Source organism: Kitasatospora sp. NPDC001547 (assembly GCF_042894165.1).
Lineage (GTDB): Bacteria > Actinomycetota > Actinomycetes > Streptomycetales > Streptomycetaceae > Kitasatospora.
This window is the reverse complement of sequence record NZ_JBIAVL010000035.1, coordinates 9,918-55,902: the sequence shown is the minus strand read 5'-3', so window position 1 is coordinate 55,902 and position 45,985 is coordinate 9,918. Positions and strand designations below refer to the sequence as shown.

41 protein-coding genes and 2 pseudogenes are annotated in these 45,985 nt (G+C 71.4%); 19 read left to right on the top strand and 24 right to left on the bottom strand.

All coding sequences use genetic code 11. The features are described from left to right. Positions 1 to 89: 89 nt before the first annotated feature. Positions 90 to 950, top strand: a pseudogene (locus ACFY0X_RS35035) (IS256 family transposase); the annotation flags it as partial. Between the two features lie 260 nt (positions 951 to 1,210). Here ACFY0X_RS35035 and ACFY0X_RS35030 read toward each other — a convergent pair. The 3 genes from ACFY0X_RS35030 to ACFY0X_RS35020 all read right to left on the bottom strand — a co-directional run bounded on the left by ACFY0X_RS35030 (position 1,211) and on the right by ACFY0X_RS35020 (position 5,261). After that, positions 1,211 to 3,304, bottom strand: coding sequence for an elongation factor G (locus ACFY0X_RS35030; protein ID WP_387760563.1), 2,094 nt, complete (start codon positions 3,302 to 3,304; stop codon positions 1,211 to 1,213). A gap of 453 nt (positions 3,305 to 3,757) precedes the next feature. Next, positions 3,758 to 4,261: a hemerythrin domain-containing protein gene (locus ACFY0X_RS35025; protein WP_387760562.1), complete on the bottom strand. Its 504-nt coding sequence runs from the start codon at positions 4,259 to 4,261 to the stop codon at positions 3,758 to 3,760. Positions 4,262 to 4,337: 76 nt separating this feature from the next. After that, positions 4,338 to 5,261: a DMT family transporter gene (locus tag ACFY0X_RS35020; protein ID WP_387760561.1), complete on the bottom strand. Its 924-nt coding sequence runs from the start codon at positions 5,259 to 5,261 to the stop codon at positions 4,338 to 4,340. 47 nt (positions 5,262 to 5,308) lie between these two features. Between ACFY0X_RS35020 and ACFY0X_RS35015 the strand changes: the two genes are divergently transcribed. Both ACFY0X_RS35015 and ACFY0X_RS35010 read left to right on the top strand, forming a co-directional pair. Then, a complete protein-coding gene (locus ACFY0X_RS35015) occupies positions 5,309 to 5,908 on the top strand; it encodes a MarR family winged helix-turn-helix transcriptional regulator (protein WP_387760560.1) in 600 nt (199 codons plus the stop codon). A 118-nt stretch (positions 5,909 to 6,026) separates the two neighbouring features. Then, a complete protein-coding gene (locus ACFY0X_RS35010) occupies positions 6,027 to 6,629 on the top strand; it encodes an AAA family ATPase (RefSeq protein ID WP_387760559.1) in 603 nt (200 codons plus the stop codon). Positions 6,630 to 7,311: 682 nt separating this feature from the next. Here ACFY0X_RS35010 and ACFY0X_RS35005 read toward each other — a convergent pair. Next, entirely contained in the window at positions 7,312 to 7,722 is a 411-nt protein-coding gene (locus ACFY0X_RS35005) for a winged helix-turn-helix transcriptional regulator (protein WP_387760558.1), read from the bottom strand. Positions 7,723 to 7,835: 113 nt separating this feature from the next. Between ACFY0X_RS35005 and ACFY0X_RS35000 the strand changes: the two genes are divergently transcribed. After that, positions 7,836 to 8,774: an NADP-dependent oxidoreductase gene (locus ACFY0X_RS35000; protein ID WP_387760557.1), complete on the top strand. Its 939-nt coding sequence runs from the start codon at positions 7,836 to 7,838 to the stop codon at positions 8,772 to 8,774. Between the two features lie 617 nt (positions 8,775 to 9,391). Continuing rightward, a complete protein-coding gene (locus tag ACFY0X_RS34995) occupies positions 9,392 to 9,808 on the top strand; it encodes an ATP-binding protein (RefSeq protein ID WP_387760556.1) in 417 nt (138 codons plus the stop codon). On the opposite strand, the gene ACFY0X_RS34990 is transcribed toward ACFY0X_RS34995, so the two are convergent. The 3 genes from ACFY0X_RS34990 to ACFY0X_RS34980 form a co-directional block, all read right to left on the bottom strand. Beyond that, positions 9,738 to 10,262 (bottom strand): hypothetical protein, encoded by a 525-nt coding sequence (locus ACFY0X_RS34990; protein ID WP_387760555.1) that lies wholly within the window; start codon positions 10,260 to 10,262, stop codon positions 9,738 to 9,740. The genes ACFY0X_RS34995 and ACFY0X_RS34990 overlap by 71 nt on opposite strands. A 682-nt stretch (positions 10,263 to 10,944) precedes the next feature. Further along, the gene (locus ACFY0X_RS34985; RefSeq protein WP_387760554.1) at positions 10,945 to 11,085 is read right to left on the bottom strand and encodes a hypothetical protein; all 141 of its coding nucleotides are present in this window, start codon (positions 11,083 to 11,085) and stop codon (positions 10,945 to 10,947) included. Between the two features lie 614 nt (positions 11,086 to 11,699). Further along, the gene (locus ACFY0X_RS34980) at positions 11,700 to 12,824 is read right to left on the bottom strand and encodes a DUF6183 family protein (RefSeq protein ID WP_387760553.1); all 1,125 of its coding nucleotides are present in this window, start codon (positions 12,822 to 12,824) and stop codon (positions 11,700 to 11,702) included. Between the two features lie 181 nt (positions 12,825 to 13,005). Between ACFY0X_RS34980 and ACFY0X_RS34975 the strand changes: the two genes are divergently transcribed. After that, positions 13,006 to 13,656 carry a GNAT family N-acetyltransferase gene (locus ACFY0X_RS34975; protein WP_387760552.1) on the top strand — a complete coding sequence of 217 codons (651 nt, stop codon included), beginning with the start codon at positions 13,006 to 13,008 and terminating at the stop codon, positions 13,654 to 13,656. Between the two features lie 907 nt (positions 13,657 to 14,563). Here ACFY0X_RS34975 and ACFY0X_RS34970 read toward each other — a convergent pair. Then, positions 14,564 to 14,896, bottom strand: a complete 333-nt coding sequence (locus ACFY0X_RS34970; protein WP_387760551.1) for an ArsR/SmtB family transcription factor — start codon at positions 14,894 to 14,896, stop codon at positions 14,564 to 14,566. A gap of 173 nt (positions 14,897 to 15,069) precedes the next feature. On the opposite strand from ACFY0X_RS34970, the gene ACFY0X_RS34965 reads away from it, so the two are divergent. Further along, positions 15,070 to 16,254, top strand: a complete 1,185-nt coding sequence (locus ACFY0X_RS34965) for an MFS transporter (protein WP_387760550.1) — start codon at positions 15,070 to 15,072, stop codon at positions 16,252 to 16,254. A 110-nt stretch (positions 16,255 to 16,364) separates the two neighbouring features. Here the strand turns inward: ACFY0X_RS34965 and pgm are convergent, their stop codons facing one another. Beyond that, a complete protein-coding gene (gene pgm / locus ACFY0X_RS34960; RefSeq protein ID WP_387760549.1) occupies positions 16,365 to 18,005 on the bottom strand; it encodes a phosphoglucomutase (alpha-D-glucose-1,6-bisphosphate-dependent) in 1,641 nt (546 codons plus the stop codon). 190 nt (positions 18,006 to 18,195) lie between these two features. Next, positions 18,196 to 18,495, bottom strand: a complete 300-nt coding sequence (locus ACFY0X_RS34955) for a YciI family protein (RefSeq protein ID WP_387760548.1) — start codon at positions 18,493 to 18,495, stop codon at positions 18,196 to 18,198. A gap of 245 nt (positions 18,496 to 18,740) precedes the next feature. Here ACFY0X_RS34955 and ACFY0X_RS34950 point away from each other — a divergent pair, with 245 nt between their 5' ends. Continuing rightward, positions 18,741 to 20,237, top strand: coding sequence for an FAD-binding protein (locus ACFY0X_RS34950; protein WP_387760547.1), 1,497 nt, complete (start codon positions 18,741 to 18,743; stop codon positions 20,235 to 20,237). A gap of 800 nt (positions 20,238 to 21,037) precedes the next feature. Next, positions 21,038 to 21,316 carry a hypothetical protein gene (locus ACFY0X_RS34945; RefSeq protein ID WP_387760546.1) on the top strand — a complete coding sequence of 93 codons (279 nt, stop codon included), beginning with the start codon at positions 21,038 to 21,040 and terminating at the stop codon, positions 21,314 to 21,316. Between the two features lie 202 nt (positions 21,317 to 21,518). On the opposite strand, the gene ACFY0X_RS34940 is transcribed toward ACFY0X_RS34945, so the two are convergent. Next, the gene (locus tag ACFY0X_RS34940; RefSeq protein ID WP_387760545.1) at positions 21,519 to 21,965 is read right to left on the bottom strand and encodes an Lrp/AsnC family transcriptional regulator; all 447 of its coding nucleotides are present in this window, start codon (positions 21,963 to 21,965) and stop codon (positions 21,519 to 21,521) included. Between the two features lie 482 nt (positions 21,966 to 22,447). Further along, a complete protein-coding gene (locus ACFY0X_RS34935; protein ID WP_387760544.1) occupies positions 22,448 to 23,431 on the bottom strand; it encodes a transcriptional regulator in 984 nt (327 codons plus the stop codon). A 277-nt stretch (positions 23,432 to 23,708) separates the two neighbouring features. Here ACFY0X_RS34935 and ACFY0X_RS34930 point away from each other — a divergent pair, with 277 nt between their 5' ends. From ACFY0X_RS34930 to ACFY0X_RS34920, 3 genes are all read left to right on the top strand, one after another. After that, positions 23,709 to 26,693 (top strand): S8 family serine peptidase, encoded by a 2,985-nt coding sequence (locus ACFY0X_RS34930; protein WP_387760543.1) that lies wholly within the window; start codon positions 23,709 to 23,711, stop codon positions 26,691 to 26,693. Between the two features lie 732 nt (positions 26,694 to 27,425). Next, positions 27,426 to 27,767, top strand: a complete 342-nt coding sequence (locus ACFY0X_RS34925) for an ArsR/SmtB family transcription factor (RefSeq protein WP_387760542.1) — start codon at positions 27,426 to 27,428, stop codon at positions 27,765 to 27,767. Positions 27,768 to 27,810: 43 nt separating this feature from the next. Next, positions 27,811 to 28,779 carry a phosphotransferase family protein gene (locus ACFY0X_RS34920; protein ID WP_387760564.1) on the top strand — a complete coding sequence of 323 codons (969 nt, stop codon included), beginning with the start codon at positions 27,811 to 27,813 and terminating at the stop codon, positions 28,777 to 28,779. Between the two features lie 144 nt (positions 28,780 to 28,923). On the opposite strand, the gene ACFY0X_RS34915 is transcribed toward ACFY0X_RS34920, so the two are convergent. The 5 genes from ACFY0X_RS34915 to ACFY0X_RS34895 form a co-directional block, all read right to left on the bottom strand. Next, entirely contained in the window at positions 28,924 to 30,210 is a 1,287-nt protein-coding gene (locus ACFY0X_RS34915; RefSeq protein WP_387760541.1) for a phytase, read from the bottom strand. 501 nt (positions 30,211 to 30,711) lie between these two features. Next, a complete protein-coding gene (locus ACFY0X_RS34910; RefSeq protein WP_387760540.1) occupies positions 30,712 to 31,347 on the bottom strand; it encodes a LysE family translocator in 636 nt (211 codons plus the stop codon). Between the two features lie 370 nt (positions 31,348 to 31,717). After that, positions 31,718 to 31,993: a hypothetical protein gene (locus tag ACFY0X_RS34905; RefSeq protein ID WP_387760539.1), complete on the bottom strand. Its 276-nt coding sequence runs from the start codon at positions 31,991 to 31,993 to the stop codon at positions 31,718 to 31,720. Positions 31,994 to 32,087: 94 nt separating this feature from the next. Further along, positions 32,088 to 32,459, bottom strand: coding sequence for a hypothetical protein (locus ACFY0X_RS34900; protein ID WP_387760538.1), 372 nt, complete (start codon positions 32,457 to 32,459; stop codon positions 32,088 to 32,090). 44 nt (positions 32,460 to 32,503) lie between these two features. Then, positions 32,504 to 33,091, bottom strand: a complete 588-nt coding sequence (locus ACFY0X_RS34895; RefSeq protein WP_387760537.1) for a hypothetical protein — start codon at positions 33,089 to 33,091, stop codon at positions 32,504 to 32,506. Between the two features lie 1,076 nt (positions 33,092 to 34,167). Between ACFY0X_RS34895 and ACFY0X_RS34890 the strand changes: the two genes are divergently transcribed. The 3 genes from ACFY0X_RS34890 to ACFY0X_RS34880 are packed head-to-tail and all read left to right on the top strand — an operon-like array spanning position 34,168 to position 36,654. After that, entirely contained in the window at positions 34,168 to 34,392 is a 225-nt protein-coding gene (locus tag ACFY0X_RS34890; RefSeq protein ID WP_387760536.1) for a hypothetical protein, read from the top strand. Positions 34,393 to 34,396: 4 nt separating this feature from the next. After that, on the top strand, positions 34,397 to 34,543 hold the full coding sequence (locus ACFY0X_RS34885; protein ID WP_387760535.1) for a hypothetical protein: 147 nt from the start codon (positions 34,397 to 34,399) through the stop codon (positions 34,541 to 34,543). Next, entirely contained in the window at positions 34,540 to 36,654 is a 2,115-nt protein-coding gene (locus tag ACFY0X_RS34880; protein WP_387760534.1) for an integrase, read from the top strand. The genes ACFY0X_RS34885 and ACFY0X_RS34880 overlap by 4 nt, the downstream gene beginning before the upstream one ends. On the opposite strand, the gene ACFY0X_RS34875 is transcribed toward ACFY0X_RS34880, so the two are convergent. The 3 genes from ACFY0X_RS34875 to ACFY0X_RS34865 are packed head-to-tail and all read right to left on the bottom strand — an operon-like array spanning position 36,629 to position 37,869. Next, a complete protein-coding gene (locus ACFY0X_RS34875) occupies positions 36,629 to 37,039 on the bottom strand; it encodes a hypothetical protein (RefSeq protein WP_387760533.1) in 411 nt (136 codons plus the stop codon). The genes ACFY0X_RS34880 and ACFY0X_RS34875 overlap by 26 nt on opposite strands. 25 nt (positions 37,040 to 37,064) lie before the next feature. Beyond that, on the bottom strand, positions 37,065 to 37,418 hold the full coding sequence (locus ACFY0X_RS34870) for a cupin domain-containing protein (protein ID WP_387760532.1): 354 nt from the start codon (positions 37,416 to 37,418) through the stop codon (positions 37,065 to 37,067). A gap of 1 nt (position 37,419) precedes the next feature. Then, positions 37,420 to 37,869 carry a hypothetical protein gene (locus tag ACFY0X_RS34865; RefSeq protein ID WP_387760531.1) on the bottom strand — a complete coding sequence of 150 codons (450 nt, stop codon included), beginning with the start codon at positions 37,867 to 37,869 and terminating at the stop codon, positions 37,420 to 37,422. 463 nt (positions 37,870 to 38,332) lie between these two features. Between ACFY0X_RS34865 and ACFY0X_RS34860 the strand changes: the two genes are divergently transcribed. From ACFY0X_RS34860 to ACFY0X_RS34845, 4 genes are all read left to right on the top strand, one after another. Next, positions 38,333 to 39,616, top strand: coding sequence for a hypothetical protein (locus ACFY0X_RS34860; RefSeq protein WP_387760530.1), 1,284 nt, complete (start codon positions 38,333 to 38,335; stop codon positions 39,614 to 39,616). Positions 39,617 to 40,355: 739 nt separating this feature from the next. Then, positions 40,356 to 40,490, top strand: coding sequence for a hypothetical protein (locus ACFY0X_RS34855; RefSeq protein WP_387760529.1), 135 nt, complete (start codon positions 40,356 to 40,358; stop codon positions 40,488 to 40,490). 238 nt (positions 40,491 to 40,728) lie between these two features. Continuing rightward, entirely contained in the window at positions 40,729 to 40,947 is a 219-nt protein-coding gene (locus ACFY0X_RS34850; RefSeq protein ID WP_387760528.1) for a hypothetical protein, read from the top strand. Between the two features lie 243 nt (positions 40,948 to 41,190). Further along, positions 41,191 to 41,382 (top strand): hypothetical protein, encoded by a 192-nt coding sequence (locus ACFY0X_RS34845; protein WP_387760527.1) that lies wholly within the window; start codon positions 41,191 to 41,193, stop codon positions 41,380 to 41,382. 812 nt (positions 41,383 to 42,194) lie between these two features. Here ACFY0X_RS34845 and ACFY0X_RS34840 read toward each other — a convergent pair. The 4 genes and pseudogenes from ACFY0X_RS34840 to ACFY0X_RS34825 all read right to left on the bottom strand — a co-directional run. Next, the gene (locus ACFY0X_RS34840; protein ID WP_387760526.1) at positions 42,195 to 43,208 is read right to left on the bottom strand and encodes a hypothetical protein; all 1,014 of its coding nucleotides are present in this window, start codon (positions 43,206 to 43,208) and stop codon (positions 42,195 to 42,197) included. A gap of 53 nt (positions 43,209 to 43,261) precedes the next feature. Next, positions 43,262 to 43,846: pseudogene (locus ACFY0X_RS34835) on the bottom strand (trypsin-like serine protease); the annotation flags it as partial. Between the two features lie 77 nt (positions 43,847 to 43,923). After that, a complete protein-coding gene (locus tag ACFY0X_RS34830; RefSeq protein WP_387760525.1) occupies positions 43,924 to 45,111 on the bottom strand; it encodes an RICIN domain-containing protein in 1,188 nt (395 codons plus the stop codon). Positions 45,112 to 45,210: 99 nt separating this feature from the next. Then, the coding region (locus tag ACFY0X_RS34825; protein ID WP_387760524.1) for a hypothetical protein at positions 45,211 to 45,985 on the bottom strand (775 nt) is incomplete at its 5' end.

Sequence of the window (45,985 nt, the reverse complement as noted above, 5' to 3'; positions counted from 1 at the left end):
GGTGGGTACTTCATCGGTGCGGCCATGGCAGAGGCTCCCTTCTCATGGCCCATCAGGCCATCTCCGGCAACCTTCCGCACGTCGGGGGAACCTCACACCTGGCCGAGGTCTACGGCATGGCCACCAGCAAGGAGACCGTCTCCACGATCACCGACCGGGTGCTGGAGGGCATGGCCGACTGGCGCACGCGTCCTCTCGACGCGGTCTACCCGGTCCTGTTCGTGGACGCGGTGAACGTCAAGGTCCGCGATGGCCAGGTCGCCAACCGGCCCGTCTACGTGGTCCTCGGTGTCACCGCGGACGGCTACCGCGACATCCTGGGCCTGTGGACCTCCAGTGGTGGCGAGGGCGCCAAGTACTGGCAGTCCGTCCTGACCGAGATCAAGAACCGCGGAGTGAAGGACTGCCTGATCCTCATCTGCGACGGCCTGGCCGGCCTGCCCGACGCCGTCGCCCAGGTCTGGCCCCAGACTGTGGTGCAGACGTGCATCGTCCACCTGCTGCGGAACTCCTTCCGCTACACCTCCAAGCGGGACTGGGCAGCCGTGGCCCGCGACCTCAAGCCCGTCTACACCGCGCCGAACGAGGCCGCGGCCCTGGAGCGGTTCGCGGACTTCGCCGCCGCCTGGGAGGCGACCTACCCGGCCGTGGTGAAACTCTGGGAGAAGGCATGGCCCGAGATGGTGCCCTTCCTCGCCTTCGACGCCGAGATCAGGAAGATCATCTGTACCACCAACGCCATCGAGAGTCTCAACTCCCGCTACCGCACGGCCGCCGGTGCGTGCGGTCACTTTCCCAACGAGCAGGCCGCCCTCAAACGGCTCTACCTGGCCACCCTCGCGCTCGACCCCACCGGACGCGGCCGGCAACGCTGGAGCAACCGCTGGATGGCCGCCCTCAACGCCTTCGACATCGCCTTCGACGGGCGCCTGTCAGCCGGACGGGCGTAGGCCACCCGGCCCACACCCACCAGGAACGTCAACACCTAGGCCAACCGGGTGTCGTACACCTAGATCGTGATAGTCCCGCCGCAGCGGGTGGCGCGTGTGCCTCCCGCTCGGCATGGTGGCGTGCCCGCCGTGTCTCCTCCCGGAGCAGTCCGAGCCCGTCACCGCGTGGCGTGGGAGAGTCGGGAGCGCAACGGTGGGGCGTGTAAGGGAGGTTACCGGTGGAGTGGAAGGTGTTCGGGAGCCCTTCAACACGTAGCACGTCACGACCAGTTCGACGCACCCGGGCGCGTCGGGGTGGGGGCGGGGGCGTAGCCGGCGGGGCGGGTGGTGAAGGTGCCGCGGCCCTGGGTGCGGCTGCGCAGGAGGGTGGCGTAGCCGAAGAGTTCAGCGAGGGGCACCAGGGCGGTGGCCTTGGCGGTGGCGCCGGGACCGGTGCCGGGGTCGGTGGAGCGGATGTGGCCGCGGCGGGCGGCGAGGTCGCTCAGGACGGTGCCCAGCGCGTCCTGGGGCACGGTGACGTCGACTTCGGCGAGCGGTTCCAGCAGGTGCGTGCGTGAGGCACGCAGGGCTTCGCGCAGGCCGAGGCGGGCTGCGGTGCGCAGGGCGGGTCCGGAGGAGTCCTGGGGGTGGGTGGCGCCGTCGGTGAGGGTGACGGCGACGCCGGTGACGGGGTGTCCGGCGAGCGGGCCGTGGGTGAGGGCGTCGCGGCAGCCGGCCTCGACGGCCTGGACGTACTCGAGCGGCAGGCGGGGGGCGGTGACGGTGAAGGTGAAGTCCTCCTCGGTGCCGGGCGGCAGGGGGTGGACGTCGAGGACGAGGCGGGTGAACCGGGCGGTGGCGCCGTTTGGTTCGGTGTGGCGGTGGACGAAGCCGGTGACGCCCTCGGTCAGGGCTTCGCGCAGGGCGACGCGCGGGCGGCCGGTCACCGCCTCGACGCCGCTGTCGCGCCGGATCTTGTCCACCGCGGCCTCCAGGTGCAGTTCGCCCAGGCCGGACAGGGTGCGCCGGCCGGTGTCGGGGTCTGTGGCCACGCGCAGCGAGGGGTCCTCCTCGGTGAGGCGGGCGAGGGCGGCGGCGAGCTTGTCGGTGTCGGCGGCGGCGCGGGCCTCGACGGTGACGGTGACGACGGGTTCGGTGTGCGCGGGTGCTTCCAGGGTGATGGGATGCTCGGGGTCGCACAGGGTGGCGCCGACGCGGGTGTGGCGGGGGCCGGCGACGGCGACGATGTCGCCGGGCAGGGCGTGGTCGGTCTCGGCGTGGTGGACGGTGAGGATACGGGCGACGCGTTCGCGGCGGCCGGTGGCGGTGTCGAGCACGGTGTCGCCCGTGCGCAGGGTGCCGGCGTACAGGCGCAGGTGGGTCAGGCGTGCGGTGGGGGCGGCGGTGACCCTGAACGCCAGGGCGGTCAGGGGCTGGCGGGGGTCGGCCCGGCGGTGCTGGGTGCGGTCGGCGCTGTAGGTGGGCGGGATGTCGAGGGGGGAGGGCAGGTAGGCGACGGCGGCGTCCAGGAGCGGTTCGATGCCGCGGTTGCGGTAGGCGGAGCCGCACAGCACCACGACGGCCTCGCCGGTGCGGGTGAGGTCACGCAGAGCGGTGGTGAGGGTGTCGGTGGTGAGGGCGGCGGTGGCGCAGTACTCCTCCAGGGCGCGGGGGTGCAGTTCGGCCACCGCTTCCTCCAGGGCCCGGCGGCGCCGGGCCGTGGCGGTGTGCAGGTGGGCGGGGACCGGGCCCTGGGCCGCAGTGCCGTCGTCGTGCCAGGTGAGGGCGCGCAGGTGGACGAGGTCGACGACGCCGGTGAACGAGTCCTCGGCGCCGATGGGCAGTTGGACGGCGAGCGGGTGCGGGTGCAGGCGCCGGCGGATGTCGGCGACGGCGGTGTCCAGGTCGGCGCCGGCGCGGTCGAGTTTGTTGACGAAGGCGATGCGCGGCACGCCGTGGCGTTCGGCCTGGCGCCACACCGACTCGCTCTGCGGCTCCACGCCGGCGACCGCGTCGAACACCGCGATGGCGCCGTCCAGGACGCGCAGGCAGCGTTCGACCTCACCGGCGAAGTCGACGTGGCCGGGGGTGTCGATGAGGGTGATCCGGTGCCCGGCCCAGTGGCAGCTGACGGCGGCGAAGGCGGTGATGCCGGGTTCGCGTTCCTGGGGGCGGCAGTCGGTGACGGTGATGCCCTCACCGGCCTCGCCGCGTTCACGGGCGAGGCCGAGGCCGGTGAGGTGGAGGATCCGCTCGGTGACGGTGGTCTGGCCGGCGCCGACGTGGGCGAGGATGCCGAGGTTGCGGACGGCGGCTATGCCCGCGGTCACCACGGCGGTGCCGGCGGTGGTGCTGCTGGTGACGGGGGTGCGCATGGCCCGGGTGCCTTTCGGGGCGGTCACGTTCGGGTGGGCGCGCGATCGGGCGGGGCCGGCGGCCGGTTGGACCGGGTTGCGCCGGGGCCCGGTGCAACGGGGTCACCGGGCGGCGGCGCCGCTGCGGTGCCGGCCGCGCAGCGGGCACCGGGAGGGCCGGGACACCAGGATCACGTCGTACCGCGACGCGGGAGAGGAGGCGGCGGCGCTCCGCTTCGCCACGGTCGCCCGCCCCCTTCCCTTATTCGTCCGTCACAGTCGGCGTGTTGGACGCGTTCGTCGCGTCCGTCGCGTTGGATGCGCCCATCGCGTCCGGCGCGTCCGTCGCGGTGGGCCGCGCGTCGGGGCGCGGCCGCGTGGCGAGTGTAGGGAAGCCGGGCCGGGCGGGGCCACGGGTTTACCGGACGGCTTCGACCGGGCCCCCGCGGACGGCTTCGGCAGCTGCGGCGGGTGTTACGGGGCCGCGGTGCCCGGCGCCGTGAAGCGCAGTACGGGTTCGGACCACCCGTCGTCGTCCACCCCGGCGTCCAGGGCAGCGCCGATGGCCCGTTCCTCGTAGCCGAAGTGGGAGTCCATGATGGCGGCGAGGCCGTCGAGTTCGCCGCCGATCGCCTGCAGGTCGGCGCCTGGGGTGGTGGCGGCCTGGTCGGCGAGATGGCGCACCCGGGCGAGGATGTGGGTGATGAGGCCGTGGTCCTCGACGAGTTTGTCGATGGTGGGGGCCAGATCGGGGCGTTCGCGCAGGAGTTGGGCGAACAGTCCGCCGTCCTCGCCCTGGTGGTGGTTGGTCAGGGCGGTGCAGAAGGCCAGGCAGTGGGTGAGGAGGCGGTCGTCGCCGTCCGACTGGGGGCGGCCGAGGCCGGCGCGCAGGTCGGCGAGGCGGCGGCGCAAGTCCTGGTGCGCGTCGGACAGTTGCAGGCTGAGAGCGGCCGTACGGCCGTGGGAGGGGGAGGCCACGAGGGTGGTCCCTTCGGTCGTGCACCTCCATGCCTGACGCAGTCCGTCACCGGCACGCGATGCCGGTGACATTCGATCATGTGCGGCGGCCGGTGGGCAAGGGTGTTTCGGCGCGCGGGGTTTCGGCGCGGGGGTCGTCGGCGGGGCGCCCTGAGCGGGGGCGCGGGCGTGCGAGCAGGATCCCGGCGGCCACCAGGGCCAGGCCGATCGCCTGGCGCGCGCCGAAGGGATCGCCGTCCAGTGCGGTGCCCAGCAGCACGCCGGTGAGCGGGTTGAGCAGTCCCAGCAGGCCGACCGTGCCGGCGGGCAGGTGTCGCAGTCCGGTGAACCAGCAGGTGAAGGCGAGCGCGGTGGCGACCACGGTGGTGTAGCCGAAGGCGAGCAGGGTGGGGGCGTCCATCGGCGGGGGCGCGCCCTCGACGGCGGCGGCCGGTACCAGGAGCAGCAGGGCCCCCGCGGTCAGCTGCCAGGCGGTGGCGGTGAGCGGGTCGGCGCCCTCGCGCCAGCGGGCGGCCAGCACGTAGCCGACGCAGGACACCCCCATTGCCGCCGCCGACGCGGCCAGCCCCGCCCAGCCGATCTGCCGGCCCGGCGCGGCCAGCGCCAGCGCGACCCCGACCAGCCCCACCACCGCGCCCGCCAGGTGGGCGCGGCGCGGGCGCTGGCCGGCCAGCGCCCAGGCGGTGAGCAGCATCGCCAGCGGGGAGGCGGCCATGACGGTGGCGGCGGCGCTGGTGGGCAGCAGTTGGGAGGCGAGGTAGAGCAGGACGAAGAAGGCGGCGGTGTTGAGCAGGCCGAGCAGCGCGCTGCGCCACCACCAGGAGCCGCGCGGGCGACGGCGGGCGAGGGCGAGCAGCAGCAGACCGGCGGGCAGGGCACGCAGGGCGGCGCCCCACAGCGGGCGGTCGGCGGGCAGGTGGGCGTGGGTGACCCAGTAGTTGGCGCCCCAGGCGAGGGGCGCGAGAGCGGTGAGCAGGACCCATCGCATAGTGGCTTCCATGGAAGACAATATAGCTTCCAGGGAAGCTACTGGGGTAGAGTGGGAGCATGCCCAGCCAGCCCGACCAGCCCGACCATTCCAGTCAGCCCAGCCAGCCCGCGGACCGCGTCGCCCGGATCCAGGCCCAGTGGAGGCGCGAACGCCCCGACCTCGACGTCGCCCCGCAGGCCGTCATCGGGCGCCTGCACCGCCTGGCCGCGCGCCTGAGCGCCGAGCTGGCCGTGGTCTACCGGCAATACGGCCTGGGTGAGGGCGAGTTCGACGTACTCGCCGCACTGCGCCGCGCCGGCGCCCCCTACGAGCGGGCCCCCGGCGAGCTCGCCGCGCACACCATGGTCACCACCGGGGCGATGACCAAGCGCATCGACCGCCTGGAACGCGCCGCACTGGTGACCCGCCGCCCGGCCACCGACGACCGGCGCGGGCGCGTGGTCGCCCTCACCGACGCCGGGCTGCGCCTGATCGACGAGGCGTTCACCGCCCACATGCGCAACGAGCACCGCCTGCTGGCCCACTTGAGCACCGAGGAGGCCCGCGCCCTGCAGGACCTCCTCACCGCCTGGCAACACCGCCTCGACGGCGCCGAAGGCGGCGGGGGTGCCACGGGAGGTGCCGCCGGGGGCGCTACGGGGGACGGCGCGGGGTGAGGTTCGAAGGGCTCGCGCGGCGGCCGGACACCCGGCGGCGGGCCGCCGCGAGGGCCCGGCGGGCCGGGTACCCCACCCCGCCGGGCCCGCCCGTACCCGAACGGTCTACCGTGCCGGTATGCACACCGACCAACGCCCGTGGGACGTCCTGCTGATCGGCGGCGCCTCCGGACTCGGCAAGAGCCGCGCCGCCGCCCGCCTGCACGCCGAACACGGCGCGTTCGTGGTCGAGTTCGACGACATCGTGGCCGCCCTGCAGGCCGCTACCACCCCCGCCGGCCACCCCGGCCTGCACCACTTCACCACCCTGCCCGACCCCGACGCACTCGACGCCGACCGCGTCCTGGAACTCCAGATCGCCACCGCCCACGCCCTGGACGACGCACTGCTCGGCGTCGTACGCAACCGCCTCACCGTGGACGTACCCGCCATCGTGGAAGGCGACTACCTCACCCCCACCGCCGCCGCCCGCGCCGCCGCCGAAGCCGCCGCACAGGGCCGGCGCCTGCGCGCGGTCTTCCTCCACGAACACGACCCGCGGCGCATCGGCGCCAACTACGCCGACCGGGAACCGCAGGCCGGCCCGCAGCCCGAACGCGCCGCCGTCAGCGCCCGCTACAGCACCTGGCTCGCCGACCAGGCCCGCGCCCACGCACTGCCCGTGGTCGACTGCCGCCCCTACGCCACCCTGCCCGAACGCCTGGCCGCCGCCCTGACCTAACCCCGAAACAGGCCAGGCGGGTTGGGGCGCGGGCGGGGCAGGGCGCGGGTCCGGCGGTGTCATGCGCCAGTTCGTCCTCGCGGTCCGAGATCAGCCCGGCGCCCAGGACGCTCTGCACCGCCGGCTGGGCGTGCGCGGTGTCGGGGCCGGTGCCCCGTGCCCCAGGTCAGGGCGAGCGCGGTGAACAGGAGCCCGGCGCCGCAGTCTTGGTAGCGCACCTCCCAGCGGGTGGGAACGTCATGGGCGCGCAGCACGCCGTCGGCATGGTCGACCTCCCCCAGTCGGCCGGCCGCCGGCGCAGGTCCTCGGCGAGGTAGCGGGCGCGCAACCGCTCGCCCAGGCCGTCGGTGGCGTCGTCGACGGCGTCGCTGCAAGCGCCGTCGAAGTCAGCCCCCCGGCCCGCTGCGGAGCCGGGGCCGTTGCCGCGTACGGCCTCGCCCGTGCCGTCGGGCGCGGCACCTTCCCCCTGGCCGGGGCCGGGGGCGCGCTCCCGCCCCCGGCCGGTCGGTCGACCTGACCGGCCCAACGAGCCGCCCCGACGAAAGTTGCGGCCCGACCATCCTCCCCCGCCGCCCGGCGCCTGCGCCCAGCGCCTGGCCGTCCGGTGTCACTCCGGTGCCCGCCGTCCGGCAGCCATCCGGCAGCCGTCCGGTGTCTACACCCGGCGCCTGGCCGATTGGCGTCAGTCCGGTGCCTGCCGCCCGTCGTCGTAGGCGGTGCGGGCCGCCAGCACCTGGGGCATGTGGCGCTCGGCCCAGTCCTTGATCTGCCGCATGAGCGGCAGCAGGTCGCGCCCGAGGCCGGTGAGCGCGTAGTCGACGCGGGCCGGCACCCCGGCGGTGACGGTGCGTTCGAGCAGGCCGTCGCGTTCCAGGGCGCGCAGGGTCTGGGTGAGCATCTTCTCGCTGACCCCGGCCAGGCGCCGGCGCAGGTCGCTGTAGCGCAGCGGCCCGTCGGCGAGGGCGTTGACGACCAGGCTGACCCACTTGTCGCCGATCCGGTCCAGGAGCTGGCGGGCGGGGCAGTGGGCGAGGTAGGCGTCGTAGTGGGCCGCCTCGGCGGCGCGGCGCTGGGCGGCGGTGGTGGTGGGCACCGGAGCGCTCTCCTTTCCGTACGGTACGCACCTTCGGGTGCGTCCTTCCCAGAGGAGAGTAACTCTCCTTAGGTTGGGCGCAGTTGCCGGGTGGTGAAAGGGGTGTGGACGGTATGCGTGCCGTGGTGGTGCGGGAGTTCGGCGGTCCCGAGGTACTGGAGCTGGTGGAGGTGGCACTGCCGCAGCCCGGGCACGGGCAGGTACGGGTGCGGGTGGCGGCGGCCGGCGTCAACCCGGTGGACGCGGTCACCCGCTCGGGGGCGCTCGCCCGGGCCGGCCTGATGGCGCCTCGGGCCGTGACCGGCATCGGCTGGGACGTGGCCGGGGTCGTCGACGCCCTCGGCGCCGGCGTGACGCGCTTCACGCCCGGCCAACGGGTGGTGGGCCTGCGCGACCTCCTGGACACCGACCTCGGCACCTACGCCGAGCACGTCGTACTGGACGCCGACGCGATGGCCCCCGCCCCCGCCGGAGCGAGCCTGGAACAGGCCGCGACCCTGCCACTGGGCGGCCTCACCGCACTGCAGGCCCTGGACCTGCTCGACCTGCCGACCGGCGCCACCGTCCTGGTCACCGGCGCGGCCGGCAACGTCGGCGGCTTCGCCGTCGAACTGGCCGCCCTGCGCGGCCTGCGGGTGGTCGCCCTCGCCGGACAAGACGACGAACACCTGATACGGCAACTGGGCGCCGAATGGTTCGTACCGCGCACCCACCCCGACATCGCCCACGCCGTACGGGAATCGGTACCCGGCGGAGTCGACGGCGCGATCGACACCGCCCTGCTCGGCGTCCGCGCCCTGGCCGCGGTACGCCGACGCGGCGCCTTCGTCGCCGTCACGGCCGACGCCACACCCACCCCCCTACGCGGCATCCGGGTCGCCAACGTGTGGATCACCGCCGACGGCGAGGCCCTGGCCCGACTGTCCGCCCTCGCCGCCGACGGCCACCTCACCCTCCGCGTCGCCGACACCCTCCCCCTCCACCACGCCCCCCACGCCCACCACCGCCTCGAAACCAGCCACCTCCGCGGCCGCATCGTTCTCACACCCTGACCGGCCCCCCGGGACCAGGCCTGGCCCCACCCACCCCCGCCGGTGCGTGGCGCACCGTATGCCGCGCACCGCCCGGCCGGCGGCCCCGGACGGCCCGGGCGCGCCAGCGTGCCGGTGTCGGTAGGTTCGGATATTTGAGCGTGCGGAATAGGGCCATGGATCGGTCCTCGCTGCGGTTCACCTCAGTCAGCTGGTCGGCCCACGCCCGAGGGGACCAGGGCGACCTCGGCTGTCGCATCTCGCGGAGCCCTTGGCCATGAACCGTGTGCAGGACGAGGTCGCGCTGGTTCTGGAGGCCCAGGAGATGCCTGCCGCTGGCCAGAGCGAGGAGGCGATCTCGCCGAACGGGCAGCGAGGGCAGGCGAGTCGGGTATCTGCGCGTTGGCAGTGTGCGTGGCTCTGGGCGTGCCCAGGTCCGACGCCCAGGCCACACTCCGCGAGGCCGAACCACTCTTTGCGGAGTTCTCGCTGGGAGAGGAGGAACTTGTCGCCACTCTCCTCGCGACGGGGGACATGATCATCGTGGACCGAGTACTTGACGGGCACGACAAGCGCATTCGCCACCTGTTGGAAACCGCCGCCGGTGCGCGCGGAGGCTATCCCGGCAGCCTGCTCGCGTGGTTTCGTTCCGGCGAGCTCACAAAGATCTCGACGGGCGCAAGGTCGTCGCCCGCCATCCGACCACCGCGGTCGCCACGAACTCATCCTTCACCGAGTGGGACAACACCTTCGGCGACGCCCGCCTCTGTGCGGCCATCGCTGACCGGATCACCTTCCGGTGCGCCCTGATCCCAGACCGGCACCGAGTCCTACCGCTACCACGCCGCCCAGGAATCCTTGTTGGCTACCACGAACTGACGCTACCCCAGTATGGAGGGCCGGACCTTCGGGTACGGCCCTCCGGCGCTGATGAGGATCTGCGAAACGGCTCTGACCGGAGTTCCGCGAACGCCCCGGGACTGGTCAGCAATCAGGACAGTCCGGCACGTCGGGTGGGGTGGGAAACGTGCGTTTCCCCTGCAGCCAGTCGGTGAGCCACTCTGCCAGGGTGAACCTCTGCGGGAACAGACGATGGTGCCTGCAAAGCGCGTTCGGGTCCCAGCCCCACATCTGGCCTTGAGGGCTTCGGAGATCGATGTGCCACCAGATCGCGCAACCCAGGGTCACCAGCGGCACGACGTGGTGCGGGTAGATGTCCCACTCCTCGGGAGGCTGCGACCACCGTCGATAAATGTCGGTGAGGGATTCCTCGTCGCTGTACCACTTGCCGGTGTCGGTGAGCGACACCACGTCCCCGTCGATACCGAATCCGCCATTGGCGACCTCACAGTAGATCCTGCGCAGCAGCGGCGGCATCGGCTGCCCCAGAGCGGCCTCAAGCTCGTCTGCCGCAGCAGCCGGCGCGGGCTGAGGAAGCTCGTTCTTCCCGGCGAACTCGCGAATCTTGGCGACGATCTCCTCGTCGGTCCACGCCACAGGATCGGTCACGGCAGACACCGTACGGGAAGCCAGCGACAACGCCATCGGGCCCGATCCCGGGCGAAACTGTCGTGGTCACGGCCAAGGTAAGGATGCGGAGGCGGAGCGGTCACCCGCCCCCGTTCAACGTAGGCCCCTGGAACAGCACATCTTTGATCCAATGAGCGCCGACAGCACGTCGAGGCGGGCCGTGGCCGCATCTTGTCAGGGAGGCGGCCCGGGCCCGCGACCACAAGCTGAAGAACACCCGCCATGAACGAGTACACCGCCGCCATCCGTCGCTGTCTGTGGTCGGTCCGGGCCGGACGACTGTGCTGGCCGGCTCGCGGTGGTGGAGAATGCTCGGCATGACGACTTGAAGAGCACCGGCCGGGTGGCATCACTGGGTCAAGGTCGCGGCCTGCGAGACGGTTCCCGGCAGCGACGGACGAGTCTGCGCGACCTGCGGAACGCCCGTCCGCTCGTACCAGTACCGCTTCCATCCGCCAGAGTCCTCCATGTTCGAGCGGTGCATCGGACTGGTCTGGTGTTCCGACTGCAGGATCTACTGCAGCAACCTGGTGCACGTCCCACGCCGGCAAGTCCTGGTGGACGCCCTCGCCTCTCTTCCCTTGGAGCTGCGAGAGCGGCTTTTGCGTTCGGAATCGCGGCTGATCAAGTTCCTGGACCGCGACGCCCGCAGGAGCAGAGGTTAGGGGCGGCGGCTGGCCGCGATCAGGAGGAGCCGCTTGCGGCGTAGCGGTGGCTTCGCCCGGCCGAACATGCTGCGCTTGAGCGCCTTCAGGTCGTTGACGCGGCCTTCGACCGGGCCGGACGACCACTCGGTGCTCATGCCGTAGACGACCGCGTCGAGGTCGGGATCAGTCCGGTGGCGAAGCCGGTCAGGCCGGCCGCCTGCCGGTCCGCGCAGACGTCGGCGATCCGATGCCGCAACTCGTCTCCCTGCCGGTGGTCATGATGGCTGCGAAAGTGCGGACGTGGCCTGCAGCGGCCGTGACGTCGGGTGAGCGGGCCAGCAGTGCCTTGAGGCGCTGTTGGTCGTCCTCGCGCAGGTGGTCGGGGTGGCTCATAGTCCAGCGGGTGGCCTCTCGGGGCGAGAGCGGCCGGGCGATCGGCTGTCCCCCGCGGCCCGGTGGTCAGGCCGCAACGGCCGGACGTCGTCGCGCAGCGTGCTGTAACTGCAGAGTGCCCCGCGTTCTCGCAGTTCACGGTGAATCCGGGACAGGTTCGTGCCGCCCTCGGCGATGCGCAGCAGGTCCTGGCCGACCCGAAGTGTGCCAACCAGCTCACCGACGCCGACCGCCGGGCTTGTCGCCGCTGTTCTGGACACACGTGGAACCCGTACGGCCGGTTCGGACTCGACATGAACGGCCGTCTCGATCCCGGTCCCGCCGCGGCCATCCCCTCCCAACGGACGGGTGAACCCCAGCCGGCAGACCACGGAGGTCAGTCGGTGTCCGTCGCGGCCAGTACGGCCAGGTGCCTACGGCCCGGTGCCAGGACAGCCAGACCGATGTCCCAGGCCACTTGTTCGAACCACTTCGTGTCGGTGCCGAAGCCGTGCCAGACGCAGTCCCGCAGATGTGCTTCGACCTCGCCGGCGGTGGCGCCTTCAGGGCTTCCGGCTAGCGCGGCCAGGGACTGCCAGGCCGCCAGCCGGCCGTAGGCGCCATAGGAACCCGAGTTGTACGCCCCTCCCGTCGACGCCGCCGCGAAGAGCACTCGCCATGCCTGGGCCAGCGGGCGGACAGCGACCGACAGAGCCGTCTTCGTCCCCACCCCGCCCAGACACTCCAGGCCCAGTGTCAGCAGCGCGTCCGGGACCAGCCGGGCCTCCAAGGGCTCGGCGAAGTCGAACACCCGTGCCTCGATGCGCCCGTTGGACTCTTCAACCCAGTTCGCCACGGCCTTGGCCATCGCCGTGGCAGAGGCCTGTGTCGTCGTCTCCTCCGCCGACGGCACACGCGCGCTGGTGGTCACCGCCAGGTCGCGGCCCTCTGCCGCTCCGTACGGCATCGAGTGACCGCTGCCCCGGATGCTGTAGCTCGGCAGGTCCGCGGTTCGTTCCATGTCGGACAGCGTCAAGGGAAGCCAGCCCAGCGGGTGATGGCTCCAATGCGGTGATGTCGCCCAACCTGCGATCCCCGACACCTCCTCGACGACCACACCCCTGAGAACCAGCTCGTGGACCAGGCAGGCCCGAAGCTCCTCCGAAGCACGGCCGGTGAACGCCGCGGCCAGGTCCGTCGCCTCGTGGCTGGAGGCCAGCAACGAGGCGGTGTAACGATCCAGTTGCGTGCTGGCGGCCTCAGCCGAGGAGACCAGCCGCAGCGCTTGGGCGACATTCTCGGGACCAGCGGTGGTGGCCAACAGCCGAAGCAGATGGTCGAAGACGCTCCTGTACTGCCACATCTGCCCCCCGGTGCCGTGCGTCCTGGCGAGAGCGATGCCAAGGTCCGCAGCGAAGGCGGCATCCCCCTGCGCGGCCCGGCCCTCGGCCACCGCACACACGTCGGTGACATCCTTCAGGTCCGGCAGCCCCGTCACGATCCTCTGTATCTGATCAGCCACGGCCCTGAGCCTACGCATCCGACGGCCCCAACTCACCTCATGAACGGTCTTCTCCAGGAGGAAGATCGAACGGTCCCACAGAACGTGCCACAGGACCCGCGGAGACCGCCGTACAGGGGACCGCGGTGCGCGGCGGTGAAAACGCGGTGCGCAGTAGGGCCTCGCTGGGCACACTGGTTCGATGATCACCGACCACTGGCCGCTGCGGGGCCTGCGGGTGGCCTCGCCCCGCCTGGAGCTGCGCCTGCCCACCGAGGACGAACTCGCCGAGGTCGCCGACGTCGCCGCGCGCGGCGTCCACCCGCCCGAGGACCGCCCGTTCCTGACGCCGTGGGGCGAGCTGGCGCCGGCCGAACGGGCCCGGCACGTGATGCAGTTGCACTGGCGGCGACTGGGCCGCTGGAGCGAGCAGGACTGGGCGCTGAACCTGGTCGCCTTCCACCAAGGGCGCCCCGTGGGCATCCAGGACATGCGCGCCAAGGAGTTCGGCGTGCGACGCGAGATCGTCTCCGGATCCTGGCTCGGCCTGGAGCACCAGGGCAAGGGCCTGGGCACCGAGATGCGCGCGGCGATGCTCCACCTGGCCTTCGCCGAGCTCGGCGCGCAGTCGGCGACCTCCCTGTCCTTCACCGACAACCACTCCTCACTGGCCGTCTCCCGCCGGCTCGGCTACCACGACGACGGCATCGACCGCGACGTCCTGGACGGACAGGTGGTCGTCTCCCAACGACTGCGCCTGACCCCCGAAGCCTGGGCCGAACACGCCCGCACCCCGGTCACCGTCACCGGCTTGACCACCGCCTGCCGCACCCTCTTCGGCCTCCCCCACTGACCACCACCCACCAACGGCCCGCCCAGCCCGCAGCCGACCACACAACAACACCTCCGCCCGGCGATCGGCCTACGGTCAACGCACCCCGCACAGTGGGAAACCGGACCCGCCGACTTCCCACTCCCCCACAGCGACGCGCGACCACAGCGGACCGTACGCAGCACAGCCCCGGCAGGCAGAAGCCAAGCCGACCCACAGGGCCAGGACACAACGCCAAGCCCTCCACAGACCGAACCCCCGCCCCACAGCCCCGACATCGACGCCCGCCCCCCGCCGCCCCCGCACAGGAAGTCGGACCCGCCGACTTCCTGTGCGGCGGCGCCGTGCGGCCAGGGCAGCGTGCAGCGGCCGACCCACGCCACGCTGGTGCCGCCGACTTCCCTACGGCTCGACGGCAGCTGATCCGGCTAGTACTGCAGCGGGCCTGGTGCGGCGCGGCCCCCAGGGGCGGGAGGCGAGTCAGCCCACAGAGCCAGACACGACGGCAAGTTCCACCGCAGGCCGAAACCCGCCTCAGCGACGAGGACTTGCCCCCTGCTCCCGCGTGGGAAGTCGGCCCGGCCGACTTTCCACGCGCCACCCCAGCACCAGCGCCCCCGCGCAGCCAGGCCGACGAACGGGCCTGCCGCCCGCATGCCCCGGGCCGTAGGGAAGTCACACCTGCCCGACTTCCCACTCCCCTCGGCTCGACAGCGGCCGCGCTCCGGCGAACGCACCAGCAGCGGGCCGGGCGCAGCGCGGCCCCCTGGGGCGGGAGGCGAGTCGGCCCGCAGGGCCGGGCGCGACGACGGATCCGCTGGAGGCCGAAGCGGGCGGTGCGGCAGGCGCGTCGGGCGGCCGCGGCCGTGCCGCCCAGGGCGGGCGCCGCCGACGGTGCGGGGCGGCCCCTCGGGGGCCGGGGCACTGCCTACGGTGCGGGGGTTGCGGCCGCGGTGAGGAGTGCGTCGAGCAGGCCGGGGAAGCGGGTGTCGAGGTCGGTGCGGCGCAGGCTGACGAGGCGGTTGCGGCCGGCGACGCGGGTGGTGGTGACGCCGGCCTCGCGCAGGACCCGCATGTGGTGGGAGACGGTCGACTTGTGGAGGTGTTCCAGGCCGAGGCCGCGTGGGTCGCAGGAGTGTTCGCCGCCGTCGGCGTAGCTGAGCAGCAGGGTCATGCGGACGGGGTCGCCGAGGGCGTGCAGGACGGTGACGAGGTCGATGTCGGCGGTGGCGGGCTGGGGAAGCCGTTCGTCGTCGGGCATGGCGCGCGCTCCTGGGGGCGGGGGCGGGGACAGGGAATGGTTTGACAATCATCCACCCATCCCCGATTGTTTGACGAGTGTCAAACTGTTGGATGGTTCTCCAACAGTCTGTTCGACGACGACACGCCCCGTCCCGTCCCACGATCCGTTCCTGCACCCCGGGGGGTCCCGCCGTGCCCGTACGTCTACTCCTGCTCGCCCTCGGCACCTTCGCCGTCGGCACCGACTCCATGGTCGTCGCCGGCATCCTCGGCCCCGTCTGCGCCGACCTGGGCGTGTCGGTGCCCGCCGCCGGCCAGCTCGTCACCGTCTTCGCCCTCGCCTACGCGCTGCTGGCCCCGGTGCTGGCCACGCTCACCGCCCGCTGGCCGCGCCGGCGCCTGCTGCTGACCGCGCTTGCGCTGTTCAGCGCCGCCAACGCGCTCAGCGCGCTCGCCCCCACCTTCGGACTGCTGCTGGCCACCCGCGTACTGGCCGCCGCCGGCGCCGCCCTCTACACCCCCACCGCCAACGCCGTGGCCACCACCCTGGTCGCCCCCGAACGGCGCGGACGGGCACTGGCCACCGTCCTCGGCGGGATGACGGTGGCCACCGCACTCGGCGTACCGCTGGGCACCTGGGTGGGACGCACCGACTGGCGGCTGACGATGTGGCTGGTCACCGCACTGGGCCTGGCCGCGCTGACCGGCCTGGCCCTCCTGCTGCGCGACCTGCCCGCCCCCACCGCCGCCCCCACCCTGAAAGCCCGCCTGGCCCCACTGCGCCGGCCCCGCGTCCTGGGCGCCGCGGCCACCACCCTGGTGTTCTTCCTCGCCTTCCAGAGCGTCTACATCTACCTGGCCACCGCCGTGAGGAGCGCCACCGGCGGCGACTCCGGCCGGCTCAGCATCATCCTGGCGACCTGCGGCGTGATGTCGGTGGCCGGCAGCTGGCTCGGCGGACGCCTGGTGGACCGGATCGGCGTGCGCCGCGTCCTGCTGACCGGCTCCGCGCTGGCCGCCGGTGCCTTCACCGCACTGCCCTGGCTCGCCCTCAGCATGCCGGGCGCACTGGTCTACGCAACCGTCGTACCCCTGGCAGGCTGGGCCGTGTCAGTCGCGCTGCCGCACAAACTCGCGACCATCGACCCCCACAACGCACCCCTGCTGATCTCCCTCAACAGCAGCGCCCTCTACCTCGGAACCGCGGCCGCAGGCCTGGCCGGATCCACCGCCATCACCGTCCTGGGCGAACGCTGGTTCCCCCTTGCCGCAACCGCCCTCGCCCTGACCGCGTACACCGTCGCAGCCACCACCACCCGCGACGAACGCCCCCGGCGAATCCCGACGCCACGCCCCACGCAACCCACTCACACCTGAACCGCCACCCACACCCGCACCCGCACCGACGCCCACGCCCACACCGACGCCCGGTGCTCCGATCCGGCAGGCTGCCGGACCGGGGCACCGGGCGCCACGAGCAGAAGGGTTCAGCCCCGCAGGACCTCGCCGACCAGCGCGCGGGCCTCCTCCTGCACCCGGGCGAGGTGCTCGTCGCCGAGGAAGGACTCGGCGTAGATCTTGTACACGTCCTCCGTACCCGAGGGCCGGGCGGCGAACCAGGCGTTGGCGGTACAGACCTTGATACCGCCGATCCGGGCACCGTTGCCGGGAGCCTCCGCCAGGACCGCGGTGATCTCCTCCCCCGCGATCTCACCCGCCCCGACCCGCTCCGGCGACAACCGCGCCAGACGGGCCTTCTGCTCACGGTCGGCCGGAGCGTCCACACGGGCGTACGACGGCGCGCCGTGACGCTTCGTCAACTCGCCGTAGTAGGCGCTGGGAGACGCGCCGGTGACCGCGGTGATCTCCGCGGCCAGCAACGCCAGCAGGATGCCGTCCTTGTCCGTCGTCCACACCCCGCCGTCACGGCGCAGGAACGACGCACCCGCGCTCTCCTCGCCACCGAAACCGATCGAACCCTCCAACAGGCCGTCGACGAACCACTTGAAGCCGACCGGCACCTCCACCAGCGCACGGCCCAGGTCCGCGGCCACCCGGTCCAGCATCGAAGAGGACACCAGCGTCTTGCCCACACCCGCGTCCCCGGGCCAGTCGACGCGGTGGCGGTACAGGTAGTCCACCGCCACCGCCAGGTAGTGGTTGGGGTTCATCAGGCCCCCGTCCGGAGTGACGATGCCGTGCCGGTCCGCATCCGCGTCGTTGCCGGTCGCGATCGCGTACTCGTCCTTGCGCCCGATGAGGGACGCCATCGCCGCCGGAGAGGAACAGTCCATCCGGATCTTCCCGTCCCAGTCCAGCGTCATGAACCGCCACGTCGGGTCCGTCACCGGGTTGACGACGGTCAGGTCCAGACGGTGCACCTCCGCGATCCGCGCCCAATAGGCCACCGACGCGCCGCCCAGCGGGTCCGCACCGATCCGCAGACCCGCCGCCCGCACCGCGTCCAGGTCCAGCACCGAGGGCAGATCCTCGACATAGGCACCCAGGAAGTCGTAACGCCCCGTCGTGGCCGCGGCCAGCGCCCGCGCGTACGGAACCCTCCTCACCCCCCGCATGCCCTCACGGATCAACTCGTTCGCCCGGTCCTGGATCCACCCCGTCGCCTGCGAACCCGCCGGCCCGCCACTGGGCGGGTTGTACTTGAAACCGCCGTCCCGCGGCGGATTGTGCGACGGCGTCACCACGATCCCGTCCGCCAACGCACGGGGACTACGCCGGTTGTGCGCCAGGATCGCGTGCGACACCGCCGGCGTCGGCGTGTACCCGTCCTCCGCGTCGACCAACACCTCCACCCCGTTGGCCGCCAACACCTCCAACGCCGTCACCTTCGCCGGCTCCGACAGAGCGTGGGTGTCCGCCCCCAGAAACACCGGACCCGCGACCCCCTGCCCCGCCCGGAACTCACAGATCGCCTGTGTCGTCGCCGCAATATGGTCCTCGTTGAACGCCCCGTCCAACGACGAACCCCGATGCCCCGACGTCCCGAACACCACCCGCTGCCCCGGCTCCTGCGGATCCGGCGCCAACGCGAAGTACGCCGTCACCAACCGCGCCACGTCCACCAGGTCACCGGACTCCGCCAACCGCCCGGCCCGCACATCCACCATCAGCCAACTCCCAACCCAAGATCACAACTCACCACGCACCACCACCCCACACTCACCGATCGTAACCACACACCACCCCACACCGAACCGAACAACACAGACGGCGACCACACCAGACCCCTGCCCGGCACCGAGAGCGACGGATACGAGGCCCCGCACGGACACCGCGGACAACGGTGGGCGCGTGGCCTCAGTCGGGCAGCCGCTGGCGGTGGGCCGCCAGCGCGGGGGCGGTGGTGGTGGCGAGGAACTCCGTCACCCGGTACTCGGTCAACCCGGCCCGCACGAACGGGTCGGTGGCCACCAGCGCCTCCATCGCGGCCCGGTCCCCGCCCACCGCGAGGATCACCCCGCCGTCACGCGGCACCTTGCGCCCCGAGGCCAGGAAGGTACCCGCCGCGTAGTGCCCCTCCAGCCACTCGATGTGCTGCGCCAGCACGGCCTCGACCGACTCCAGGTCGGCGGTGTACGTGAGCTCCAGTACGAACATGCCATCCAGGCTAGACCTCGGCCCCCACCCACCACCGAACACCCCCACCCGCCTCCGAACACCCCCGCCCACCCCGACGGGCCACCAGAGCACCCGGTGGGCCCCGGCAGGCCCCGTAGGCCCCGGCGAACAGCCTCCCGCGAGTCCCGACGGCGGCCCCTGCACGCGGCCCACGGCAGTAGGTGATCACCCGATGGTTGCGGTACAACAATCCCGATGTGACGACCGATCGGAGAGATCCTCATATGAGCAGGCCAGGACTGTCACGCCGCGCCCTCCTCACCGCCGCCGCAGCCGGCACAGCCACCGCCGTCGCCGGCTGGAACACCGCCACCGCCGCCTGGGCCACCGAGACCGGCGCCGACGTCGCCGAACTGCCCGCCCTGGACGGCACGATGACCCTCCAGGGACCGGGCCTGGAACGCTTCGCCGGCGACTTCGGCCGCCTCGTCACCGCCCGCCCGCGCGCCGTACTGCGCCCCGCCTCCGTACGCGACGTGCAGCAACTGCTCGCCTTCGCCCGCCGCCACCGCATCCCGGTGGCCGTCAACGGCCAGAGCGGCGACCTCGCCCAGCACGGCGAGGCCGGCCTCGAATCCCACTCCAGCTACGGCCAGGCCAACCCCCGCGGCGGCATCGCCATCGACGCCCGCGGCCTGTCCCGGATCCTCTCCGTGCAGCCCGGACGCGCCGTCGTCGAAGCCGGCGCCACCTGGGCACAGGTCACGGAAGCGGGCCTGGCCGCGGGCTGGGTCCCACCGGTGCTCACCGACTACCTGCACCTGACGGTCGGCGGCACGCTCAGCGTCGGCGGCATCGGCGGCGCCGTGCAGCGCCACGGCATGCAGGTCGACAACGTCCTCGAACTCGACGTCGTGACCGGCACCGGCGAACTGGTGACGGCCTCCCCCACCCGCAACCGCGACCTCTTCCACGCGGTGCTCGCCGGCGGCGGCCAGGCCGCCGTCATCGTGCGCGCCACCCTCGCCCTGGTCCCCGCGCCCGAACGCGCCCACGTCTTCTCCCTGTACTACGACGACCTCGACACCTACCTCGCCGACCAGCACACCGTCATGGCCCAACGCCGCTTCGACCTCCAGGTCGGCGACGTCGTCCGCACCGAGGACGGCACCCGCTGGCGCTACAAGGCGGAACTGGTCGCGTTCACCGACACCGGGCAGACGGTGGACCAGGCCGCACTGCTGGCCGGACTCCACCCGACACACACGGAAGTGGTGGAGCAGAGCTGGCGCGACCACGCCTTCCGGGTCGACGCCTTCGCCCAGTACCTGCGCGAAGCCGGCCTGTGGTCACAGCCCAAACCCTGGCTGAGCGTCTTCCTGCCCGCCGCCACCGCACGCACGTTCATGGCACGCGCCGCCGACATCCTGACACCCGCGGACCTGGGAGCAGGCCTGCTGCTGTTCTACCCCTACCAGCGCTCGAAGATCACCGCACCCCGGGCAGTCCTGCCCGAACAGGAAGTCGGCTGGCACTTCGACCTGCTGGCCTTTCCGCTACCCGGCTCGGACACCACCGCCATGCTGCGACGCAACCGACAGCTGTACGACCTCGCCGTCGAACTGGGCGGCAAGCGCTACCTGATCGGCGCGATACCCGCCATGACCCACTCCGACTGGCAACACCACTACGGAAACCTGTGGCAGGACGTCACCCACGCCAAACAGCGCTGGGACCCCGCAGGGATCCTGACCCCCGGCCAAGGCATCCACACCCCCTGACCACCACCCCCGGACCACCACCCCCGGACCACCGCCCCTCGCACCGCCCCCTCCCGCACCACCGCACCGCCCGCCCGCCGAACGGAGTCGACCACCGGCCCGGCCGCCCGCGCGACACACCCGCGCGGGCGGCCCCTCGCACCGCCCCCTCACCCTTCCCTTTCGGACTGCCCGCTCGGACATTCCCTCCGACCCCCGCGCCCTCCAACCCCCGCGCCCTCCGAACCTCGTGCCCTCCGAACCCGGGCACGGGTTCGCTACCCTGCCCCGATGGCCTCCTCCCCCCGCTCCACCCGGCTCACCACACGGCTCGTCGACGGACTCGTCTGCGCCTACACCCCCACCGCCGACGCCCTGGGCGTGCTGACGCCCGCCGCGGTCTACCGCCCCGTCCCCGCAGACGAGGCCCTCGCCCACACCGTCGCCCCCGACCTCACCCGCGCCTACTACACACTGCCTGGAATGGAGCGGCGGCTACCTCGACACCGACACCATCCTCGCCACCCTCGCCGGCGAAGACGAGAACGAGGAGGACTGGTTCCGCCACTACCGCGTCCACGCCCGCACCGGCCACATCCACGGCCCCGTCGACACCCACGCCGCCCACCCGGACGACCTCCACCCCCTCGGCGACGGCTCCTGGCTCACCACCGGCCCCACCGGCCACCCCCTGCGCTGGACCCACCCCTGACCCGGACACCGCCACAAGCAACCCCGACGACGGGCCACCGGCGTCCGCACCCACCCGCCTGCGGACGCCCCCGGAAGGCCCACCCCACCCGGCGCGTACAGTGCCTCCCGTGCCCGGACAGAGGAAAGAACCCCGAACCCCCGACAACGCGCAACCCGCGACCTACGAGACCGTACGCGCCGCCATCCTGGTCTCACTCGACTTCACCAACCTCGACATGGACTTCCCCCGCATCGTCCACTGGCTCCGACAACTACCCGCCACCGACCGCGACCGCGTCCTGAACGACCTGGAAACCCTCACCACAACCCCCACGCCCCGCCAGAACGACGCCACCTACCTCCTCAACGACCTCGGACTGCGCCGCATCCATTGGCCACAACCCTGAAAGCCCCCACCCCCTCTCACCGAGGAGCGGTCCGGTCGATCGTCAGGTGCGTACTCCCGGCTCGTGATTGACCACGGCATTGCCCTGCCGTACTACCGCCTCCATGCCGTGCCTGCGGTCGTGGCGCCGGCCGGCCCGATGAACAAGCCTGCCGCCGACAGGCGGACGGCCTCCGAGCCTCGGGCGTGATGCCGTTTCGCGGTTACGGGGTGCCGGCTTGCTCAGTCACCCGCGTCCAGGTGTTCATGATGATGAAGGTCTTGGTGCCCTCCACCTTGCCGGTCCGGCGTACGGCGTTGATCACCTGCTGAAGATGCTTCACGTCCCGGACCCGGAGCCTGAGCAGGGCGTCGGAGGTGCCGGCGATGCTGTGGCTCTCCTCGATCTCCGGGATGCTCTCGGAGATGCCCTCGATCTCGTCGCTGTCGGTCGCGCCGAGCAGACGGATCTCGATGAACGCCTGAAGCATGCCCGCCCGGCTGTCCTCGATGACCGCGGTGTAGCCGCAGATCACACCCGTCCTCTCCATGCGCTCGATGCGGCGAGCGCACGGAGCCGCCGAGAGTCCCACAGCACGCGCGATCTCCGACACGGGCGCTCGCCCGTCCTTGCGGAGGATGGTCAGGATATGACGGTCGATCGCGTCCACGGCCAACTCCCCGAATCATGCGCGCCACGCACAAGTCACGCGCTGAAAGCTCCACTGCCCCTTGCAGATCGAGTGAACCACGCTCGACACATGCGTGATGATGCCCGGCCTATCGCCTGCGGACCGCCCTCCTGTCATCGTCATGGCGTCCGGGTGACCCCCGGCAGGAGGCCCGCACCGGCCAACCCCTACGGCGCGGACTCCGACCAGGTGACAGGTGCGCGGGTATCCCCGGCACCCCGCGGCCGGCCCCACATCCTGGGGCCGGCCGGGTACCGGACCAGGTCCACCAGCAGCGGTCATCGCGCAGGCCGCGCAAGAGCCCGCCGGCACCATCCGCCGGAGCAGTTCCCACGAATCGTCCAGGCGCCGGCCGTTCGACGATCCCGACCATGGCTCGTAGGCCACCGAGCCGGCCGAATGAGAGGGCTGCCAAGGACCGCACGCACGAGGGGGTGAGGGCCGGACAACCCCAGACGGGCTCAGATCCAGCCGCGCTCCCGCGCCCGGACCCCCGCTTGGAACCGCGTACCGGCGTCCAGTGCGACCATCAGAGCCGCCACCCGCCGCGTCGCCGTGCGCACGCTGACCCCCAGCTGCCGGGCGATCGCCTGGTCCTTGAAACCGGCGTGCAGCAGACGTACGAGCACCAGATCCTCCTCGCTGGGCCCCTCCTCCACCTCCTCCACCTGATGGGCGAGCAGGGGTTCGGCGCGTGCCCAGTACGCCTCGAACAGCTCGATCAGCCCGTCCAGCAGGCCCGACGGATGCACGAGCACGATGGATTCCTTGCTGCCACCGGTCAGCGGCACCATCGCCACCCTGCGGTCCACGATCCGCGCCTTGAAAGGCAGATGACGCAGCAGCCGCGACTTCTCGCCGAGGGCGGCGAGCCGCAGAACGGTCTCCATCCGGCCGGGCGGAGCGATCGACTCCAGGCAGTACACGCCCCGGATGTCCACGCCGCGCTCCACCCATTCGCGGGTGGTCGTCTTCTCCTGCTCGTGGAAGTGCGGCTGACCGACCGCATCCAGGTACGGCGGCTTGTCCAGCGTCCACAGATGGGTGGTGACGGACCGGTTCACCTCGTCGATCCGCCGGGCGATCGCCTCCGGGTCCGAGAGCACCTCCACCAGGGCTTCCGGGTCCGACGTCAACTGGTTGGCCCGGTAGAGGCGGTGGAGACCCGACAGTTCCGCCTCCACTTCGCCGTACATCGTCTCCGCCTCGGACCGACGCCGGTGCAGCAGGGCCGAGAGCGCCGACCGGGGGCTTACCGCCTCCCATCGGCCCCGGCCCACCCGCCGTACGAGGCCGAGGTCGGCCAGCCGCTTCAACGCCTGTCCGGTACGCGCCGCTCCGGCGCCGGCGCTCTCCGCGAGATCGGCCACCGTGCAGTGCTGTCCCGACAACACCGCCCGGTACACGCTCTCGTCGAACGGGCCCACACCCACGGCTTCCAGCACGACCAACCCTCCTTGCCACCCGAGAGGACACCGCCAAAGGCCCATGCCCCGTTGCGGGCCGACCGGTCTTCCCCCGCGTGGCGCGTTTGGCCACCACGCCAAAGACGCCATCACATCATCTGGACAGTCGGTATTTGCGCAGCGTTCACTCGTCCCGGACCACCTGCCAGTCACCCCAGGTGCCAGACGGTTCGGAGATTCCCACCCCCAGCGCACGCCTCAGACGAGCATCCACGCTCGTCTCTCCGGCGTGCGTGGAAATCCATGAGGAGAGTCCGTGTCACTCCTACCGCGACGAACGTCGCGCAACCGGCGAGCCGCCCTCGCCGCCTTGCTCACCACCGCCCTTGCCGCGCTCAGCCTCCCCCTCGCCACGACCGCCACCGCCACCCCCGCTCCGATCGCCGAATCCGCGACGGGCACCTACCTGGTCACCCTCGCCGACCAGCCTCTGGTCACCTACGACGGCGGGATCGGCGACCTCTCCGCCACGAAGCCCGCCGAGGGCGGCAAGATCGATGTCGAATCGGCCACCGCCAAGCGGTACCGCACCCACCTGACGGACCAGCAGACCCGCGTCGCCAAGGAGGTCGGTGCCACCGTCCGGCAGCACTTCGCGGTCACCACCAACACCTTCAGCGCCCGGCTCGACGCCCGCCAACTGGTGCGCCTCGCCCGCACCGGGAGCGTCGTGCACATCGCCCCCGACCGGTTCCACAAGGCCGCCGACGACCGGAGCTCCACCGACTTCCTCGGTCTCTCCGGCCGCAACGGGCTGTGGAAGGCCCTCGGCGGGACGGCCGAAGCCGGCAAGGGCATCGTCATCGGGGACATCGACACGGGCATCTGGCCCGAGAACCCCTCCTTCGACGCCCCGGCCCTGAGTTCCCGCAAGCCCGGCAACAAGGACCGCCACCGGCCCTACCGCGTGGGCACGACCACCGTGATGCAGAAGGCGGACGGCGGCACCTTCAAGGGCACCTGCCAGACCGGCGACCGCTTCACCGCCGCGGCCTGCAACGAGAAGGTCATCAGCGCCCGCTACTTCGGCGACGCCTGGTTCGACGCCGTCCCGGAGTCCAACCGGGCCGGATACGTCTCCCCACGCGACAGCCAGGGCCACGGCACCCACACGGCGTCCACCGCGGCCGGCAACGCCGACGTCCGCGCCAAGGTCGACGGTGAGGACCTCGGCACCGTCTCCGGCGTGGCCCCCGCAGCCGCCATCGCCGTCTACAAGGCCCTCTGGCAGAGCAAGGACGGCGCCTCGGACGGCGGTCTGACCAGCGACATCGTCGCCGCCATCGACCAGGCCGTCGCCGACGGCGTGGACGTCATCAACTACTCGATCGGCGGCACGTTCGAGAGCGCGTACGACAGCCCGGTGCAGGTCGCGCTCCGCAACGCCGCCGTGGCCGGAGTCTTCGTCGCCACCGCCGCGGGCAACTCCGGCCCCAAGCCGTCCAGCCTCGACAACATCGCGCCCTGGACCACCACGGTCGCCGCCGGCACCATCGCGTCGCACACCGGCACGGTGACCCTCGGCAACGGCGCGAGCTACACCGGCATCAGCACGACCGTGCACCGGCAGGTCGGCCCCGCCCCGCTCGCCCGGGGCTCCGCGGTCCGGGTCTCCGACACCGTGGACGTCTACGCGGACTACTGCATGCCGAACTCCCTCGACCCGGCCCGCGCGGCCGGGAAGATCGTCGTCTGCGAACGGGGCGTCAACTCCCGCCCCGAAAAATCCGCCGAGGTCCGGCGGGCCGGCGGCATCGGCGTCGTCCTGGTGAACCCCGGCGACGATAGCAGGGACGGCGACCTGCACAGCTTGCCGGTCGTCCACCTCAACACCCCCGACGCGACCACCGTCCGCACCTACGCCGCCACGGACGGAGCCACCGCCACCCTCACCGAGGGAGGCACCTCCGACGTCTACCCGCAGGTGGCCGGCTTCTCTTCGCGCGGCCCCTCGCTCGTCGGCAACGGCGACCTGCTCAAGCCCGACATCACCGCGCCCGGCAGCACGATCCTCGCGGCCGTGTCCCCGGACGGCAACAACGGCCACGACTTCGACTACTACTCCGGCACGTCCATGGCCACCCCGCACATCGCCGGCCTGGCGGCGCTCTACCTCGCGGAGCACCCCACCTGGTCCCCGATGAGCATCAAGTCGGCCATGATGACCACAGCCACACCGACGAAGACCGCGGACGGCAAGAACAGCGACGACGCCTTCGCGCAGGGCGCCGGCGAGGTGGACGCACGGGCCATGCTGCGGCCCGGACTCGTCTACGACTCGGGCGAGCGGGACTGGCTCGCCTACCTCGAAGGCTCCGGCGTGCACACCGGAAGCGGCGTCAAGGCCATCGACCCGAGCGACCTCAACTACCCGTCCATAGCCATCGGCGACCTCTTCGGCAAGCAGACCGTCACCCGCACCGTCACCGCGACCACGCCCGGCACCTACCGTGCCCGCGTGGACCTCCCCGGCGTCAAGACCACCGTGAGCCCGTCCGTACTGCACTTCACCCACCCCGGCCAGAAGCTCACCTTCACCGTCACCCTGGACGTGACCACCGCGCCCGCGGGACGCGTCGACACCGGGTCCCTCACCTGGACCTCCGACCGCATCACCGTCCGCAGCCCGATCGTCGTCACCCCGCAGACCGTCCGCGCCCCCGCCGAGATCAAGGGCTCCGGGTCCAGCGGCTCGACCACGTTCTCGGTCACCCCGGCCACCAGCACCCTGACGGCCACCGCCTACGGACCGGTCTCCTCACCCGCCACCAAGGGCACCCTGACCACGGCGCAGCAGATCTCCTACGACGCCGAGATCCCGTCCGGCGCCAAGGCGTCGCAGATCACGGTCCGCTTCGACGCGGCGGCGGACACCATCACGGGCGTCCTCTGGGGCAGCAAGGCCGGCGGAGTCCTCCAGGACGTCCACGTCGCCGTCCCCGACAGCGACGGAACGGTCACCATCACCGTGCCGCATCCCACGGCCGACGCCATCCTCGTGTCCCTGGTCGCGGTCGGGGCCAACGACGAAACCGTCACTCCGTACACCTACCAGGCGAACCACATCACCGCGGACAGCCCCGTCACCGGCAAGGTCACGGTCACGCCCGACCGGGCCCGCGTCACCCCCGGCGTACCGACCGACCTGACCGCCGCCTGGTCCGGCGTCCCGGCGGACGCCCGGTCCGGCGCCTGGATCGAATACGCCAACGGGGCGGGCTCCTTCCTGTCCCTCAACTGAATCCCGGCGCCCACCGGCGGGGGCGGCACGCACACGCGTGCCGCCCCCGCACGGGTGCTCCGCACGCGCCGGCTGCTCGAACTGATCAGCGGGCCCTCCCGAAAGCCCTGGCCGGGGCCTGACCTTCAGCCAGGCCCCGACCTCCTCCCACACCTCATCGCCGCCTGGACCGGCCACTGCCCCACCTGCCGACAACCCACCCCGTGGCAGACCTGCGACACCCCTGACAAAGCGCTACCAGGGACCGCGTCGAGCCGTTCCGGGAGCCGTTCACCCTGGCGCTCGGCGAGCATGACAGCGAAGGAGCGGACGTGCCGGGTGAGGGCGTCGGTCCTCAACGTCGGCGGCTCTCCGCCCGACAGGCGGACAGCCCTCGTCCAGGGTCCTGCTCAGCCGCCTTCGCCGGTTCCTCCGCCGGTTCCTCGGTCCGCGCCCGGGGTCAAGGCGGTAGGTGCGGCGAGCCGCGGTGCCGTCGGCGGGCCAGGTGCTGACGGGCGTCCTCGCGGCGCCGGCCCGCTCCGCGCGGCCTGGAGCCCGGCCGCCCTGTCCCTTCCCTCCGCCCCGGCGCCGTGTTCCGCCGGGGCGTGTTGTGCGGGTGTCGCGATGAGTGTGTCGCCCGGATGGGGCATAGTAGCGTCGTGCGCGTGAAGTCACGTGCATGGCGCGGACTTTGGCCATCGAACGGACGGGGGCGAGTGTTGGGAAGGGGTGGTGGGTGTGGGACGGGCACGCGTGGCAGCGCGGATGATCGTGCACCCCGGCGTGGAGGACGTCAGCGTCCAGCAGGTGCTGGAGGCGCTCGCTGACCCGGCCCGCAGGACGGTGGTACGCACACTCGCCCACTCGGGAACCGACCTGAGCTGCGGCTCCTTCGACCTGCCCGTCGGGCGCTCGACCTCCAGCCACCACTTCACCGTCCTCCGCCAGGCGGGACTACTACGCCAGTACTACGTGGGCACCACCAAGATGAACGCCCTACGCAGCGAGGAACTGGAACGACGGTTCCCCGGCCTGCTCGCAGCGGTGGTCGCCGCCGCCGACGCAGAAGCCGCACGCACCGCCTCCAAGACCTGACCCGAGGTGCCCTCGGGGCGGGGGCGTAAGCTTGCCGTCCGTGATCAACAGTGGGGGCCAGGACCAGGAGTGGGACACCACGCGCCGGTGGGTCGAGGGACACCTCGCGCCCGGCGAGCGCATCGGCGAGGTCAGCGCGCTCAAGGGCGGGTGGACCTCACGGATGCGCCGCCTGGAGGTGGCCCGCCCCGGCGGCGCGGAGGCCCCCTACACGCTGGTGCTGCGTTCCTTCGTCAAACCCTTCTACCGCCGCCACGCCCCCCAACTGCTGGCCCGCGAGGCCACCGTGCTGCGCCTGCTGGAGGACAGCGCCGTCCCGGCCGCGCGGCTCGTCGCCGTGGACGCCCAAGGATCGGTGTGCGAGCACCCGTCGCTGCTGATGACCCACCTGCCCGGCAGCGTGCGCCTGGACCAGGACGACGACACCGCCGCCCGTGCCGACCTGCTCGCCGCACAACTCGCCGCCGTGCACGCCCTGCAGGTCGACGACAGCCACCGGCCGCGCACCTGGCAGGCGTGGACAGCCCCCGAACGCGTCGCCGTACCCCAGGACACCACCCGCCCCGCGCTGTGGGAACGGGCCGTGAAGGCGATCGACACGCCCCCGCCCGCGTACCGGGGATGCTTCCTGCACCGCGACTTCCACCCCGGCAACGTCCTGTTCACCGGCACCGGCCCCACCCTCGCCCTCACCGGCGTGGTCGACTGGGTGGAGACCTCCTGGGGCCCGGCCGACCTCGACGTCGCCCACTGCGCCACCACCCTCGCCCTGCTCCACGGCCCCCAGTCGGGCCTCGCCTTCACCGACCGCTACACCGCCGCCGGCGGCCGCACCCTCTCCGAGGGCCGCGACCACCTGTACTGGCGACTCCTGGACACCCTCGCCTTCGCCCCCGACGCCGAGAAGGTCGCCGTTCCCTGGCGCGAACTCGGCCGCACCGACCTGACACCTTCCGTCCTGACCCAACGCCTCGAGGACTACCTGCAGGCCCTCTTCGACCGCTACGCCTGACCCGCTTCCCCGGCAGCGGGCGCAGCCGGGCGATGGCCTCCTCGACGCGCTCGTCCCGGGCCGGCAGCCAGGCGATGCGGGCCTGGCCGACAGCGGTACGGCGGACGCGCGGTGTCGCCACCGTGCGTCCGCGGTGTTCCCGGATCAGTCGATGGCGTCGAGGACGTCGCCGAGGTCCACGAACTTGAAGCCGGTGGCCTCGCGGTCGCCGTCGCCGGGGGTCTCCTGGCCGTCCTGGACGACGAGCAGGCCGTGGGGGTAGCGGCTGCCGAGAGGGGCGTTGAGGGCGGCGGCGCCGTCGCAGACCTCGGAACCGTCGAGGGTGGTGGAGGCGGCGGTGATACGGAAGGCGCCCTCGTACTCGTTGTCGTCGTCGCGCTCGCGGTCGTAGGCGACGAAGGTGTTGTCGCCCTGACTGGAGGCCAACAGGTAGCCGTCACCGTCCGCCTCGGTGACCAGGGCCAGGCCCTCGACGTCGGCCGTCAGGCGCCTGCCGCCATAGCCGGGGTCGGCGCCCGGGGTGCACTTCCCGGTCGCCTCGTCGTAGGTGCCGGGCACGCCGTACTCGCGCACCTTGTCGACCAGGACCGGTGTGCCGGTCAGGCCGGCGTCGATGCGCCAGATGCCGACGTCCTCCTGTCCCGCGTACAGGGTGCCGTCGGCCGGGTCGACGACCATGCCCTCGACCTGCGGCAGTTCACCGGGTTCGGCGCACGGCGTCCAGGTCGTGCCGTTGGGCAGCCGGAAGGTGGACGGCAGGTCGAGAGTGCGCACCTGGCGGTAGTCCACCGTGCCGGCCGGGGTGGCGATCAGTTCCAGCATCGCGATCCGGGTGCGGTTGCGCTGACTGACCAGCGCGTAGGAGCGCCCGGTGGAGCGGTCGGTCCAGGTGGCCAGACCGTACGCGGTCTTCTGCTTGTTGATCTCGGCCTGGTCGGCGGAGAAGACCGGACGCACTCCCGGGTCGGTGACGTCGGTGAGCGGACCGCCGGGCTTGTCGCGGTCGATGCGGTAGATCCGCAGCCGGTCGTTGCCGCGGTCGCTGACCACCGCGAGGTCGGCGGGGGCGCCGCCCAGCCCCAGGCCCTGCACCAGGTCGACGTTGTTGAACCGCCCGGGCTTGTCGGCGACGCTCGGCCCGGCCGGGGCGGGGAGCGACTGAACCTGCCGCGCCTCCAGGTCGTAGACCCGCAGGCCGCCCTGCTTGGCAGTGGCGATCACCAGGCTGCGGCCCGGGTCGGCGGCGTTGCGCCAGATCGCCGGGTCGTCCGCGTTCGCGTTGCCGCCGGCCTCGTCGTCGAACAGAGGCGCGGTCTCGGCCTTCGCGTGGACGGCCGGGATCCCGGAGGCCTGCGCCGGGAGGGCGAGCGAGCCGGCCAGTGTGGTGCAGAGGACGAGGGTTGAGACGCGAACGGCCAGACGTATCGTCATGTTTTCTCCCGATATGAGCGTTTTGCCCTGATGGGGAAGAAGCTCGCTGCCGCATCCGTCATGTCCGCGACTGTTCGGTGTCCGGTTGTTGAACACCTCGCGAATCCGGGGAGCGAAGACCGGGCCGCCCCGGTCGGCCCCGGCCCGTGATCACCGGTTCCGAGGCTTGCGGGACATCACCGCCCTCCCGCCGAGCCGGAGTGAAGGGAGGCCGCCGGCCGCCTCCCGCCGCATGAGGGCTGGAGGGAGGGACGGTCCGGCAGCCGGAACCGACTCGACGGACAGGACGCTAGGCCCCGGGCCCGAGGCCGCGCATCAGGGAGATCCCTTGCCTCGGGCGCAGGGTTCCTGGCAGTCCGTCATCGACCACCGCAGAAGGGGTGCGGGAGAAAGGGCGGGCGCCGTCGGCAGAGCCGTACGGGATCCGGCGCCGGCCGTCGCGGACCGGCGTCTGCCCAGCTGCTCTCGACCGCCCCCTTGGCCACCCCGATCGGCAGCCGCCTACTTCGGCGCGGCGACGAGACGCACGGCCAGGCCACCGAAGATCGTTCCACTGAGGACGTTCAACGCCCGAGCGGTGCGGGCGCTGCGGCGCAGCAGCGCGGCAAGTCGTCCGGCCAGCAGCCCGACCGACGTGTCGACGGCCAGGCCGATGAGGACCATCGTCAAGCCCAGGAGGAGGAACTGCACCGGGACATGCCCCATGGCCGGACGGACGAACTGTGGCAGGAATGCGATGTTGAACAAGATCACCTTCGGGTTCAGCAGGTTCGTCAGCATGCCCTGGCCGAAGGCACGCCACCGGCTGGGGCCCGCCGACCCGATGGTGCCTTCGTCCTCGCCGAGCGGGGCGCGGTCCCGGAAGGCCTTGACGGCGAGATACAGCAGATAGGCTGCCCCGACCCAACGCAATACGTGGTACAGCGTGGGGAAGGCCAGGAACAACGCGGAAAGCCCCAGCATCGCGGCGAAGACGTGGACGAGGGCGCCGCATCCGACGCCCAGCGCCGCGAGCACCCCCGCTCTCGGCCCCCCACGGCCGCCCATGGCCACGATGAACATCATGTCCGGCCCAGGTGATACGCACAGCATCAGAGCGGCGAGGAAGAAGGCGGCATACAGACTTGAGTCGATCATGGCCCTGATGTTCACTCACCGACTCAGTCTTTACAACTCTTTTGCCGGCTCGGCCAGTTACCCGAAGACGTCGATCGCCTCACCAGCACAGAGCGCCTCCAGGACAGGGAAACGGGCCCTGTCTGGCGACCTACGGCGTGCATTGCGGCTGGTGTCTGGGCCCGTTCTGCGTCAGGTCGGCGTGCGGAGCACGATGACGTTGTCGGACCCGATTCGAGCCTCGGGTGGCGGGTCACGGTGGTGGGTGGTGAGGACGGCAGCGGCGAGGGTGAGCCAGGTGATCTGCTGGCGGAGCTAACGGATCTCGGCGTTCTGGTCGGCGACGGTCTGCCTGAGCTTGACGACGGCCTCGCGCAGGCGTTTCTCGGTCTCAGGGGTCTGGGGGGGTCTCGTTGGCGAGGGCGACCAGGCCGCCGGGGCGGCGGGCGACGTGCCAGGCCAGGGGGCGGCGGAAGCGGCTGATGGTGATGGAGCCGTGCGGGTCGTCGGGGATGCTCTGCTTGGTCAGGTTCTTGGCGGCGGCCTCCTGGTTGACCCAGGTCGTGAAGTCCTTGATCCGGTGGTTCAGGGTGTCGGCCTTGAGGGCGCCGATGCGCTCCTGGCCGTAGTGGTAGGAGGAGCCGAGGAGGAGTTCGCCTTCGGGCACGATCCTCTCCAGGAGCCGGATGGCGTTGACGACCGGTGTGATCGCGACCCAGGGGACGGTTCGGATCTCGCCTGCGGAGACGTGGTTGCCGTCGCTATCGGTGACGTTCTTGAAGTGGTGGCTGCAAGATCAGGTGGCGCTCGGGTATGCCGTCGGCGGTGGGCTGCGGGTCGGGGCAACAGCCGGAGCGCAGGTTCTGGACCTCCTGGGGCCGCATGCCGGTGAGGTAGAGGCAGATCACCGCGGCGGCGGTACCGAGGTGGCGCATCAGGTGCGGTACCTCGTGGAAGTCGATGTGCTCGCGCCAGGGCCGGCCGTCGAGCGTCGCGCGGGCCGGGGTCGGAAGGGGGCAGGGGCCCGGAGCGCGTTCCACGAGAGGGGCGAGGCGGTGCTGGGCCGCGAACCGTTGGACCTGGCTGGTACTGGCGCCGGTCAGCGCGGCGACGTACTGGTGCGACAGGTACATCTTGTTCGCGCCGGCGCTGGAGGATAGGGCTTGGCCGGCGCGGGTCATCGGCAGCAGGTATCGCTCCAGTGCCGTCCAGGTGTCCGGGGCCGCCCGGTTCGAGGCGGCGCGCTGGGCCGGCGGTCTCGCTCGGCCGAGGCGGCCAGGATGTCGTCGGCGAAGTCGTCGACGAAGCGGATCGACCAGATCAGCAGCGGGCCCAGGACCTGCGGGTCCAGCGGCTCCGTGGCGTTCTCGCCGCTACCCCTGTCGGCGGCGGGGAGGGAGTCGTCCAACCCCTCCGTCTCCCAGGGCGGCTGCACGATGCCGATCGGGGCGACGCTGAGGCCGTCGAAGGCCCACAGGTCGGTGAGCCGGCCGCAGGCCAGCACCGCGCTGTTGCGGGTGATGTCGGCCAGCCGTTCGGCCAGATAGGCCCGCCACAGCTGCGCAGTGCAGGCGCCCAGATCGTCGATGCGGCGCTGGTGCAGCCACCGCGCCAGCCGCATCCACTCGTTGCAGGTGGCGTACGACTCGCTGGCCGAGGTGCGAGCGACCTCCGACGGCAGGTCCTGCAGCCCCAGCACCCCTTCGGAAGGCAGGGCACCCCACCCGTCGACGTCGGTTACCCACACCACTTGCCACTCGGCCAACCGACGCCTCCCTGACGCTTGAACTCACCAAATCATCAGGGAAGTCTCCTCCAGCAGCGCCGCCACCCGGTTCGTAGGGCCCAGGCCGGCTTGGTCGCGGACCGCGCCGTCTGCCGGTTGACCGTGAGCGCCGCACCATCCGCTCGCCGAGGGCGACACGCCGGCTACGCGCCACCCCTGCCCGGTCGTTGGGCTGCCTCGATCGGCAGGCGTCCGCCCCGTGCCCGTTGCCTTGTTCCGATGACGAGCCACGATTACCCACAGAGGATTCCCAGGTGGTCAGGAAGCCCCCCGTTCTGTACGACAGCGGCTTATTACGTGAGTGGGGGCCAAATCGGGACGACGCAGATCTGCTCTCCATGGACGTAGATGCAGACTTTATGGTGCCCGGAAGGCTGAGCCATCGGAGTCTCGTCCAGGCCATCGGAGGACATGTAGATCTTCGCATCGATCTCGAGTCGGCCGCGGTCGCCTGCCGCCCTCTTCTCGGACGCGATCGTGAGGATCCTTTCGATCAAGGTGCGACCGAAGAAGTCCGGAGTCTGGATGCACTCGAGGCTCTCGCGCAGGGCCTGCTCATGAGTCGCTCGGGATTCGGTCACGGTGCAACCTTTCGGGAGTGGCGCCCCTTCGCGGTTCAGAAACCCGGCAGAGCGCAGAGGGGGATGCTGAATGGACATCGCGTGTCCGGACGTAAGGACATCACCAGCGGTGCCCGCGTCACGCCGCCTACTCTTCGGCATCACGGGCCGCTCTGCCTTCCCGAGTGCTCCGTTCGAAGAGCTGGCCGGCGATGTTGTGATGCCAGTCGCAGAGGGTGGGGGATGTGCCGTCACCCGGGCTCCGCTCTACCGCGCGCTCGACTCCGGCGGCCGCAGCGGGAGGAAGGCTGGTGGTGGAGGATCCCATGAAGCCGATCGCGCGCCGGAGCGGCTCGTCGTTCCCGGTCGAGGTAAAGCACCTGACGCCAGCACAGCGACGGCTGTTGCTGGCGAAGGGGCCGGGCGGGCTGGAGTCGGCGGCGCTGTCGCTGGGCGAGCAGAGGCAGCCGCTGACGGGTGTCGGCGTGGAAGGAGATGTTCGCGACAGCGAACCGGCGCTGCCGGGCCGCAGGCGTGGAGCCGGCCTGCCACGCCCGCCTGCTGCGGCACACCTTCGCAGCGGCGACCTCGAAGCAACTGCAGCGCGGATACCTGGCGGTGCCGGCCGAGCAACACCCGCGCCCGTGCGAGCACTACACCCGGGTCTTCTGCGATCCGCTGGACTGGGTGCGCCGCAGCTCGAAGTCGCCACCGCGGTGATCCAGTGCTGGACTGGGCCGACGGCCGCGCCCGGCTCGCCGACCTGCGCACCCGGCTCGGCGAAGCGGTCTGGGCGGCCGCCCTGGCAGCGGTCACCGACGACGACCGCGCCGTGATCGCCCACCTCCTGCAAGGGGACTACGACCTGTGACTGCCCTGCCGGCCGAGCTCCCGCTCCTGCCTACGTGGAAGACCCCCGTCGTAGCGCCGGCGCTGGTCGTCGCGCCGGGCCACCCCTTCCTGTCGATCTACGCCGACGACGACGGGTCCCTCGCCCCGCTGATCGCCAACCCCGGCGCGGCCCGGGTGCGCATCGACTGGTCGCCCGTCCCGGCCGCCCTGCGCGAACAGATGCGGCTGGCCGCCTGGATGATGATCAACACGGAGCTCCCGGCGGGCGTTATGGTCGGCCACCCCGCCTGGCACTCCCGCCTGGGCCCGCACGGCGTCTACGACACCGTCCGCCGGTGGCACCGGTTCGCGCACTGGCTCACCGGCCAGGAGATCACCGACCTCGCCAGGTGCACGGCGGACACCTTCACCGCCTACGCCGCGCACCACGCGCGCCGGCCCGGGGCGACCCGGGGCGACGCCACCAAGGAACTGGTGGCGCTGACCCGGCTGTGGGCGTTCGACGCCGCGAGCGCCGCCCCGGCCGGACCGGCGATGCCGCCCTGGCAGCGGTACGGCGTCGACGACTACCTCCCGGCCGTGCCCGCCGTCGGCCGCGGCGAGAACAGCCGCGAGCCGCTCGCCGAAGACACCATCGGGCCGCTGCTGATCTGGGCCCTGCGCATGGTCGACGACTTCGCCGAGGACATCCTCACCGCCCGTCAGGAAGCCCAGGACCTGACCGAGCGGGCCGAGCGGACGGCAGGAACCCGAGAGTCGATGGCGCGCCTGGCCCGCTACCTGGACCGGCTCATCGAGCGCGGTGAGCCGGTACCCGCCCGGCGGCACAAGGGCGAGCACCAGGTCAGCGTCATCTACATCGCCGCCCAGGCCGGCTGCCCTCCCCGCCAGGTCAACAGCCACCTGGCCACCGACCGCCGCAAGGGCCTGCGCGACGACCTGCGCGCCCGCCCCGGCCGGTGCCCGCCGACCACTCCGGTGACCGGCACGGTCGGCGGCCGCCCCTGGGCCGACGCCCTCGACTTCACCGAGATCCCGCAGCTCATGCGGCACCTGACCATAGCCTGCTTCATCGTCCTGGCCTACCTGACCGGTATGCGGCCTGGGGAGGTGATGGCCCTGGAAAGCGGCTGCTGTCCCGAGCCGGACCCGCCGGGGCGGTACCTGATCCACGGCCGCGTCTTCAAAGGCGTCCTCGACCCGGACGGCAACCACCACTCCCCGGGCCAGGTCCGGGAAGTGCCGTGGGTGGCCATCGCCCCCGTCGTCAGCGCGATCCGCGTCCTCGAACGCATCGCACCCGACGGACTGCTCTTCGACACCGCCGCCCACACCATCCCGCGCGGCCGCGCCGCCACCGGCCGGGCCATCCACTTTCAGGCGATGCGCACCCGTATCGAGGACTTCGCCGTCTTCGCCTCCGACCTCGCCCGGCGCCTGGACCGCCACCATGAAGTGGTCCCCGCCGACCCGCACGGCGCGATCGGCACCGCCCGCTTCCGCCGCTCGCTGGCCTGGCACATCGCCCGCCGCCCCGGCGGCCTGGTCGCCCTGGCCGTCCAGTATGGGCACCTGCGCACCGCGGTCAGCGTCGGCTACGCGGCCCGCGGCCGCGACGGCATCCACGAACTCCTCGACATCGAGACCGCCCGGGCCACCGCCGACGCCCTCACCACCCTCAACGACGACCTCGCCACCGGAGCCGGCATCTCCGGTCCGGCGGCCCGCCGTGCCATCCACGCCGCTGCCCAGGCCCCAGCCTTCGCCGGCTCCGTACGCACCCACCGCCAGGCCCTCGACATCCTGAACAACCCGGCCCTGACCGTCCACGACAACCCTCAGGCGTTCCTGATGCGCGTCTACCAGCGCGACCGCGCGCTGTGCCACCGCACCGACATCACGGACGCTCCGCGTCTGGACCGCTGCCGGCCGCCGTGCGCGAACATCGCCCGCACCGACCGCCACGTCGACGACCTCGTCCGGCACGCCCAGCCCCTGGAGAAGCAGGCCGCCTCGCACGCGGTGCCCGGCCCGCTCGCGGACCGGCTCGCATCCCGTGCCGCCCGCCTCCGAGGCATGGCCGACCACCACGAACACAACCGCATCAGCCTCCAGGAGCCGACACCGTGAGCCCTTTTCCAGACGAACGCGCGACCGAATCCGCGCCGCCATTGACCGCATCCTGAGCCAGACACCGGAGCACTCCGACGGCGCGCTGACCATCGTCGCCCTCGCGCGCGAAGCTGGTGTACCGCGCAAGGCGCTCATCCAGCGGCACACCGACCTGAAGAACGAGTTCTACGAGAGGATCCGCACCCTCGGTGGCACCCCAGACAGCGAGCAGCGCCTGCGCAAACAGGTCCGCCGTCTCAAGGAACTCCGGGCCGCCGACGCTGAGGAGATCGCCCAGCTCAAGGCGGATGTCGAAGCCCTCGTCGGCGTCCTGCACCAGGTGACGGCCGAGAACCAGCTCCTGCGTCGGCAGGGGCAGAACGCACCACCGCGCTTCGCGCATTGCCTGCCCAACCGGGGCCGTCGGCCTAATCTTCCCAGACGGTATCTCCGGCCGAGTCGTCCACTTTTACGGTAAGAAAGAGAGCCAGCACTGCAGAACTATTCTCCGTCGAATGCCTTTCCATCGGCTCAATAACAAGGAGATCGCCAGCCTTCACGTTGACAACTCCCGACCCGAATTGATAGCGACACTCGCCCTCCAGGAAGAAGATGTACTCCGTTTGCCGCCTGTGGTAATGAACGGGAACCATTTCCCCAGGTGCGATCCTTGTCAGTTGAACCTGCGTTGCCCCGTCGCGCGATGCCTCAAAGGGAAGAAGAATCTCGCGCGCATAACCGCGCTCTTCGGTCCAAGCGTCAGAGATTCGAACGTGCTTCATTTCATGCCACCCATGCATATACCGTGAGATAGACAAACACGACGCATGCCGCCATGTGGCACGCGAAGGCGACGAAGGTTGAGCTCACCTTGAACTTCGGGGGGTATTTGGCATCGAGCTCGCGCGGCGTCGTCGGAAGCTCCTCCTGGTCAGGATTGAATTCCTCAAGGGCTCGCTCAAGAGTCTTCATGAGCGCTCGGGCACGCCAGACGTTCAATGAGATAGCGATCACGAAAGACGTCACAAGCAAAAGCACTAGACGTTGAGCAAGGCGCCCCTCAGGAGACAGCTCAGAAACATCCTTGATCGACTTCCCAAAGCCTGCAAACAAGGCAGCAAGGACCGTCAAGATAACTCCCCACTGCCAAATATACCCCTCCCATTTTCGACGGTTCTCGTGAGCCTGCTTATACCTCTCAATGATCATCGGATCATCTTCCGCGGCAGACACTCCGGCCTCCTACTGGCGGCGCAGCTTTCGGAACTCAATCGATTTCTGGGTACGACCCCAACTCGGTGAAGCGCACTCGGAAAGTACCGGAAGTAGAGGTCCGTCTCACGGACGAACCGCCGGAGAGTGCGTCGCCACGACCTCCGGCTCAGCTCGGCACCCATCACGCAGGGTGCCGATGACATTGCCAGCAGCCGCCATCCTCTACACGCCCAACTTGACAGAGAAGCTGCCGGTGAGCAGGCCCCTCAGCGCGTCGGCGCTGAGTACGTCGTCGCGGTCGAAGGCCGCGGCCAGGGTGGCCTTGCCCGACCCTGAGCAGCCGATGGTCAGGACCGGGACCGGAAAGGCCGGGGAAGTGATATCGCGCCCATCATGACAGGTCAGAGGATGTTTTCGTAGGAGGAACAGCACATGCGACCTGCCTTGTTCGACTCTCTCCGGGGCGCCCAGAATCTCCGTTATGAATCACTCGGGGAAGGTCGATCAGGACGACATCATGCGAGCACGGAATGTGCTGCTTGCGTCGGGACGCCGCACGCCACGCGAGGAAGTTGACGCCTACCGGGTGCTCTCCCAGGTCAGCCCCGCCGCGTACCTTCCTCGCTTGGCAAGAGCTCTGCAAGATCTGAGCTACGACACCGGCGCTGGCAAGTGGCATCTGTCCGCGCTCGCGCTGTGCGAGGAGGCGGTGGCCGCTGCGCGGTGCATCGACCGGGCCGAGCCTGCCCGGGCCAGTGTTCTGTACCAGGCCCTCGACTCGTGCCAGCGACAGCTGTATATGGCGGGCCGACGCGCCGAAGGACTTACCATGCGCGCCGAGATGCTCACCATCGGCCGCGCACAAGCCGAAGTGTCCGCAGACCCCGTAGTCAAAGGGCTGCGTGAGTGGGCTACCGGACTGTCCGAAGAAGGCCGGTATGCCGAGGCCGCTGATGCCATGACCGAGCTGGTCACAGCGATCCTGCCCGATGGACCTGCCAGCGGGGCGCTTGCCTGGTCACTTTTGGAATGGATCGCCGCTCTCCACGACGCTGGCCGGCCCAGCGAAGCACTCACCGCATTCGAGAAACTCGTCAACATGGAAGCCGCCGAAGCCGCGAACGATCGCGGCCCGATGGCCTGCCATCTCTACTCGCTCATCGGGTACGCGCAGATGCTCGACACCCACGGCCGAAGCCAGCAGGCGGCCCTCGCGCGGCAAGAAGCACTCGCCTTGCTGACCGAGTTGGCCGACACCGGTGAGCGGAAGTCCTGGAGCGGCTATCAAGCATCCTTCTGGGCGGTACTGCTGACCATCTCCAGTGCCGAAAGCGACCGGCCTGCGCCCGATGAACCACGTCCGCCTTCGGGAGCCGCACCCATGCAGTGGTCGCCTGATGTCACGCGACGCTACTTCGGCAGCCTTCAAGCCCTCCGTGAAGAGGTGGACAGCCTTGCTGCGCGAGCCATCGAGGATCCGGACCGGCATCTCGGCGAACTGGTCCGGCTGCATCGGGTCCTCACCGTCCGCTCCGCCGTGTACTGGGAGAACCGCACTCATCGGTTCGCGGAGCGGGTGCGCTCCTTGTTCGACGACGGAGTGGGTCTGGCCGGTCGGCTGTCTCAGCACGATCCGGCAGGCGGAACACGAACACTGGCCAGAATCCTGATCGACCGATCCACCTTCCACACCGCCGCCCGCGAGTTCGGGCCCGCTCTCGACGACTTCCGCCAAGCCCTGAACTGCCTGGGGGAGGCCAACTAACCCGAGCCGGACGACGTCCGCCGTGAGACCGCTCGCGCCAGATCGAGGAAATCGGTCGTTCCGCAACTTCCAATGGCCTGGGTTACCAGCATCGGGCAGGCCGAACTCGGTGTCGGTCCGCGCCGTGGCCGTCGCCGCGGCGCTCACCGCTGCGCCCGTACGGGCGGCCGGGTTGGACCGGGTGGAGGCGTAGGAGCGCGGGTAGTCGGTGCCCTCCAGCGGCAGGCCCACGGCGGCTACCGCCAGCGCGAGGTCCAGCACGTTGGCGACGGCCCCGGGCTTGAGGCCCTGGATGAGGCGGCCGTCGAGGTCGGTGCTCGCGGTGGCGAGGCCGTTGGTGGCCTTGGCCAGGTGCCGGTAGGCGTCCGCCCGGCGACGTGGGGGCCCGACGAACGGGCGAGGAGGCCTGGGCCCCGGCGGCACGCTGTCGTCCCGCTCCCCCCGCCCCAACGCCGCGCACCCCGCCGTGGGCGCCGACCGAGGAACGGCCCGACACCCTCGCGCGACAGCTTGTCCTCATCGCCCGGCACGCCGTGTGCACGGAGCCGTGGCACAAACTCCTCGACGGCCTGGACGCCGGGGCACTGCAGCAAGCTTCGGCGGACGCGCGGGCCCGCGGCGCCGAGCCGGCGGTCGCGGTCACCTCCCGGGTCCGGGCCGCATTCGCGCCCTCGCGCGCTGGGACCAGGCGCTCGGCGAACTCCACGACGCGCTGACCGAGACGGCCGGGGAGGCCGGGATGTACGACCGGGCGCGCGAGGCCGGCCGGGCCGACGAAATCCGGCTCCGCAAGGCCTGGGCGCGCCTGGCCGAGGCCGTACTGCGCCACCACCACGGCGGTGGCCCCTCCCCGGAGACGACCCGGGTGTGGTGAGGCAGCCCACCGACCACGCCGCCCCCGACCAAGCCGTGCCGGTACGGCGCGGCCAGGGTTACACCCTGCGCGTCACCGCCGACTCCTCGCCTGCTGCCAGCCGCTCGACGGCACCCCGGGCTTCCCAGCGGTCCCGGCCAGCGCAAGGCCCGCCGCGAGTACGACAGCCGCGTCGCCATGCGGGTGATTCTGGCCGCTCCGGCCCGATACGGCAGCTGAGCCATGTCACCCTCGGGCTATGGCACAAGAGTTCACCAAAGAGGATGTACGGGTCCGTTGGCCGGCGGCAGCCCGGAAAGCGGAGATGATCGAGGGTGCCCTGGTCTTCAGGGCTGACCATGCCTGGAGCGAAGTGAATGCCGAAACTGCCCGCCGAACGTATCCGGGGCATCTCATCGAGGTGATCGGCGGAGACCTGGTGGTCTGGCCTGCGGCCGGTAGGACATTCGATCTCTAATCACAGCTCAGCTTCCCCGCTCCCCTTGGGAGAGCGAGCGGGAAGCTTGTCTTACGGCCGCCCGCTGACCGGCCAGTGGGCCGAGCATCTGCGCGAACAGGTGCCGGAACGACGGCGGGGATCTCTGCTCATCCTCCGGATATTCTCCCCGCACGTTCGCATGGTCGAGAACGAAGAAACAGGTAGCGCCATACCGGCCAAGCTGACCCGGCACTGGCTGGTGGTGGCCGGCACACCCTCGGGGTGCCGGCCACCACCAGTTCAGATGGCATTCGCCGCGGCCTCGGCGGCGTGCCGCGCCGCACTCTGGGATGCGCTTCGGCTCTCGAGCGCCGCTATGCGTGCCCGGAGGCCGCCGCCGCCAACCTATGGGCCGAACGCCTGCTCAACGGCTACAAGCGGGTCAAGCAAGAGAACGCCCGGCCCGCTCGCTGAGCCCCCAGGGGCCGGCACATCTGAATGTGTGCCGGTCCCGCGTGTCAGCGTGTTCCCACTCCTGGCTGCGCCCCGCGGCGGGCCGCAGAGTGAAGGCGCTATCCGGGTACCTGGTAGGTCTGGTAGGCGTAGTGGCCCGAGCTTCGCAAGTACCAGTAGTTGCCGTAGCTGTTGATGCAGTAGGAGATGATGAAGACCGATCCGCCGCCATAAAAGGCAACCGAACTGCTTCCGTAGGGCTGAGTGTGCCATGGTGTGTTTGAAGCGAACTCCATGTAATGGTTCCACTCCCAGCAACCCGTTGCAGCGACTGCCGGCCTTGCATCCTGCGCTCGATGCGGCGCGGCCGCGGCGGGCACAGCCAAGGCCCCTGCCATCAGCCCGATCCCGATCACAGCGCTGGTTAGAGTGCGACGAACTGTCTTCACAGCCCTCCCTCTCCCGTGCATCAGACATGGCGAACTGGCCTGGTACGCAGTGTAGTTGACTGGACACCAGTAGGAACAGGGGGCGAGCTGCTCGGCCGTAATCGTTCTCAGCCGGGAACTCCCGCGGGGCCGGGACACCCTTGGGTGTGCCGGCCCCGCGCGTGTAGGGAACGCCGCCATGGGACCGTCGAGGCCGACCGACACAATTCATCGCCCTGTGGAAACACCCTCTGCTGCCCTTTCTGTCCCTGGTTTCGTGGGTGGTGGGTGGGCGGTGGTGGTGTCCAGGGGTCGCTGCGCCTAGCGCGGGCTTCTTCCTTCTCTCACGTCCGGCGGCTGACGACGGGCGGGCCCCGGTGGAGCCCCGCCGCGGTGGTGCGGTGGTCAGAGGGAGGCGTTGATCGCGGTGCCGGTGTGGTTGCCGGGCACGGCGGTGAGGTCGAGGTACTCGGGGGCGGACCAGGTGCCGTCGCCGTGACGGGCGGTCAGCACGATCCTGTTCTCGGTGGTGGTGACGGCGAACCGGGCGTCGGTGTCGACGGGGGCGGCGCTGACGCTGGTCCCGGTGGCGTCGGCGAGGAGCCTGAACGGCTGCCAATTGCCGTCAGCGTAGCGCACGGTGTGGTACTGCCCGCCGCTCGTGACGATTGCGAGGTTGAGGTCCGTGCCCTGGGGGGTGACGGCGACGCCGGTCACCGGCGGGGTGGCCCCGGCGGCCCCGGCGACCCACCCCCAGGAGGACCAGACCCCGGAGGCGAAGCGACGGGCGTGGTAGACCTTCCCTCCGGACACGGCGGCGATGTGCAGCTCCCCGCCGCGGACGCCGGCGGCGGCGAGGGACGTGATGCCGTTGAGCGGCCCGGTCTCGTCGGTGACCACGCCGAAGACGCTCCACTGGCCGTTCGCGGGGCGGCGGCTGTGCAGAAGCCGGCCGTTCGCCACGACGACGATGTGCAGGTCGCCGCCGACGTTGGCGATGGAGAGCTGGGTGACGGTGCCGAGGTCGGCGACGGTGGTGTCGAGGTCGACGAACTTCTGGCCCCAGCCACCGTCCAGGTTGTGGACAGCGTAGTGCAGGTGCCCGTCACCGCCGAGCGCGAGGACGTGGGTGTCGCCGTCGATGCCGACCGAGGAGACGGCGCGCACGCCGCCGATGTTCCCGGCCGCCGCCTGGACGTCCTGGTACGGCGTCCACGTGCCGTCGTAGAGGCGGGTCGCGAGGTACAGGTCGGCGTCGGCGGGCACCAGGGCCTGGGTCTTCCAGTCCCACGCCCTGGCGCGGGTCTGCTGCACCCAGTCGTGGACGTCGTCGACCCGGGTGCCGGTCGCGCCGGTGCGGGTCTCGGTGGCGGGAGTGCCCAGGCAGCCGCCCTGCCAGGACCGGGAGGCGATCGCCACGAGCTCGGCCCGGCCGCCGCTCTCGCGGATGACGGGGCGCCGGTGTCGCCCTTGCAGATCGCCGCGCCGTTCGTGCCGGTGGTGGTGATGCCCGTCGCGTTCACGATGTCGAGCGAGAACGTGCCGGTGTGCAGCTGGAGCGGCGCCCACTCGTCCTTGGTGCGCCCGTACCCGGGTACCCGCAGCGTCTCCCCGGCGACGGGGGCGGTGGAGGCGGCCGTGATCGGGGCGATGCCGTCGACGGGCACCGCGAGGCGGGCCATGACCAGGTCACGGCCCTGGTACGGCACCAGCTCGGCGACCTCGGACGTCTTGCCGCCGGAGGTGGCCAGGTCGGTGCGGCCGACGATGACGGTGGTCCTGAGCGCGGGCGGGCCGGCGGCCGGGGCCTGCGGCTGCGCCGGGTCGTCGGCGAAGCAGGAGGCCCCGGTGAGCACCCAGTTGCGGTCCACCAGTGCGCCGCTGCAGGCGCGCCTGCCGTCGCCGATCGCCAGGCGGGCGGTGTAGGCGTAGGAACCGTCGGCGGCGGCGTCGCCGACCACGGCGCCGGCCGGGACGCAGATGCCCAGTGCGCCGACGGCGGTGGCCGCGGCGAGTACGCCGGTGTGCCAGGAGCGGGACGGGGTCTTACGGGGCATGGGATTCCTCTCCGGGCCGGTTCCGGGCCCGGGTCGCTTCCGGGTTCCGGGCTCGGGTTCTGGGTCGTTCTCGGGGGTCAGTACGAGAAGGCCCACTTCTGGGTGGGGAGGTCGTAGAAGGTCCACTGCTGGGCGCGGGCGCCGTCGGTCTTGAGCGAGTCGTCGATCTCCAGGGCCTTGCCGCTGTTGCGGTTCTTGAGGGCGTAGCCGCCGGGGGCCTTGACGAGGTCCCACTTCTGGGTGGGGAGGCCGTGGAAGGTCCACTGCTGGGCGGGGGCGCCGTCGGCCAGGAGGGAGTTCTCGATTTCCAGGGCTTTGCCGCTGTTGGCGTTGCGCACCTCCCAGGCGTCGTCGGCCCAGTGGAAGGTCCAGCGGGCGGTGGGCAGGCCGTGGCAGGTCCACTGTTGGGCGCGGGCGCCGTCGGTCAGGAGGGAGTCGTCGATCTCCAGGCACTTGCCGCTGTTGGTGTTGACGAGCGGGGTCGTCCAGTCGAGGGCGGCGGTCTGCTGGATCCAGTCGCCGAGGTCGTCGGTGCGGGTCTCGTAGGCGCCGGTGCGGGTGGTCTCGGTGGAGCCGAGGCAGCCGTTCTGCCAGGAGCGGCTGTTGACGGCGGCGAGCTCGTAGCGGTCGCCGACTTTGCGCAGGGCGGGGCCGCCGGTGTCGCCCTTGCAGAGGGCGGCGTCCGCAGGGGTCTTGGCGGCGATGGCGAGGCCGGTCGGCTGGACGGTGCCGACGGTGAAGGCGGCGCTGTGGAGCTTGTCGGGCACCCACTCGGCCTTGGTGCGGCCGTAGCCCGTCACCCGCAGTTCCTCGCCCGGGGTGGGGGCGGTGGTGGACACGGCGAGCGGGTCGACGTCGATGACGGGGTTGACCAGGCGCAGCATGACCAGGTCGCGGTCGGTGCGGGGGATCAGTTCGACGACGTCCCGGACCTGGCCGGTGGTGGTGGTGAGGTCGGTGCGGCCGATGGTGACGGTGGTTCTGAGCGCGGGTGGGCCGGTGGGGACGGTCGTCGGTTGGGCGGGGTCGTCGGCGAAGCAGGAGGAGGCGGTGACGACCCAGAACGGGTCGACCAGGGCGCCGGTGCAGGCGCGCCTGCCGTCGCCGATGTCCAGTTTGGCGGTGAAGGTGTAGGAGTCGGCGGGCGCGGTGTCGCCGCTGACGGCGGGTGCGGGCGTGCCGGTCAGGAGGGCGGTGGCGAGGGCGGTGGCGGTGAGGGTTCCGGCCGTCCGTGCGGTGCGCGGGTGCGGGCGTGGGTGAGGCATGGGAGTGGTTCTCCGTTCCTGGACCTGGACCTGGGCCTGGTGGTGTCTCGGGCCGGTGCGTCGCGGTGCGGTCGGCCGGGTGCGCTGGAGCGGTCGCGGTCAGCCCGTCGTGGGGATCTGGCCGACGACGGACCAGCCGGACCAGGCCCCGTCGGCGGCCTTGGTGGCGTGGGCCATGACGCCGTCGGTGCCCTGGCCGAAGACCTCGGCGGTCCTGGTGTCCGGGTTGTAGACCACGGCGGGGGAGCCGCGGAACTTCCAGCTGCCGGTCATGGTCCACGGGCTCCAGCCGGTGGTGTGGCTCCAGGTCGCCCGGTACATGGAGGCGTCGGTGCCGGTGGCGAAGAGTTCGAGGGTGTTGGTGACGGGGTTGTGGAGGACGGCCGGGACGCCGGTGAACTGACCTGAGGGGTTGAGAGCGAACCAGCCGTGCCAGCCGGCGCCGTCGGTGTTGTAGAGATGGGCCATGGTGCCGTCGGTACGCAGAGCGAAGACCTCGGCGGTCCTGGTGTCCGGGTTGTACACGGTGGTGGGGGTGCCGCTGAACTTCCAGTCGCCGGTCATGGTCCACGGGCTCCAGCCGGTGGCGCGGCTCCACGTTGCGCGGTACATGGAGGCGTCGGTGCCGGTGGCGAACACGTCGAGGGTGTTGGTGACGGGGTTGTGGAGGACGGCGGGGACGCCGGTGAACTGACCTGAGGGGTTGAGAGCGAACCAGCCGTGCCAGCCGGCGCCGTCGGTGTTGTAGAGGTGGGCCATGGTGCCGTCGGTGCGCAGGGCGAAGACCTCGGCGGTCCTGGTGTCCGGGTTGTACACGGTGGTGGGGGTGCCGCTGAACTTCCAGTCGCCGGTCATGGTCCACGGGCTCCAGCCG

Excerpts from the sequence above, each read along its gene's own strand:
- ACFY0X_RS35030 (WP_387760563.1), bottom strand. The coding sequence starts at position 3,304 with ATGCGCACCCCCGTCACCAGCAGCACCACCGCCGGCACCGCCGTGGTG.
- ACFY0X_RS35015 (WP_387760560.1), top strand. The coding sequence starts at position 5,309 with ATGCCCAGCCAGCCCGACCAGCCCGACCATTCCAGTCAGCCCAGCCAG.
- ACFY0X_RS34875 (WP_387760533.1), bottom strand. The coding sequence starts at position 37,039 with ATGCGCGAAGCGCGGTGGTGCGTTCTGCCCCTGCCGACGCAGGAGCTG.
- ACFY0X_RS34970 (WP_387760551.1), bottom strand. The coding sequence starts at position 14,896 with ATGCCCGACGACGAACGGCTTCCCCAGCCCGCCACCGCCGACATCGAC.
- ACFY0X_RS34910 (WP_387760540.1), bottom strand. The coding sequence starts at position 31,347 with ATGATCGACTCAAGTCTGTATGCCGCCTTCTTCCTCGCCGCTCTGATG.
- ACFY0X_RS34855 (WP_387760529.1), top strand. The coding sequence starts at position 40,356 with ATGTACGACCGGGCGCGCGAGGCCGGCCGGGCCGACGAAATCCGGCTC.
- ACFY0X_RS34860 (WP_387760530.1), top strand. The coding sequence starts at position 38,333 with ATGAATCACTCGGGGAAGGTCGATCAGGACGACATCATGCGAGCACGG.
- ACFY0X_RS34870 (WP_387760532.1), bottom strand. The coding sequence starts at position 37,418 with ATGAAGCACGTTCGAATCTCTGACGCTTGGACCGAAGAGCGCGGTTAT.
- pgm (WP_387760549.1), bottom strand. The coding sequence starts at position 18,005 with ATGGTGGATGTGCGGGCCGGGCGGTTGGCGGAGTCCGGTGACCTGGTG.
- ACFY0X_RS34900 (WP_387760538.1), bottom strand. The coding sequence starts at position 32,459 with ATGTACCTGTCGCACCAGTACGTCGCCGCGCTGACCGGCGCCAGTACC.
- ACFY0X_RS34985 (WP_387760554.1), bottom strand. The coding sequence starts at position 11,085 with ATGAGCACCGAGTGGTCGTCCGGCCCGGTCGAAGGCCGCGTCAACGAC.
- ACFY0X_RS34955 (WP_387760548.1), bottom strand. The coding sequence starts at position 18,495 with ATGTTCGTACTGGAGCTCACGTACACCGCCGACCTGGAGTCGGTCGAG.
- ACFY0X_RS34915 (WP_387760541.1), bottom strand. The coding sequence starts at position 30,210 with ATGACGATACGTCTGGCCGTTCGCGTCTCAACCCTCGTCCTCTGCACC.
- ACFY0X_RS35020 (WP_387760561.1), bottom strand. The coding sequence starts at position 5,261 with ATGGAAGCCACTATGCGATGGGTCCTGCTCACCGCTCTCGCGCCCCTC.
- ACFY0X_RS35000 (WP_387760557.1), top strand. The coding sequence starts at position 7,836 with ATGCGTGCCGTGGTGGTGCGGGAGTTCGGCGGTCCCGAGGTACTGGAG.
- ACFY0X_RS35010 (WP_387760559.1), top strand. The coding sequence starts at position 6,027 with ATGCACACCGACCAACGCCCGTGGGACGTCCTGCTGATCGGCGGCGCC.
- ACFY0X_RS34850 (WP_387760528.1), top strand. The coding sequence starts at position 40,729 with ATGGCACAAGAGTTCACCAAAGAGGATGTACGGGTCCGTTGGCCGGCG.
- ACFY0X_RS34950 (WP_387760547.1), top strand. The coding sequence starts at position 18,741 with ATGAGCAGGCCAGGACTGTCACGCCGCGCCCTCCTCACCGCCGCCGCA.
- ACFY0X_RS34830 (WP_387760525.1), bottom strand. The coding sequence starts at position 45,111 with ATGCCTCACCCACGCCCGCACCCGCGCACCGCACGGACGGCCGGAACC.
- ACFY0X_RS34975 (WP_387760552.1), top strand. The coding sequence starts at position 13,006 with ATGATCACCGACCACTGGCCGCTGCGGGGCCTGCGGGTGGCCTCGCCC.
- ACFY0X_RS34890 (WP_387760536.1), top strand. The coding sequence starts at position 34,168 with ATGTTCGCGACAGCGAACCGGCGCTGCCGGGCCGCAGGCGTGGAGCCG.